Raw genomic sequence first — 56,355 nt, 5'->3', positions numbered from 1 at the left:
GACCTGCTGCTCGCACGGTCCGAACTGCCGCGCAGTCTGGCGGCATCGGTCGAGGAGACCGTCGACGTGCTCAACCTGCTCGCCAAGCGGACGGGCAACCACGGCGAGGCCGATCGCATGGCCCGGATGCGTGCGTCGCGAATGGCGAAGACGCGATCGGGTGAGGTCATCGCCTCCGGGCTGCACCAGTATCTGCAGGCATTCATCGCTGAAAACGCGCTGCTGCACGGCGCGATCGGCCGTCAGTTCAAGTTCCTCTGATGCGCCTTTCGATCGATCATCACACGATCTACCGCTTCGCGCAGCCGCAGGGGCGGCTGGTGCAGATGCTCCGGCTGACGCCTGAGAACACGCATGACCAGACCGTCGCGTCGTGGCGGATCGACGTCGATTGCGACGCGCGGCTGCGGCCGGGTCGCGACGGCTTCGGCAACGCAGTGACGATGCTGTATGCCGAAGGGCCGGTCGACGGGATCGAGATCACCGTCAAGGGCGAGGTGCTGACCAGCCATTCCGACGGTGTCCTGCACGGCGTGCACGAACCGCTTCCCCCCGCGCTGTTCCTCAGGGCTACCGAGGCGACCGCCCATGATACGGCAATCGCCAAGTTCGCCGCCAATGCCGCCGAGGGCGCGCGCGACCGGATCGGTGCGCTGCATCGGCTGAACCGGGCATTTCACGCGCGGTTCGCGTTCGACGCCGGACGTCCCGAGCCGGGTCGGACGGCCGCCGCCGCGTTCCGCATGGGCAGCGCCACGCCGCGCGACATGGCGCAGATGTTCGCGGTTGCCGCACGGTCGCTCGGCGCGCCCGCGCGGTATGTGTCGGGCTATCATCACAACGATCACGAGGTCGTGCATCTCCCGACGCCGCACGGCTGGGCTGAGGCGTTTGTCGACGGGCTCGGCTGGGTCGGGTTCGATCCGTGCACGGGGATGTCCCCTGAGGAGCATTACGTCCGGGTGGCAATGGCGCTCGACGCGGTGGGTGCGGCGCCGGTAGCGGGGTCGCGACTGGGCGAAGGTGGCGAGGAACTCGACGTCGACGTCGTGGTCCAGCGCGAGGACTAAGACTGTTCCCCGCGAAGGCGGGGATCCAGACTGGGCTCCCGCCTTCGCGGGAGAACAAGAAGCGCTCGGGTTTGGGGTATTACCACCCCGGCGAAGGCCGGGCCCCAATTGGCAAGGCCGGAGTGACGAAACACAGAACTTAGTTAGCGGCGTTTCCCAATTGGGCCCCGGCCTTCGCCGGGGTGGCGGTTCTTGGGGGACGCTAGCGGGCTAGACGACTTCCAAACTACACATCAAACCAGCGCAGCAACCCGCACGGCTTGCGTCACCAGATCAGCATCCTCCAGTCGCCGCCACCCCGCCGGCCCCAGCACTTCCAGCGGCCGGTACCTCGTCTTGTACTCCATCCGCGGCGAGCCCTTCACCCAGTATCCGAGATACACGTACGGCAACCCTGCATCGCGCGCACGGAGGATGTGGTCCATGATGATGAAGTTGCCGAAACCCGGTCGCGCCGTGTCGTCGGCCGCGAAGAAACTGTAGACCATCGACAGGCCATCCGCCTGACGATCCGTCAGGCAGGCACCGATCAGCGCGCCCTGAATGCCATCAACCGACGGCTCACGATATTCGACGATCACCGAATTGACCGGCGAATGCTCGATCATGTCGGCATAGTCGTCTTCGTCCATCCCGGCCATCCCGCCGCCCGGATGCCGCGTGCCGAGATAGCGACGGAGCAACTGGAACTGCTCGTCGGTCGCCCAAGCCTTGCATGCGGTCACCTCGATATCACCGAGCCGCTTGAGCAATTTGCGCTGCGTCGCGTTGGGCACGAACTCATCGGTCACCACGCGAACCGAGACGCACGCCGTACATCCCGCACAAGACGGACGATACGCCACGCCCTGGCTGCGACGAAAGCCGATCCGCCCGAGCGCATCGTTCAACTCGTTCGCGTGCGGGCCGGTCAGCTCGGTGAACACCTTGCGCTCCTGACGATCCGGCAGATACGGGCACGGCGCAGGGCTGGTGACGAAAAAGCGCGGGAAACGGAAAGGCGCAGTCACCGAACGCTAAGTCCTTCAGGCAGGCGCGATCAGCCGCGTCGCCTCGTATATGGCCGCCCAGCGCAAACGTGCAATCGGTTTACCACGAATGTCGGTTAATGCGGTAAATCGCCGTATCAGAATGGGATCATGCCAGTTCGACGGTCGACGTCTCGTACCCGCCAGCCCGCAATGCCCCCACCAGCCGATCGAGATGCGCGCGGTCGCGCAGTTCGCATTCGATGTCGGTGATAAGACCCTTCGCCGGCAACGTCGTGAAGACGCGCTGGTGATAGATCTCGATGATGTTGACGCGTTCCTGGTCGAAGATCCGCGCGACATGGAACAGCGCGCCCGGCTTATCCTGCAACCGGATACGCAACCGCGCGAGCCGCCCCGACCGCGCCAGATCGCGCAACAGCACGTTGGCGAGCAGGCGCGTATCGATGTTACCGCCGCACAGCACGATGCCGACGGTCTTCCCCGCAAACCGCTCGGCATGCGACAGCAGCGCGGCGAGTCCAGCGGCACCCGCACCCTCGACCACCGTCTTCTCGATCTGGAGCAGCAGGCTGACGGACTCTTCCAGGCTGCGCTCGCTAACGAGGACGATGTCGTCGACCAGTTCGGCGACGATCTTCGAGGTGATCGCGCCCGGCTCCTTGACCGCGATGCCCTCGGCCAGCGTATCACCGGCGCAGGCCATGTCGGTGCCGTTGATCCGGTTGTACATCGACGGGAACAGCTCGGCCTGCACGCCGACCACCTCGATCGGATGACCGCCCGGCGCTTTGCTCAAAGCCCGCGCGACCGTCGACATGCCCGAGATGAGCCCGCCGCCGCCGATCGGGATGACCAGCGTATCGAGTTGCGGCACGTCCTCCAACATCTCGATCGCGACGGTGCCTTGCCCTGCAATGACGCGCGGATCGTCGAACGGGTGGACGAAGGTGAAGCCGCACTCACCCTCCAGGATACGCGCATGCGCATAGGCCGCGTCGAACGTCTCGCCGTGCAGCACGACGTTGGCGCCGTGGCCCTCGGTCTGCATCACCTTCACGGTCGGCGTGTTGGTCGGCATCACGATCGTGGTCGGGATGCCGAGCCGGTTGGCATGATAGGCGAGGCCCTGCGCATGATTGCCCGCCGACGCGGCGATGACGCCCTTCGCGCGCGCCTCCGCCGACAACTGCAGCAGCGTGTTGAGCGCACCGCGCTCCTTGTACGCCGCGGTGAACTGGAGGTTCTCGAACTTCAGATACACCGTCGCGCCGGTCATCTTGCTCAGCGTCTTACTGATCAGCGTCGGCGTGCGGACGATCGAGTCGCGGATCCGGTCATGCGCGACGCGGACGTCGTCGATCGAGACGGGGAGGGTGGGTGCCGCTACGGCAGCGTGGGTAGCCATACCCGACCCGCTAGACCATCTGGCGCGCATGGGAAACACCGCTTATGCGCGGACGCTATGGCAAAACTGGCATTCATCGGAACCGGCGTCATGGGCGCGCCGATGGCGGGACACCTCGCCGCGGCAGGGCATGACGTCACCGTCTATAATCGGACTCAGGCCAAGGCGTTGGCATGGGCCGATAAATATGGCGGCAAGGTTGCCGACACGCCCGCGGCGGCGGCCAAGGATGCCGACGCGGTGTTCGCCTGCGTCGGCAACGACGACGATCTGGCCGGTGTCACTTTAGGCGAGGACGGCGCGTTCGCCGCGATGCGCGACGACGCGGTGTTCGTCGATCACACGACGGTCTCCGCCTCGATCGCGCGGCGGCTCGCGGGCAAGCGTGCGTTGGTGGTCGATGCCCCCGTATCGGGCGGACAGGCTGGCGCGGAGAACGGTAAGCTTTCGATCATGTGCGGCGGCTCGGCCGAAGCGATGGCAAAGGCCGAACCCTTCATGCAGGCCTATGCCGCGCGCATCGTCCATGTCGGCGAGGCGGGGGCTGGCCAGACGACCAAGATGTGCAACCAGATCGCGATCGCCGGCGTGATCCAGGGCGTCGCCGAATCGCTGCGGTTCGCGCAAAACTCCGGGCTCGATCTCGACAAGGTGTTCGAGGCGATCTCGGGCGGCGCGGCGCAGAGTTGGCAGATGGTCAATCGCTGGCCGACGATGGCGAAGGAGGAGTTCGACTTCGGCTTCGCGGTCGACTGGATGCGCAAGGACCTGGGCCTCGCGCTGGACGAAGCGCGACGCAACGGCGCGGTGCTGCCGGTCGCGGCGCTGGTCGATCAATTCTACGCGGACGTGCAGAAGATGGGCGGCGCTCGGCAGGATACGAGCGCGCTGGTGCGGAGATTGCCGAAGTGATGCGTCTGATGGTTTCCGCAGCCGCGATCGCGCTGCTCTCCACACCAGCTTTTGCCGATGGGATCGTCGACAACGTCAACGGCATCACGGTCGCCGACGGTGGCCGCGTGATCCACTTCAAGGCGATCCTGGTCGACAAGGACGGGCGTGTGACGCGGCTCGTGCCGCCGGGCGAAGAAGCGCCCAAGCTCAGCCGCAAGGAGCTGAAAAAGAACGCCGGCAAGCCGCTCTACGACTGGCGCGTCGACATGGGCGGCAAAACGGTGCTGCCGGGCTTCGTCGATGCGCATGGCCATGTCCTCGAACTCGGCTTCGGCGCGTTGTCGCTCGATCTGTCGATGACCAAGTCGCTCGACGAGGCGAAGGTGCGGATCTCCGCGTACATTGCGGGCAATCCCGATCGGAAGTGGATCCTCGGGCGCGGCTGGAACCAGGAGGTCTGGGGGCTGGGTCGTTTCCCGACCGCCGCCGATCTCGAATCCGTCTCGGGTGGCCACCCGATCTGGCTGTCGCGCGCCGACGGCCACGCCGGCTGGGCGAACCGCGAGGCCATGCGTGAGGCCGGTGTCACGAATGCGACGGTCTCGCCGTCTGGCGGCAGGATCGAGAAGACCGGTGGCGCCCCTGCGGGCGTGTTCGTCGATGGCGCGCAGGCGTTAATCGAGAAGGTCGTGCCGCAACCCCTCCCAAAGGAGCGCGACGCCGCGTTCCTCACCGCGCAAAGCATCCTGCTCGGCTACGGCGTCACCGCTGTCGCCGACATGGGCACCACCCTCGATGACTGGCTTACCTATCGCCGGATGGCGGATATCGGCGGGCTTCGTGTGCGGATCATGAGCTATGCGCTCGGGATCGACACCGCGAGCCGGATCGGCGGCAAGGGGTCGACACCGTGGCTCTACAACGATCGCCTGCGGATGGGCGGCGTGAAGCTGTATGCGGACGGCGCGCTTGGATCGCGCGGCGCGTGGCTGCTGAAGCCGTATTCGGACGCACCGGGTCAGTCGGGCCTTGGCTTCCTGACCGATGCGCAACTCCAGAACCAGATGAGCCGCGCGGCGATGGACGGCTATCAGGTCGCGGTCCACGCGATCGGCGACAAGGCGAACCAGGAAGTGCTCGACGCGATCCAGGTCGAGAGCGACACCTATACCGGCGATCGGCGCTGGCGGATCGAGCATGCGCAGATCGTCGATCCGAGCGACCTGCCGCGGTTTGGCAAGTACGGCACGATCGCGTCGATGCAGCCCACGCACGCGACCAGCGACTGGAAGATGGCGGAGGCGCGGCTCGGGCCGAACCGGCTCGTCGGCGCCTATGCTTGGAAATCGATGCTGACCAACGGCGCCAAGCTCGCGTTCGGGACCGACTTCCCGGTCGAGAAGCCCGATCCGTTCGCGACCTGGGCGGCGGCGTTCACGCGGCAGGATGCCGATGGCCAGCCGCAGGGTGGGTGGCAGCCGCAGGAGCTGGTGACACGCGAACAGGCGTGGTGGGCGATGACGGGTGCGGCCGCCTATGCCGGGTTCGCCGAGAAGCAGTTCGGTGCTTTGGCGCCGGGTCAGCGCGCGGACTTCATCGTCGTCGACAAGGATCCTACCCTCGCCTCGCCGACCGACCTGCGCGCGACCAAGGTCAGCGAGACGTGGATCGGTGGCGAGAAGGTCTGGGTGCGCAAGTAACCGCGCGGGTTACTGGCGCATGCGGATCAGGCCTTCCTGCGCGACGCTGGCGACGAGGCGACCGTCTCGTGCGTAGATCTTGCCACGGTTGAAGCCGCGCGCGTGGCCCGACCATGGGCTGTCGCACGCATAGAGCAGCCAGTCGTCGGCGCGGAAATCCTCGTGCAGCCAGAGCGAATGGTCGAGACTGGCGGTCTGTAGGCCCGGCGTGATCCAGTTCTTGCCGTGCGGCAACAGCGCGGTGCCGAGCAGCGCCATATCCGATGCGTAGGCGAGGATCGCGCGGTGCATCGCCGGATCGTCGCCGATCGGTGCGACTAGGCGGAACCAGTTGGCGTAGTGCGGTTCCTGCGGGACAGGGTCGATCCAGCTGCGCGGGTTGACCGGGCGCACTTCGATCGGCCGCCACCGCAGCATGTGCGCGCGGAATTTCTCGGGGATGCCGTCGATATTTTCGAGCCGCAGATCTCGGTCCGAGCGGAGCGTTTCGGGCGCGGGGACGTCGGGCATGGCGTCCTGATGGTGCAGGCCTTCCTCGGGCATTTGGAACGACGCCGCCATGTTGAGGATCGGCTGGCCCTTCTGCATCGCGATCACGCGGCGTGTCGCGAAACTGCGACCCTCGAAATCGCGGACGACGCGGTAGACGATCGGATAGTCTTCGTTCCCCGGGCGCATGAAATACGCGTGCAGCGAGTGCGCCGCCTTGGGGCCTTCGGTCGAGCGTTGGGCGGCCTGAAGCGCCTGCGCGATCACCTGCCCGCCGAACACGCGCCCGACCCCACCGGGCTGGCGCTTGCCAACATAGAGATCGGTGTCGACCTCCTCGATTTCGAGCAAGTCGACGAGACCCGTTGCGAGTGCTTTGGGCGACGTTTCGGCAGTTTCCGCGGTCATCTAACTTCCTTGTTCTCCCGCGAAGGCGGGAGCCCAGACTGGGCGCCCGCCTTCGCGGGGGGACACCCTACGGTCAATACCCAGCGGCTACCGCCAGTCGGTCCGCATGGAAGTTGGCATCGCCGAACATCTCCGCCAGCACCCGCGCGCGCTTCATGTAGAAGCCGATGTCGTACTCGTCGGTCATGCCGATTCCGCCGTGCATCTGGATGCCCTCCTGCACGCTGAGCGTGGTCGCCAGCGCGGTCATAGCCTTGGCGACCGACACTGCCTGGTCCGCGCGGTCGCTGCCCTGATCGAGCAACTGCTGCGCCTTGAGGACGGCGGCACGCGCCACTTCCATTTCCGAATACAGATGCGCCGCACGGTGCTGGAGCGCCTGGAAGCTGCCGATCAGCGTCCCGAACTGCTTGCGCTCCTTCATGTAGCCGATCGTCATGTCCATCGCCCCGCCACCGACGCCGAGCAGCTCCGCCGAAGCCCCGGTCCGCCCTGCGCGCAACAGCCGATCAAGCGGCGTACGCCCCGCATCGACCTCGCCGATCACCGCATCCGCATCGACCACGACGCCCTCGAACTCGAGCCGCGCGGCCAAGCTCGAATCCGCGAGGCGTTCGGCGTTTGCCGTCAGTCCTGCGGCATCTTTCGGCACGGCGAACAGCGTGATACCGTCCGTGTCGTTGTCCGACCCTCCGGTACGCGCGGCGACGATGATCAAGTCGGCGGTGTGGCCGTGCGTGACGAACCGCTTGGCGCCGGTCAGCTTGAACCCGTTACCCGAGCGTTCGGCCTTCATCGCGACGGTATCGCGGTGCTTGGCGCCCTCGTCGATCGCCAGTGCGGCGACGGTCTCGCCGGCGATGATCCCGGGGAACCAGCGATCGGCCTGCGCCGTGCCCTTCAAGGCCTCGACCGCCGCGACCGCGGTGTAGAGGAACGGGGAGGGGGACAGGTTGCGGCCGATTTCCTCCAGCACCACGCCCGCCTCGACATGCCCGAGCCCGAGCCCGCCTTGGTCCTCGCCGATCAGGATGCCGGTAAAGCCCATTTCCGCGAACTGCTTCCACAGGTCGCGCGAGAAGCCGGTCGCGTCGTTGGCATCGCGCAACGCCCGCATGTGGCTGACGGGCGCGTGCTCGGCGACGAAATCGCGAATGGTGTCCTGAAGGACGGTCTGGTCGTCGTCTAGATACAGTGGCATGTCTTCGTCCTTCTGCTCCCTCTCCCCGTCGGGGAGAGGGTCGGGGTGAGGGGCTGTTGGGTCGGACCGTCCGAGCCCCCTCTCTCCCGCCTTAGTTTCGCTGCGGCACCCTCTCCCCGAAGGGGCGAGGGATTTATGCCGGCAGTTCCAAAATCCGCTTGGCGATGATGTTGAGCTGGATCTCGCTGGTCCCGCCCTCGATCGAGTTCGCCTTGGTCCGCAGCCACGACCGCGGGATCGCCCCGCCGCGCGACCGATCGCTGTCCCATTCGAGCGCATCCGACCCGCCCGCCGCCATCATCAATTCGTACCGACCCTTGTTCAGCTCGGTCCCGTAATATTTCATCATGCTCGGCTGAGCTGGGTGCGCCTTGCCCGCCTTCAACTCGTCGATGAACCGCTCGGACATCGCCCCGAACGCCTTCGCCCGCACCTCGAACAACGCGATCGAAGCACGCAGCAACGGATCGGCCAGCCGCCCGTCATGCCCAAGACCCACGGTCGCGATCGCCCCGTCGATCAACGGATTGCCGCCGCTCGACGCCAACCCCATCCCCGAGATCATCTCGCGCTCGTGGCCAAGCAGGTATTTCGCGACGTCCCAGCCCTTGTTCTCCTCGTAGACGCGGTTGACCTTGGGCACCGCGACATTGTCGAAGAACGTTTCGCAGAACGGCGAATTGCCGCTGATCAGCAGGATCGGCTTGGTCGACACTCCGGGCGAGGCCATGTCGAACAGCACGAAGCTGATCCCGCCCTGTTTCGACGTCTTGTCGGTACGGACGAGGCAGAAGATCCAGTCCGCCTTGTCGGCATAGGACGTCCACACCTTCTGCCCGTTGACGAGATAATGGTCGCCCTTGTCCTCCGCCGAGGTCGCGAGCCCGGCAAGGTCGGACCCCGCATTCGGCTCCGAATACCCCTGGCACCAGCGGATCTCGCCGCGCGCGATCTTGGTCAGGTGATCAAGCTTCTGCTCCTCGGTGCCGTATTTGAGCAATGCCGGCCCAAGCATCGAAATCCCGAACGAATTGAGCGGGTTGCGTGCCTTTATTGCAGCCATCTCTTCGCGCAGAATCTTCGTCTCCGCGGGCGACAATCCACCGCCGCCATAGGCCTTAGGCCAGTCGGGCACGGTCCAGCCCTTCGCCGCCATCTTGTCGAGCCATTCCTTTTGCGCAGGACTCGAAGGCTTGAACTGGCGCCCGCCCCAGCAGACATCGTCCTCCAAGCGCACGGGCTTGCGCATCTCGGGCGGGCAATTCTCCGCGAGCCAAGCACGCGTTTCGGACCGGAAAGTGTCGAGGTCGGACATCGGATCAGCTCCTGCTTAGTCGATTGCACAGCGCGGCGACGGCGATCGCGTCGTGGTCGCGGTAACGGTTGGTGATGACCTGCACGCCGATCGGCAGGCCGCGCGGGTCGGTCCCGACGGGCACGCTAGTCGCGGGCAGATTGGGGAAGGTGGCGAGGCCCGCCCAGGCGAACTGGACGCCGAACGGGGTATCCTCGCCGTCGATCGACAGCGTCCGCCGCGCGACGTTGCGCTCGGCGATGTGCGGGAAGGCGTTCACGCCGCTCGCCGGCGCGATCACCGCGTCGAACTCTTCGAACAGCGCGCCCCATGCGCGCTGCAGTCGCGCCTGCGAATCGAGCAGGTCGAACCATTGCGACAGCGTCGCCACCTTGCCGTCGCGTGCCGGGCCACCGCGTGTCATCGCGATGCCGAGCATCCGCATATAGTCGGCATGCTGCGCGGCGAGGTCGATCGGTGGCTCGGCATGTGAAACGGTTGCGCCAGAGAAGCCCAGCGCCTCACCGACATGCTCGATCGCCGATACGATCGACGCATCCACGCGTGCCGCGGGATGCGCGGTGAGCAGCAGGATGCGTGGTCGGGCAAGGTCGACGCTCAGGCGAGGCAGCGGAAGATCGGCTAGAACGTCGAGCGCAAGGGCCAGATCCTCCGGATTGCGCGCGAGCGGTCCGATCACGCCGAGAGCCGCACTCGCACCATCGGTGCCGGGCACGCGGTGGCCGATGTCGGACAAGGCGCCATAGGTCGGCTTGTGCCCCCAGACGCCGCAGAACGCGGCCGGCACGCGGATCGAGCCGCCGATATCGGAGCCGAGCTCAAGCGGTACCATCCCCGACGCGAGCGCCGCCGCGGCACCACCCGACGATCCGCCGGGTGTCAGCGTCGGATCGATGGGATGATTCGTCCGGCCATGGATAGGGTTGTCCGCCTGCCAGTCGCTCAGTCGCACCGGCACGTTGGTCTTGCCGAGGATCACCGCACCCGCCGCCTTCAGTCGCGTGACGGCTACGGCATCACGGTCGACGATATTGTCGCGGTGGACCCCGACGCCCCAGCTCGTCGGCAGGCCGGCAACGTCGAACGATTCCTTCACCGTCATCGGCACGCCGAACAGCGGCCGGTCGTTCGGACCTTCCGCGTCGAGCGCCCGTGCAGCCTCCCGTGCTCGCGCGAAATCGCGGACGACGACGGCGTTTATCGCACCGTCGCGCGCCTCGATCCGCGCGATCGCCGCGTCGCACTCGGCGAGCGCGGTCGTTTCGCGCGCACGGATCGCCGCCGCGGTCTGGAGCGCGGACCGCTCCATCAGCGTGCGGTTACCCGAAAGAAACGACCGCGACCGATCACTTCAGCCGACCGCCCGATGCCGCCGCGTCCTTCAGCGACTTCGCCACCGGGAACCCGTATTTCTCCAAGCCCGCGACAACCTTGGCTAAGCCCTCGGACTGCGCCCAGAACATCGGGCCGCCGCGGTACACCGGCCAGCCATAGCCATAGATCCACACCACATCGACGTCGGACGCGCGTTGTGCCTTGCCCTCTTCGAGGATCAGTGCGCCTTCGTTGACCATGGTGTAGAGCGTCCGCACGACGATCTCCTCGTCGCTGATCTCGCGCGGCGTGACGCCCGATTTCTTGCGGAAATCGTCGATGATCTCGGTGACCCGCGCAGAGTTCGACGGCGTCCGCTTCTCGTCGTAATCGTAGAAGCCCGCCTTGGTCTTCTGGCCCCAGCGGTTCTCCGCCGCCAGCGCATCGCGGATGTTCTCGATTCGGCTCGGATCGCGGTGCCAGCCGATGTCGACGCCCGCCAAGTCGCTCATCTGAAACGGCCCCATCGGCATCCCGAACGCGACATGGACCTTGTCGATCTGCTCCGGGCTCCCGCCTTCCAGCAGCAGCTTGGTCGCCTCCACCTGCCGCGGCATCAGCATGCGATTGCCGATGAAGCCGTAGGTGACGCCTGCCACCACGGCGACCTTCTTGATCTTCTTCGCGAGCGCCATGACGGTCGCCAGCACGTCGTCCGCGGTCTTGTCGCCGCGTACTACCTCGAGCAATTTCATCACGTTGGCGGGCGAGAAGAAGTGCATGCCGACCACGTCCTGGGGCCGCTTGGTGCACGCCGCGATCGCGTCGATATCCAGATACGAGGTGTTCGACGCCAGGATCGCGCCCGGCTTGGCGATCGCGTCGAGCTTGGTAAAAATCTCCTTCTTCACCTTCATCGTCTCGTACACCGCCTCGATGATCAGGTCGCATTCCGCCAGATCGGCGAAGTCCAGAGTCGGCTTCAGCGCGCCCATCGCCTGCTCGACCTGCTCGGGCTTGATCCGGCCCTTCGCGGCAGTCGCCTCGTAGTTCTTCCGCACGACGCCGGTGCCGCGGTCGAGCGCCTCCTGCTGCATCTCGACGATCGTCACGGGGATGCCCGCGGACAGGAAGTTCATCGAGATGCCGCCGCCCATCGTGCCTGCGCCGATCACGCCGACGCGCTTGATCTCGCGCAGCTTGGTGTCAGCAGGGACGTCGTCGATCTTGGCCGCCTGGCGCTCAGCGAAGAAGATGTGACGCTGGGCTGCAGACTGCACGCCCATCATGAGCTTCATGAACTCCTGGCGTTCGAACGCGATGCCTTCCTCGAAGCTGGAACCGTCGGCAGCCTTCTCGACGCACGCGATATTGGCGGTTGGCGCGTCGAAGTTACGGAAACGGCGGGCGTTTTCCTTCTTGAACGCGGCGACTGCATCGGGATCGGCCTGCGCGGTCTTCTCGGACGCACGGGGCAGGGGGCGCTTCGTCGCGATCTCGCGTGCGAAGGCGACCGCGTCCGCCTCAAGCGAACCCTCGCCGACGATCTTGTCGATTAGCCCGGCGTCGAGTGCCTTCTTGGCGGAGATCGGATCACCCTTCGCGGTCATCTCCAGCGCGAGCTTTACGCCGGCGATCCGCGGGATGCGCTGCGTGCCGCCCGCACCAGGCAGCAGGCCCAGCTTCACTTCGGGCGTGCCGATCTTCGCCGAGGGGACGGCGATGCGGTAATGGCAGCCGAGCGTGACCTCGCAGCCACCGCCGAGCGCGGTGCCGTGGATCGCCGCGACGACGGGCTTCGACGAGGCCTCGATCATGTCGACGACGGTGGGCAGGCCGGGCTCGACCATTTCCTTGCCGAACTCGGTGATGTCCGCGCCCGCGAAGAACGTGCGGCCGTCGCAGCGGATCACCATCGCGGTGATGCTGTCGTCGTTCACGCCGTCCTTGATCGCCGCTTCGAGACCCTGCCGGACCGCGGCGCCGAGCGCGTTGACGGGGGGATTGTTCGAGATGATGACGAGCACGTCGTCATGGCGTTCGGTGCGGATCGGGCTGGTCGAGGACATTGGCAAGTCTCCTGCTATTTGATCGTCATACCAGCGGAAGCTGGTATCTCCTCGTAACCGGGAGACCCCAGCTTCCGCTGGGGTGACGGGGTAAGTTCGTATGCGTGGGTTAGGTCATCGCCGCGTAGATCATCGTCTTCAGCTCGCGACGGATGGGATAGAAACTGCTCGGCGAAAGCTGCGTCATGAACACCATCGACAGGCGTTCGGCAGGGTCGACGAAGAACGCGGTCGAGAACATGCCTCCCCAGTAATATTCGCCCTTCGACCCCGGCACCATCGTCTTCGCGACGTCGTCGGTGATCGCGAACCCGAGCCCGAACCCGGTACCGGCGTTGGACGCCTCGCTGAACAGCGACTTCGACATCGTCGCGAGATCGGATTTTCCAGGCAGATGGTTCTGCGTCATCAGGTCAAGAGTCTTGCGCCCGAGGATGCGCGCGCCGTCGAGTTCGCCACCTTTGAGCAGCATCGTGTTGAAACGGTGGTAATCGAGCGCGGTTGAGACGAGGCCGCCGCCGCCGGACACGAGCTTCGGCTGACGGCTCCATGCGCTCTCCGCGCCGCGATCGTACATCAGGCGGCCCTTGCCCGGCGCGAGCGTGTAGCAGTCCGTCAGGCGGTCGAGCTTCTCGGAGGGAACCTGGAAGAAGGTGTCGTCCATCTTAAGCGGCGCGAAGATGCGCTCGTTGAAGAACTGGTCGAGCGGCAGGCCCGACACGCGCTGCACGACCGCGCCAAGCACGTCGGTCGCGACCGAATAATTCCACGCGGTGCCTGGCGAGAATTCGAGCGGGATCTTCGCCAGCGCGCCGATGAAGCCGTCGAGGTCATAGCCGCCGTGCCAGCCCTCGATCTTGCCCTCGCGGTACGCGGCATCGACATTCGACCGGTTCTGGAAACTATACGTCAGCCCCGAGGTGTGGCGGAGCAGGTCGATCATCCGCATCGGCTCGGCCGTCGGCTTGGTCACGAACGGCACGCCGCCACCGCCGCCATCATAGACGCCGATATCCTTGAACTCGGGCAGCACGTGGTGGACCGGCGTATCGACCGCGACGAGGCCCTGCTCGACCAGCATCATGAACGCGACCGAGGTGATCGGCTTGGTCATCGACGCGATCCGGAACAGCGATCCCTCGTCGACGCTCTTGCCGCCCTCACGCGCCGCGCCCGCATGCGAGAAATGGACGATCTCGCCGTCGCGCGCGATCAGCAATTGCGCGTTCGGCAGCTTGCCCGAATCGATGTAGCGCGTCTGGAGCAGCGTATCGATCGCCGCCAACCGGCTCGCATCGAAGCCGTGCGCGGCAGGTTCAGCGATTTTCACGATTCGACCGTCCGTGCCATGACCCGCTCCATACCCCTAGTTCGAACTTGGTGCCTCTATTGCCTTGAGTGCGGCAGGAATCAACTATAACCTGTCTTCGAACAGGCGATAAGCCAAACCCGAAATTCAACTCTGGAGTCAACCGGTCTTGGCAAGCGAACCGATCATCGCACTCGATCTTTCCTGGCCGGCGATGTCGCTCGCCGATGCCGAGCGACTGCTGACCGCGCCCGGCGCGAAGTTCGAGATGGAGATGCTGACGATCGACGGCATCGAGACGCGGATCTGGAAGAACGCGCCGCCGTCGCTGCGCTGGCTGGCCGAGGCGGCGCGTGCGCATGGCGAGCGGGTGTTCACCGCGTATGAGGATGAGCGCGTCACCTACGAGGCGAACTTTCGCGCGATCGCGGTGCTGGCGCACCGGTTGCGCGAAATGGGGATCCGCCCTGGCGACCGCGTCGCGCTGGCGATGCGCAACCTGCCCGAATGGCCGGTTGCGTTCTTTGCGGGTGCGAGCATCGGCGCGATCATGGTGCCGCTCAATGCGTGGTGGACCGGCGCGGAGATGGAATACGGCCTCGCCGATTCGGGCGCGCGCGTGCTGATTACCGACGACGAGCGGCATCACCGGCTGGAGGCCGCGTATGCGATGTTGCCGGCGCTGGAGCACGTGTTCGTCGCGCGCGCCGCAGAACCGCTGACGGGGATCGTAACGCGGCTGGAGGACGTGATCGGCACCCCGCACGACTGGGCTGCGTTGCCTGACGTTGGCTTGCCGGAGGCAACGATCGCACCCGACGACGATGCAACGATCTTCTACACCAGCGGCACCACCGGCGCGCCGAAGGGGGCACTCGGCACGCACCGTAACATGATGTCGAACATCATGTCCGGCGGCTATTCCTCCGCCCGCTCGTTCCTGCGCCGCGGCGAGGCACCGCCCGAGCCGACGCCGCGTGTGACCTTGACGGTGATCCCGCTGTTTCACGTCACGGCCTGCTCGGCGGGGATGATGGGGGTGATCGCGACCGGCAGCACGATGATCTTCATGCGGAAATGGGACACGATCCGCGCGATGGAGATCATCGAGCGCGAGAAGGTCAACATTACCGGCGGCGTGCCGACCATCGCGTGGCAGTTGCTCGAGCATCCCGACCGCGAGAAATACGACCTCTCGTCGCTCGAATCGATCGCGTATGGCGGTGCGCCCGCTGCCCCCGAACTGGTGAAGCGCATTTACGCCGAGTTCGGCGCGATGCCCGGTAATGGCTGGGGCATGACCGAGACGATGGCGACCGTCACGCATCATGGGGGAGAGGACTATCTCAACCGCCCGACCAGCGCGGGGCCTCCGGTGGCTGCCGCCGATCTCAAGATCATGGCGGACGACGGCGTGACTGAGATGCCTCTGGGCGAGGTCGGCGAACTCTGGGCACGCGGCCCGATGATCGTGAAGGGGTATTGGAACAAGCCCGACGCGACCGCGGCGACCTTCGTCGACGGCTGGGTGCGCACGGGCGACCTCGCGCGGCTCGACGAGGAGGGGTTCTGCTACATCGTCGACCGCGCCAAGGACATGATCATCCGCGGCGGCGAGAACATCTATTCGAGCGAGGTGGAGAACGTCCTCTACGCGCACCCTGCGGTGACCGACGCGGCACTGATCGGAATTCCACACCGTATTTTGGGTGAGGAGCCAGCGGCGGTGGTGCATCTGGCGCCGGGTGCGGTGACGACCGAGGCGGAGTTGCAGGGCTGGGTCCGGCAACATCTGGCGGCGTTCAAGACACCGGTCGCGGTGCGCTTCGTGCATGAGACTTTGCCGCGGAATGCGAACGGGAAGATTTTGAAGAAGGATTTGCAGGTGCTGTTCGAGGACCGGGTCGGGGTGTCGGCTTAGGAGGCCATACCTGATACTGCTCCGTCATCCTGACGAACGTCAGGACCCAGGGTAACGGAGGACAGCGCTTTTTGGCTCTGGGTCCTGACTTTCGTCAGGATGACGGAGGTCGAGTGTCTCGGGATTAGGACATGATCGGACATAACGGGGTCTTTTCTAGGAATTCCATCGCGCTGGCACCGCGCGCCGCTTGAATGCCGACCGCGTTTACGGGATGGGAGTGGCAAAGGAATTGCCATGACGGACGAGGGTCTTCGCCAGGAAACGCACCAGCCGGGGGGCGGGGACGGCGTCGTTGCGGAAGGTCCGCCCGCCGAGAGTGCGTTCGGGTTGCCGATAGCGGTCGGGGTCGAGGATGCGATGCGGATCGCTCAGCGTCGCGATCGGTTGCTCGCGGCGCTGACGCTGACTGCCGGCGTCGGGCTGATCCTCGCTACGCCGTTCGCGCTGAAATCGGGGGCGGAGTTCTTTCTGCCGCTGACCATCGCGCTTGTGATCTCGGTCGCGCTCGTGCCGGTACTGGAATGGCTCGAGCGGCGTCACGTACCGTCGCCGCTGGCCGCAATATTGTGTCTGCTGGTGTTCCTGATCGCTGCGAACATCGCGATCGCCGCGATCCTTGTGCCTGCGACCGACTTCTTCCGCCTGCTGCCAACGCGGCTCGATCGGATCCAGAGCAACCTCGCGCCGCTGCTCGACCTGTATTCGAGCCTCGAGAAATACGTGAACAAGACGCTGCGGCAGGTCGCGTCGACGCCGATCAAGCAGCCGGCGACCGCGGGCGTTGCCGCACCGGGCTCGATCCTCGAGCTCGCCGCGACGTCGGCGCCGGCCGTCATCGTGCAATTCCTGTTTGGGATCCTGATCGTGTTCTTCTTCCTGTCGGGCTGGACGCGGATGCGGCGGCAGACGATCACGGGGCGGACCAGCTTTGACGGGGCAATGGCGACCGCTCGCGTCATCCAGGACATCGTCGACGACGTGTCGGCGTATCTCGGCACGATCACACTGATCAACATCGTGCTCGGGATCGTCACCGGGACCGCGCTGTGGTTCATCGGCATGCCGTATCCGGCGATGTGGGGCGGGATCGTCGCGCTGCTCAATTACATCCCGTATTTCGGGCCGGTGATCGGTGCGTTCCTGCTCGCGCTCGGCGGGCTGATGACGTTCTCGGACATCTGGATGGCGATGCTGCCGCCGGCGCTGATGTACGGGCTGCACCTGGTCGAGGCGAACGCGATCACGCCGTTCGTGGTCGGGCACCGGCTGACGATCAGCCCGTTGCTGATCCTGATCTCGCTGAGCTTCTGGGGATGGGTGTGGGGCACGTCGGGCGCGTTGCTCGCGGTGCCGCTGCTGATCATCATCCAGACGATCGTGAAGGCCGCTGGCAAGCCCGATATCGCCGGGTTCCTGTTCGAGCACGGGACGCTGGTGCAGCCCAAGACCGGGCGAAATCGTCGTCGTGGCGACCCGCCCGAGGCACAACGTGAAACTGGCGGATAATTTGGGTTGACGGTATCCGAACCCTCGCCTAGTTGCCGCCTCCACGCTGTTTCAGCGGGTGTAGCTCAGTTGGTTAGAGCGCCGGCCTGTCACGCCGGAGGTCGCGGGTTCGAGTCCCGTCACTCGCGCCATCGTTTAGGTGGTTCGAGATTGTGTTGAGGTTTTGACGAGCCTTCCCGCGTGTCCCTTGGGACGCTAGGGTTCGTCATTGGGAATGCGGGTGTAGCTCAGTTGGTTAGAGCGCCGGCCTGTCACGCCGGAGGTCGCGGGTTCGAGTCCCGTCACTCGCGCCACCCTATGGGGTAGCCGAGATCCTTCAAAGTTTTGGATGCCGAGAGCATTTCGTTCCGTAGATTATCCGGAACCACTAACCCCTTTCCGTTCGTGCTGAGTAGAGACCGAGTAGCTCCGTCAGGAGTGTATCGAGGGCTCGTATCGAAGCATGTGTTCCGCGCCCCAACCTGTCCTTCGATACGCCCTCTCGATACGCCGCTGCGCGGCTACTCGATGGCTACTCAGGACGAACGGTAGGGGGAGCGGACGGAGCGCGTCGGCTCAGGGAGGCGGTAGTGGGAGCGGAGTGCGCCGGCTCAGGAGGCGGCAGCGGGGGCGCGGAGCGCATAGGCGCAGGGAGCCGACAGGCGGGCTCTACCGCCCGAGTTCCATCCAGCGCAGGACCGGCTTCAGCGGTGCTATCCAGATCAGGCCGGTGAACAGGTAGAACACCAATTGTCCCAGCCAGTGCCAGCTGCCGACGATGTTCGACAGGCTGACGATGGCGACGCACCATACCAGGATCAGGAGCAGGATGCCGAGCATGCCGACAGGTTTGCGCCAGGTTGGCGTCATGGCGTGATCCAGTCTGATTCGGTGGCGATGGCGTGGAGCGGGACGTCCCACGGGTCTGGGGTCAGCGTGTCGACTTCCTGCACCGACAACGCAACCCCTACGCGCCAGGCGTTCGGATGCGCAAGGAAGGCGCGGTCGTAATAGCCGGCGCCCTGGCCGATCCGGTTGCCGCTGCGATCGAAGCCGACGAGCGGCGTCAGGATGATGTCGGGTTCGAGTTCGGCCGCGTCCTCGGCGGGCTGGTGCAACCCGAATGGACCTGCGATCAGCGCTGCCTCGGTCGCCCAGGACAGGAAACGCATCGGCAACGACCGACGGACGACATGGGGCAGGGCAATGACGCATCCGGCATCGACCGCGGCGCGCGCGAAGGGCGAAGGGTCCGCTTCGCCCCCGAACGGGACGTAGGAGGCGACCGTCAATCCAGGTTTCAGCCGTGCCATAAACGCCGACGGCACAGGAAGCTCGACCGGCGGGGACGCTTCCCGCGCGGCGCGGAGCGAGGCTCTCAGCGCGCTCTTGTCGGTCATGCGCTTGCGACCCTGAGATAGGGGGAAGATGGTGGTGTGGCGGGCCCACCATGGCCGTGTGCCGGGTTATCCACTGACGCACGGTACGTCAGGTGGGGACCATGTGCTTCGGACCAGGATCCTAACAGGGACAGCCCCCTATGGATGATGAATAGCCTCAGGGATAATAAAGGCTCGTACCGGGCAGAACCCGCCACAGCCAATCTAGGCGTTGGGGGGACTAAGCTCAAGGGCTTGTGCGAGGCCTTCGAGACGATCTGCGATCCTGGTCAGAGCGATCTCGCTGACCGCCGAACCTTCAGGTGGCCGGTGCGCGGCTTCGTCAAGGTCGTCGGCGAGCATCAGCGCGACGAACAGCATTGCGCGCTCGGCGCTGAGGCCGCCCGCCGCGCGGTCCGCGGTGGCCCAGCGTTCGGCGACCATCGCGCCCAGCAGACGGACGCGCGACTCTTCGCCGTCACGGCAGGCGACGGCGTGGGGACGGCCGCCGATATCGAGCATGACCTGGGCCATCAGTTCGGGCTCCCACGCGTGATGACGTCGTCGAGCGCGGCGACGGCTTCGGCCATCCGCGCCTTGAGCGCGGCGTGGCGCTTGGCGAGCGCGTCGCCGGCTTCGGTGCGGGCTGCAATGGCGGATTCGATCCGTGCGATCGCGGCGTCGATCCGTTCGACGGCGGTTGGTCCGTCGGGAAGTGTTTCTGACATGCCATGCGAGATAGCATGGACGGGGGGTGCGACAAGTCGGTTTAGGCGAAACCCATCACCATCCACGGTGTTGACAGGGCGCCCCACCGCCCCGCAAAGGCTGCGCGCCCGGAACGGACTCGCGGGCGTAGCGGAGAGACAGCAATGACGGTCAAGGTTGCGATCAACGGTTTCGGGCGCATCGGCCGTCTCGTCGCCCGTGCGGTACTCGAACAGTCGAACGGCGCACTTGAACTCGTCGCGATCAACGATCTCGGCGATGCCAAGTCGAACGCCTGGCTGTTCAAGCGCGACAGCGTGCACGGCAAGTATCCGGGCGAAGTCTCGGCCGAGGGCAACGAGCTGGTCGTCGACGGCAAGCGCATCCGCGTCACCGCCGAGCGCGATCCCGCCAACCTGCCGCATGCCGAGCTGGGCGTCGACATCGTGCTGGAATGCACCGGCTTCTTCACCGACAAGGCGAGCTGCCAGAAGCATCTCGATGCGGGAGCCAAGAAGGTGCTGATCTCGGCGCCGGGCAAGAACGTCGACCTGACCGTCGTTTACGGCGTCAACCATGACAAGCTGACCGCCGAGCACACGATCGTCTCGAACGCGTCGTGCACGACCAACTGCCTCGCGCCCGTCGCCAAGGTGCTGAACGATGCGATCGGTATCGAGCGTGGCCTGATGACGACCGTGCATGCGTACACCAACGACCAGAAGATCCTCGACCAAATCCATCCGGACCTGCGTCGCGCACGCGCTGCGGCTATGTCGATGATCCCGACCACGACGGGTGCCGCGCGTGCGGTTGCCGAAGTGCTGCCGGAGCTGAAGGGCAAGCTCGACGGCTCAGCGATCCGCGTGCCGGTGCCGGACGTTTCGCTGATCGACCTGACCTTCACCCCGTCGCGCGATACGACGCGTGAAGAGGTGAATGCGGTGCTGAAGGCGGCCTCCGAGAGCGGCCCGCTGGTCGGCGTGCTCGACTGGTCGGACGAGCCGCTCGTTTCGATCGATCTGCAGCATACCCCGGCCTCGTCGACGATCGACAGCCTGGAGACCGCGGTGATCGACGGCAAGCTGGTTCGCGTCGTCAGCTGGTACGACAACGAGTGGGGCTTCTCGAACCGCATGGTCGATACGGCCACTGCGATGGCGAAGTTCATCTAAGCTCGCGATCTATGCGTCCCCTCTTCCGTTCGCTTCGAGCGCAGTCGAGAAGTCGTCTCCCGTGACAGATGGTGTCTCGACTGCGCTCAACACGAACGGGGAGGGGGCGGTGGCTCAGGCCTCGGCCTCGACGATGGTTGGCACGATCGCCGGGATCGCTCGCCACGCCCGCGCCAAAGGTCCGATGGAGGTCGTCGACGATGTCGAGATCACCGTCGAGGCTGGCCTGCACGGCGACTTCCGCGGTCGCGTGAAGCCGGGCGGCAAGGGGCGGCGGCAGGTCACGTTGCTCGAACTTGGCGACTGGGACGCCGCGATGGCCGAAGTCGGGCGCGATATTCCGTGGTACGAGCGACGTGCGAACCTGCTCGTCGACGGCTTCGACCTTCCCCAGATACCCGGCACGCGGCTCCGCATCGGCGCGGACGTCGTGCTGGAGGTGACGCGCCACACCGATCCGTGCGACCGCATGGACGCGCTGGCGCCAGGATTGTTCGCCGCGCTGACGCCGGACTGGCGGGGCGGGGCGTGCGCCCGAGTTTTGATGGGCGGCAGTATCGCCGTCGGTGATGAGATCAGGATCGAAGAACCATGACCAAGCCATTCAAGACGCTCGACGATATGGGCGACATCCAGGGCAAGCGTGTGCTCGTCCGTGAAGACCTCAACGTGCCGATGGCCGAGGGGCATGTCACCGACGACACTCGGCTACGCGCGACCGTTGCAACCGTTGGCGAGCTTGCCGACAAGGGCGCGATCGTCCTCGTCCTCGCGCATTTCGGTCGTCCCAAGGGCGTGCCGAGCCCTGAATTCTCGCTGTCGCAGGTCGTGAAGCCGTATAGCGAAGTGCTCGGCCGTGAAGTCCGCTACATCGATTGGGAAGGGGCAGATGACGCTGTCGCGACGCTTGAGCCCGGCGATATCGCGGTGCTGGAGAACACGCGCTTCTTCGGTGGCGAGGAGACCAACGACGCAGCGGTCGTCCAGCGGTTTGCAAGCCTTGGCGATCTCTACGTCAACGATGCCTTTTCGGCGGCGCACCGCGCGCATGCCTCCACCGAGGGTCTTGCCCACGTATTGCCCGCCTTTGCCGGCCGCGCGATGGAAGCTGAACTCGACGCGCTCCAGAAGGCTCTTGGCGAGCCCGAGCATCCGGTTGCGGCAGTCGTCGGTGGCGCGAAGGTGTCGTCGAAGCTCGACGTGCTGCGGCATCTCGTCACCAAGGTAGATCATCTGATCATCGGCGGCGGTATGGCGAACACCTTCCTCGCGGCACGCGGCGTCGATGTTGGTAAAAGCCTTTGCGAGCATGAGCTTGCGAGCGTTTGCGAACAGATCATGGAAGCTGCGGACAAGGCGAACTGCACGGTTCACCTGCCGTACGACGTCGTGGTCGCCAAGGAGTTCAAGCCGAACCCCGCCACCCGTACGGTCAACGTGCACGAAGTCGCCGCCGACGAAATGATTCTCGACGTTGGTCCGGCCGCGGTCGAGTCTCTCGGCGACGTGCTGAAGAATTGCCGCACGTTGGTGTGGAATGGTCCGCTCGGTGCGTTCGAGACGCCGCCGTTCGACAAGGCGACCGTCGCGCTCGCAAAGACCGCTGCGGCACTCACCGAAGGCGGATCGCTCGTCTCGGTCGCCGGCGGCGGCGATACGGTTGCGGCGCTCAATCACGCTGGCGTCGCGGATGCGTTCACGTTCGTCTCGACGGCGGGCGGCGCGTTCCTGGAATGGATGGAAGGCAAGACGCTTCCAGGGGTCGCCGCGCTCCACGGTTGAAGTACGTGTGCATCCGAGCTATGTTTAACATGTTAAACGGAGACTCGGATGCTCGGCGTCAGGCTCGATAGCGAACTCGAAGAGCGACTCGCGGCGGTTGCGCGCACCCAAGGGCGCAGCAAGAGCGATATCGCACGCGAAGCCGTGCGACGCTATGTCGAACGCCACGACGAGGCATTCCTCGCGGAGGCGAAGCGCCAGTCGCTCGCGGCGGCGGCGCTTGGCTGGACCGAAGAAGACGACGCATGGGAGCGATTGGGCGTGGCTTGGGATGATCCGGAGCGTGCCAGCAATCGCCGTGATGCCACCGAATGAAACGCGGTGACATTGTTACTATTGCCGACGCCAACGCAGGGGACTTTGCCAGCAAGCCGCGCCCGGCGCTCGTCGTTCAGACCAACGCGTTTCTTCAGGATCACGACAGCGTGACGGTCTGTTTGATTACCAGCCAGCTTGCCGGCCTGGGCATGTTCCGCATACCGATTGCGGCAAATCCCGATACGGGACTCTTCAAGCCGAGCGAGATCTGTATCGACAAGGTTCAGTCGGTCTGGCGGCATCGCGTCGGCCGACGGATCGGTAATGCTTCCAACGAAACCATGTTTGCGGTCGATCAGGCACTGCGCCGATGGCTGGAACTTTAAAATATTGAGAAAGGACTTACCCATGACATCCACGATCACTCCGCAAGTCAAAACCATTCTCGACAAGTATGAAGCGACCAGTTCGGCGGTGAAGGCGAACCTCGCGCGCATCCTGATGCAGGGCAAGCTTGGCGGTACCGGCAAGCTCGTGATCCTGCCGGTCGACCAGGGCTTCGAGCATGGCCCGGCGCGCAGCTTCTCGGTCAATCCGGCGGCGTACGACCCGCACTACCACTATCAGCTGGCGATCGACGCGGGGCTCAGTGCCTATGCCGCGCCGCTCGGGATGCTCGAAGCGGGCGCGGATACGTTTGCCGGGCAGATCCCGACGATCCTGAAGTGCAACAGCTCGAACAGCTGGGCGACGACGATCGACCAGGCGGTGACGGCGACGGTGTCGGACGCGGTACGGCTCGGGTCGGCGGCGATCGGCTTCACGATCTATCCGGGCGCGGACCAGTTCTTCGATCTCGTCGAGGAAATCCGCGAGCTGAGCGAAGAGGCGAAGTCGGTCGGCATCGCTACGGTGATCTGGTCCTATCCGCGCGGTGGCGAGCTGACCAAGGACGGCGAGCTCGCCTTGGACGTCGGCGCCTATGCCGCGCACATCGCGGCGCTGCTCGGCGCGCACATCATCAAGACCAAGCTGCCGACCGCGCATATCGAGCAGAAGGAAGCCAAGCCGCTTTACGCCAACACCGACTGGTCGAAGCAATCCGATCGCGTGAAGCACGTCGTCCAGTCGAGCTTTGCCGGACGTCGCATCAACGTCTTCTCGGGCGGCGCGTCGAAGGGCGAGGACGCGATCTTCCAGGACGCGCGCGACATTCGCGACGGCGGCGGCAACGGCTCGATCATCGGCCGCAACACCTTCCAGCGTCCGCGCGACGAAGCGCTGGCGATGCTCGATCGGATCATCCGGATCTACAAGAACGAGGAGTAAGCCGCGGTTTGCCTGCACGTCGCCTCGGTCATGCGCCGGGGTGACGTGGCCGGCATGAGAGGCTAGGGGGCGGACATGACCGAATTCGAAGATCCGCTGGGCCCGCTCGATCCCAATTTCGCCGAGAATTTCCGCCGCGACATGCGTCGGCCGGCTTGCCAGCTTTACCTGGTGTCGCCGCTGGACGTCGGTGGCGACTTTCCGGAGCGTCTTGCTCGGGCGCTCGATGCCGGGCCGGTGGCTGCGTTCCAGTTTCGCGTGAAGGACATCGATCAGCATGCGGCGGCCGCGCTGGGCGAGCCTTTGCGGGCGATCTGTGCCGAGCGTGATGTCGCATTCATCGTCAATGACGATATCGGGCTGGCGAAGCGGCTCGATGCGGACGGCGTGCATCTCGGGCAGGACGATGGCGATCCGCGCGAGGCGCGGGCGCAGCTTGGGCCCAATGCGCAGATCGGCGTGAGCTGTCATGGCAGCCGTCATCTGGCGATGGAAGCGGGTGAGGCCGGGGCCGATTACGTCGCGTTCGGGGCCTTCTATCCGACGACGACGAAGGTTGCGACGCATACCGCCGAGCCGGTGATCCTGTCCTGGTGGTCGACCTTGTTCGAGATGCCCTGCGTCGCGATCGGTGGCATCACGCCGGAAAACGCCGCGCCACTGGTGGCTGCGGGGGCGGACTTCATCGCCGTGTCCGGTGCAGTCTGGGGCGGCGACGAGATCGCTGCGATCAAGGCGTTCGGCGAGGTTCTTGCGAAGCGCTGAACCGTTGGAAACAACCGTCGTCCCGACCGTTTGATGCACGAGCGTAACGGTTTGGGATGACGGGCATGACGGCATTTGTGACGAAAGCTTCGGTTCTTGCGGCGTGCCTGTTCGGGGTCGCCTCGCCAGCGGTAGCGCAGACCGCGCCCGCCAAACCCGTACCGATTGATCGCAATATCCTGCACGTGCAGGTGATTCTCGACCATCTCGGCTTCGGGCCGGGCGTTCTGGACGGGCGCGGCGGGCAGTCGCTGGTCGCGGCGCTGAAGGGGTTCCAGGAGGCGAAGGGGCTGCCCATCACCGGCAAGCCTGACGCGCGGACGTTGCAGGCGCTGTATCCCTACCGCGCCGCACGGCCGACCGTGACCGTCGCGCTGACGCCTGAAATGCTGGCGGGGCCGTTTGTCAATCCGTTCCCGAAGGATCCTGCCAAGCAGGCTGAACTCCCGGCGCTTGGGTACAAGAACGTCATGGAGAAGCTCGGCGAGATGTTCCACACGACGCCGGCGGTGATCGTCGCGTTGAACTCGCCGACGACGAAGCTGACGCCGGGCACCAAGGTGGTGTTCCCCAACGCATTGCCGACGTCGCGCGCGTATGATCCTAAACTGAAACCGGACTGGATCGCGACACTGACGATGCTGAACGTCGACGCGAACCAGCCAAAGGCGGATCATGTCGTCGTCGACAAATCGGACGGCGTGCTGCGCGTGCTCGATGCGAACGACAAGCTGATCGCGCAATTCTCCGCGACGATGGGGTCGAGCCATGATCCGCTGCCGCTGGGGACGTGGACGATCAAGGGTTCTGATTATAATCCGAAGTTCCACTTCAACCCAGCGCTGTTCTGGGATGCGAAGAAGGGGCAGCAGAAAGAGATGCTGCCGCCAGGGCCGAACGGTCCGGTCGGGGTCGTCTGGATGGACCTGTCGAAAGAGCATTACGGCATTCACGGTACGCCCAACCCTGAGACAATCGGGCGTGCGGAGAGTCATGGCTGCATTCGCCTGACCAACTGGGATGCGGCGCGGTTGTCGATGATGATCAAGCCGGGGACCAAGGCCGTGTTCCAGGCCTGAGGCGATGACGCGGACGTTCTGGATCATTCTCGGGCTGATCGTGGTGGCGATCGGCGCGTTCGCCTCGATGGTGTCGTTCGGCAGCGATGGTAGCGGCATCGAGCGGCGGATACCTTGGCGCAAGCCGGCGCCTCCTACTGAGGTCGCCACCGTTTCCGTGACGCCGGGGGCGTTGGCCGTCCCGGTGGCTGGGATTCCGCGAAAAGCGATTGCGGACAGCTGGAACGATGCGCGGGGCGGTGGTTTGCGCGGCCATCACGGGACCGACATCATGGCACCGAGTGGTACACCGGTCCTCGCGGCCGCGCCGGGGCGGGTCGAGAAACTGTTCCAGAGCGGACTTGGCGGGATCACGCTGTACGTGCGTTCGCCCGACCGGCGCTGGACCTATTATTACGCGCATCTCGCCGGGTACGCGGCTGGCATTCGCGAGGGGATGGCGGTCAAGGCAGGAGATACGCTGGGCTATGTCGGCGACACCGGCGATGCGGGTGCGGGCAATTACCACCTGCATTTCGGGCTGACCAAGATGCAGCCGGGTGAGCGCTGGTGGCAGGGCGAGAACGTGAACCCGTACCCGCTGCTTGCCGGACGCGAGCGCGCCCGCTAAAGCCCGCCGCTTCGGGTTTCCGCAGAGCCACGCCTTGATGGCCATGCTTCGCGGACGGCCCCTAGCTCTTTCCAGCAGGAATCGGTCATGAAGATCAACGCGGTCGAGATTCGTCCCGGCAACATTCTTGAATATGAGGGCGGCATCTGGCGCGCCGTCAAGATTCAGCACACCCAGCCCGGCAAGGGCGGTGCCTATATGCAGGTCGAGATGAAGAACCTGATCGACGGCCGCAAGAACAACATCCGCTTCCGTTCCGCGGAGAGCGTCGAGAAGGTGCGGCTCGAGACCGTCGATTTCCAGTTCCTGTTCCGCGAAGGCGACATGCTCACCTTCATGGACAAGATCAATTACGAGCAGATCTCGCTCGATGCCGACATCCTGGGCGATGCCGCGGCGTTCCTGCAGGACGGCATGGACGTGGTGATGGAGCTTTGGGAAGAGCGGCCGATCTCGGTCCAGTTGCCGGACACGATCGAGGCGCTGATCGTCGAGGCGGATGCCGTTGTTAAGGGGCAGACTGCCTCGTCTTCGTATAAGCCTGCCGTGCTCGAAAACGGTGTGCGCGTGATGGTGCCGCCGCATATTGGTGCGGGTACGCGGATCGTCGTCGATGTTTACGAGCAGACGTACGTGCGTCGCGCGGACTAAAATCTGCTCCCCCTCCCGCAAGCGGGAGGGGGCTGGGGGGTGGGCACCCGCCCTCCATGGTACGCGACGATACTGGCGCGAACTATTCGATGCCGCGCGACGATGATAGCGCGAGCCCACCCCCCGACCCCTCCCGCACGCGGGAGGGGGGAGATAGAATACAATGGCTTCCCATTCCGGCATCATGACCGTCATCGAGCGCGCCGCCCGCAAGGCCGCGCCGCGTCTGCGCCGCGACTTCAACGAGGTCCAGCAGCTCCAGGTGAGCCGCAAGGGTCCAGCCGACTTCGTCAGCCAGGCCGACCAGCGCGCCGAGCAGACGATCTTCGAAGAACTCAGCCACGCCCGTCCCGACTGGGGCATGCTGATGGAGGAGCGCGGTGAGGTCGAGGGTGACCCAAACAAGCCGCGGTTCATCGTCGATCCCCTCGATGGCACGTCGAACTTCCTCCACGGCATCCCGCATTTCTGCATCTCGATCGCGGTCGAGGAGCCGATGCCGAACGGCAAGCGCGAAGTCACGACGGCGTTGGTGTATCAGCCGCTGACCGACGAGAGCTTCTGGGCTGAGAAGGGCCGGGGTGCCTGGCTCACCGACCAGCGCCTGCGCGTGTCGTCGCGGCGTGATCTGTCCGAATCGCTGATCGCGACGGGGATTCCGTTCCTGGGGCATGGTGACTTCGCTCAGTGGAGCCGGATTTTCGGCGCGGTTGCGCCTGAGGTTGCGGGCATCCGTCGTCTTGGTGCTGCGGCCCTCGATCTGGCATGGCTTGCGGCCGGTCGGTTCGACGGCTTCTGGGAATCGAACCTGAAGCCTTGGGACGTTGCGGCTGGCATGCTGCTGGTTAAGGAAGCCGGTGGCTTCGTCACCGACTTCCGTGGCGGCGATCGTGCAATGGAGCGTAACGAGTTCCTCGCTGCGAACGATGCATTGCACTCGCGTCTGCACAAGCTGGTGGCCGGCGCGCTGCGCTAAGGCAGGCGGATCGTAACGGCAGCTCCAGAGCGGATCGGCCTTCTACCGTCATCCTGACGAAAGTCAGGACCCAGAGTTCCAAGCGACAGCCTCAATGGCTCTGATCCTGACTTTCGTCAGGATGACGCGGCGCGGGGAGGATCGCGTGCCGGAGAGCAATCCGTTCACCCGGGTGAGCGTGGTACTGCCACCCCATCCGTCACCCCAGCGAAAGCTGGGGTATCCCCGTGATAGCCGGCGTGCTCGCCAACCATGATACCCCAGCTTTCGCTGGGGTAATGGATAGGTGGGGGCGGAGTGGGTTGCGGTGCGGGCTTCATTCAAATCAGTCATGCCGGGCTTGTTCCGGCATCCACCGGTCCGCAGCCTCTCCCACCGTTGGTTTGCGGCCCCGTGGACCCCGGAACCAGTCCGGGGTGACGGAGGGGGTTTGGCGATGTTCCGCTAGTTGCAGCAGCCCCGGCTGTAACTGGGCACGTCAAGTACAGCCGTGCACGCCGAGTAACGCATGTTTCCCGCCACCCCGGCCCCTCCACTTGCGAGTGATTCTCACACCCTCCACGCCTTGCCCATCACCCCCCATCGGCCTAAAGCGGCCCCGTTCCGTTCGCACTTGCGAGAAGCAATTTGGTCGACCTGTCGCACTATCTTCCGATCCTCCTGTTCCTCGGGATCGCCATCGCATTGTCGAGCACGTTCGTGTTCCTGCCGATGGCCGTCTCGCGCCTCACGGGGTCACACAAGCCTACGCCTGAGAAGCTCAGCGAATACGAGTGCGGCTTTCCCGCATTCGAGGATCCGCGCAGCCAGTTCGACGTACGCTTCTACCTGATCGCCATCCTCTTCATCATTTTCGATCTCGAGGCCGCGTTCCTGTATCCCTGGGCCGTCTCGGTCTTCACGCTCGGCTGGACCGCGTGGATCTCGATGATGATCTTTATCGGCGAATTAGCCCTTGGCCTCGTCTACGCATGGAAGAAGGGAGCACTCGATTGGGAGTAGAGCTTCAGCCCGCACCCGGTTCGCCCAGTTCGCTGGTGCCACCCGACCAGGGCTTTTTCGACGGATTGAACGGTGAACTGACGGACAAGGGTTTCCTCGTCACGTCGACCGAGGAGCTGTTCCAGTGGGCCCGCACGGGCTCGCTGTGGTGGATGACGTTCGGGCTCGCCTGCTGCGCGGTCGAGATGATCCACGTCAACATGCCGCGCTACGATCTGGAGCGCTTCGGCGCCGCACCGCGCGCGTCGCCGCGCCAGTCGGACGTGATGATCGTTGCCGGTACGCTGTGCAACAAGATGGCCCCTGCATTGCGCAAGGTCTACGACCAGATGTCGGAGCCCAAGTACGTGATCTCGATGGGATCGTGCGCGAACGGCGGCGGCTATTATCACTATAGCTACAGCGTCGTGCGTGGCTGCGATCGGATCGTGCCCGTGGACATCTACGTTCCCGGGTGCCCGCCGACGGCTGAGGCGTTGCTGTACGGCATCATGCAGTTGCAGCGGAAGATCCGGCGGTCCGGGAGCATCGAGCGTTGAGGGCTCCCGCACCAGCGTACACGTCGAACGACGGTGTGATCGACAGCGCCCGCGCGGCGCTTGGCGGCATGTTGCTCGATGCGGTCGACCATGTCGGCGAAGTCGCGCTGCACGTTCGTCGTGAAGACCTTTACGACGCGATGATCGCGCTGCGCGACACGCCGGGGCTTGCCTACCAGCAGCTCATGGAGATCGCCGGCGTCGACTATCCGGATCGCGCCGAGCGGTTCGAGGTCGTCTATTGCATGCTGTCGCTGACGCGGAATCACCGTCTGCGCGTGCATGTCGCGACCGACGAGGAAAAGCCGGTGCCGTCGGTGACCGACATCTGGCCGGTCGCCGGCTGGCTCGAGCGCGAAGTGTACGATATGTACGGCGTGCTGTTCAGCGGCAATCCGGACCTGCGCCGCATCCTGACCGATTACGGCTTCCGTGGTCATCCGCAGCGCAAGGACTTCCCGCTGACCGGGTATGTCGAGCTCCGCTACTCGGAAGAGTCGAAGCGCGTCGTGTACGAACCCGTGCAGCTTGCGCAGGATTTCCGTACGTTCGATTTTATGAGCCCTTGGGAGGGCGCGAACTACGTGCTCCCGGGTGACGAGAAGGGTGCATTGCCCGAGGCCAAGGGTGCGCCGACGCCGCTCAAGGCCGACACGATCGTCAAGGCGGATGCGGCGCAGTCGCCGACCCAGGCGCCGACCGAACCCAAGAGCACCGAGTCGACCGCGCAGACGGGCGCCGGCAAGCCGGAGTCCGATGCGACGCCGAAGCCTGCGAACCCCGACGTGGTCCCGACCAAGGGTGGAGGACAGAACCAGTGAGTCTGTATGTCGAAGAGCTTCTGGGTGAAGCCGACGCAGCCGATCCCACGACCGGCGACGTCACGATCCAGAACTACACGATCAACTTCGGTCCGCAGCATCCGGCTGCGCACGGTGTGCTCCGTCTTGTCATGGAGCTCGACGGCGAGATCGTCGAGCGCGTCGATCCGCATGTCGGTCTGCTCCACCGCGGCACCGAGAAGCTGATCGAGTACAAGACCTACACGCAGGCGCTGCCGTATTTCGATCGTCTCGATTATTGCTCGCCTTTGTGCATGGAGCATAGCTGGGTGCTCGCGGTCGAGAAGCTGCTCGACCTCGAAGTGCCCGAGCGCGCGCAGTATCTGCGGGTGTTCTTCGCTGAGCTGACGCGCATCTCGAACCACATGCTCAACCTCGGGTCGCATGTCATGGACGTCGGCGCGATGACGCCGAACCTGTGGTTGTTCGAGATCCGCGAAGACTGCATGAACTTCTTCGAGCGCGTTTCTGGTGCGCGCATGCATTCGAACTATTTTCGTCCGGGTGGCGTGCATCAGGATGCGCCGTTGAAGCTGCTCGCCGACATCGGCGACTGGCTCGACACGCGCCTGCCGCGGCTGTTCGAGGATGCGATCTCGCTGGTCGCGGACAACCGCATCTTCAAGCAGCGGAACGTCGACATCGCCGTGGTCAGCCGCGACGACGCGATCAAATGGGGCTTTTCCGGCCCGATGATCCGCGGCTCGGGTATCGCCTGGGATCTGCGCAAGGCGCAGCCCTACGACGTTTATGCCAAAATGGACTTCGAGGTGCCGGTCGGCACGCGCGGCGATTGCTATGACCGGTTCATGGTGCGCGTCGAGGAAGTGCGTCAGTCGGCGCGGATCATGAAGCAGTGCCTGCGCGACATGCCCGAAGGGCCGATCGCGTCGCTCGACCGCAAGGTCGTGCCGCCCAAGCGTGGTGAGATGAAGCAGTCGATGGAAGCGCTGATCCATCACTTCAAGCTCTACACCGAGGGCTTCCATGTACCCGCCGGCGACGTCTATGTTGCCACTGAAAGCCCCAAGGGCGAGTTCGGCGTGTACCTCGTCGCCGATGGCTCGAACAAGCCGTACCGCTGCAAAATCCGCCCGACCGCGTTCTCGCATCTGCAAGCCATGGACTTCATGGCGAAGGGCCACATGCTGGCGGATACGACCGCGATCCTCGGCGCGATGGATATCGTTTTTGGTGAATGTGACCGCTAATGGCTGAAGCTCCGAAAATTCCCGACGAGGCCGAGACTCGCGCACGCTGGGATTCGTTCGCGTGGACGGACGAGAACCAGGTGAAGGCGAACGAGATCCTCGGGCGCTATCCCAAGGGTCGCGAGCAGTCGGCGTCGATCCCGTTGCTCGACCTGGCACAGCGCCAGGTTGGCGCCGAAACGCAGACGCAGGGTTGGTTGCCGGTGCCGGTGATCGAGTTCGTCGCGCGTCAGATCAGCGTGCCGTACATGCGCGTGTATGAGGTCGTGACCTTCTACACGATGTTCAATCTCGCGCCGGTCGGTCGCTTCCACGTGCAGGTTTGCGGCACGACGCCGTGCATGCTGCGCGGATCGGACGACGTTCTTGCCGCGTGCAAGAACCGCGGTCTGGTCAAAGGCGGCACGACGCCGGACGGCATGTTCACGCTGACCGAGGTCGAGTGCCTGGGCACGTGCGCGAATGCGCCGATGGTGCAGATCAACGACGATAATTTCGAAGATCTCGATTACGACAAGACGACCGAGATCCTCGAGGCGCTGGCCAATGGCGGGCACCCGACGCCGGGACCGCAATTCGGTCGTCGCGCGAGCTGCCCCGAAGGCGGCCCGACCTCGCTGACCGCGATGGTCGACGCGAACCACGATTACCGGGGGGAGTGGGCCTGATGCTCGCCGACAAGGACCGCATCTTTACCAACGTCTACGGTTTCCAGCCGTGGAACATCGACGCAGCGATCATGCGCGGCGATTGGGACAACACCAAGGACCTGATGGCGCTTGGCCAGGATGCGATCATCGACGTGATGAAGGCTTCGGGGCTGCGCGGCCGTGGTGGCGCAGGCTTCCCGACCGGCACCAAATGGTCGTTCATGCCGAAGGAACCTAAGCCCGATCGGCCGAACTTCCTCGTCATCAACGCCGATGAATCCGAGCCGGGCAGCTGCAAGGACCGCGAGATCATCCGCCACGATCCGCACAAGCTGATCGAGGGCGCGCTGATCGCCGGGTTCGCGATGCGCGCACGCGCCGCGTACATCTACATCCGCGGCGAATATATCCGCGAGGCCGAGACGCTGTTCGCAGCGGTCGCCGAGGCCTATGATCGCGGCTTTATCGGCAAAAACGCGTGCGGGTCGGGTTACGACTTCGACGTGTTTGTGCACCGTGGCGCCGGCGCCTATATCTGCGGCGAAGAGACCGCGATGTTGGAGAGCCTCGAGGGGAAGAAGGGCCAGCCGCGGCTGAAGCCTCCATTCCCGGCGGGCGCCGGTCTTTACGGCTGCCCGACGACGGTCAACAACGTCGAGTCGATCGCGGTCGCACCGACGATCTTGCGGCGTGGCGCTGCGTGGTTCTCCAGCTTCGGCGCGGAAAACAACCGCGGTACGAAGCTGTTCCAGATCAGCGGCCATGTGAACAAGCCGTGCGTCGTCGAAGAAGAGATGAGCATCTCGTTCCGCGACCTGATCGAGACGCATTGCGGCGGAATTCGTGGCGGCTGGGACAATCTGCTCGCGGTGATCCCCGGTGGTTCTTCGGTGCCGCTCGTGCCCGCCGCGCAGATCATGGACTGCGCAATGGACTTCGACGGCCTGAAGGCGGTCGGCTCGGGCCTCGGCACCGCGGCGATCATCGTCATGGACAAGTCGACCGACATCGTCCGCGCGATCAGCCGCATCTCGTACTTCTACAAGCACGAGAGCTGTGGCCAGTGCACGCCGTGCCGTGAAGGTACCGGCTGGATGTGGCGCGTGATGGAGCGGATGCGCACTGGGGACGCCGAGCTGTCCGAGATCGACATGCTCCAGCAAGTTACCAAGCAGGTCGAGGGTCACTCGATCTGTGCGCTAGGTGACGCAGCCGCATGGCCAATCCAGGGCCTGATCAAGCATTTCCGCCCCGAGATGGAGCGCCGTATCCGTGAGCGCGGTGGCGACACCGCGCCGATGATGGAAGCCGCAGAGTAATGCCCTTAGTCAAAGTCGATGGCGTAGAGATCGAGGTGCCGCAGGGCGCCACCGTGCTGCAGGCGTGCGAGCTTGCCGGCAAGGAGATCCCGCGTTTCTGTTATCATGAGCGGCTGAGTATCGCTGGCAATTGCCGGATGTGCCTGGTCGAGGTGAAGCCTGGTCCGCCCAAGCCGCAGGCGTCGTGCGCGCTGCCGGCGGCGGACAAGCAGGAGATCTTCACCAACTCGCCTATGGTCAAGAATGCCCGCGAGGGCATCATGGAATTCCTGCTGATCAACCATCCGCTCGATTGCCCGATTTGCGATCAGGGCGGCGAGTGCGATCTGCAGGACCAGTCGGTCGCGTACGGTCGCGGCCATTCGCGCTATGACGAGAACAAGCGCGCGGTCACCGAGAAGTACATGGGTCCGATCGTCAAGACGGTCATGACCCGCTGCATCCAGTGCACGCGCTGCATCCGGTTCGCCGAGGAAGTGTCCGGCGTCGAGGAGATCGGTGCGATCTTCCGCGGCGAGGATATGCAGATCACCTCGTATCTCGAGAATGCGGTCAAGAGCGAGCTCTCCGGCAACGTCGTCGATCTGTGCCCGGTCGGTGCGCTGACGTCGAAGCCGTATGCGTTCGAGGCCCGTCCTTGGGAGTTGCGCAAGACGCTGACGATCGACGTGATGGACGCGGTCGGCACCAATATCCGGCTCGACAGCCGTGGTCGCCAGGTGCTGCGCTGCGTGCCGCGAATCAACGAAGACGTGAACGAGGAGTGGGCGACCGACAAGACGCGCCACGCGATCGACGGTCTCGTGCGTCGTCGTCTCGACAAGCCTTATGTGCGGATGAACGGCAAGCTGGTTCCCGCGACGTGGGATGAAGCGTTTGCAGCGATCAAGGCGGTCAACGCCGGGTCGAGCGTTGCGGCTGTCGCTGGCGATCTGGTCGATTGCGAGACCATGTACGCCGCCAAGGCGCTGCTCGCGAAGATGGGGTCGAGCCTGCTCGAAGGCCGTCAGACCGGCATGGATTATGACGCGACGAGCATCGCCGCAGTCAATTTCAATACGACGATCGCGGGCACCGAACGCGCCGACGCGATCCTGCTGGTGGGCACCAACCTGCGCTGGGAAGCGCCGCTGGTGAACACGCGGGTGCGCAAGGCCATCAAGAAGGGCGCGAAGGTCTTCGCGATCGGGCCGGAGACGGACCTGACGTACAAGGTCGAGTGGCTCGGCGACGATCTGGCGCTGCTCGGCAGCCTGCCTGATGCGGTGACCGAGGCGTTTGGCAAGGCCGAGCGTCCGATGGTGATCGTCGGTGGCGGCGCGCTGAAGGGTGGCCATGCTGCTGCGCTGAAGCTCGTCGATACGCTGGGTCTCGTGAAGGCGGACTGGAACGGCTTTAACGTCGTCCACATGGCCGCCTCGCGAATGGGCGGGCTGATGCTCGGCTATGCGCAGAAGGGCGGTATCGCCGATGTCATGGGGGCGAAGCTCGGCTTCTTCCTCGGCGCGGACGAGGTCGATTATTCGAAGTTCGCCGGGTTCAAGGTGTTCGTGGGGCATCACGGCGACAAGGGTGCGGCGGCTGCCGACGTCATCCTGCCGGGTGTCACCTATGCCGAAAAGTCGGGCACCTGGGTCAATCTCGAGGGCCGCGTCCAGCGCGGCGAGCGCGCGGTGTTCGCACCGGGCGACGCGCGTGACGACTGGTCGATCTTCCGGGCGCTGTCCGACACGCTCGGCCATACGCTGCCGTTCGACAGCTTCGAGGGTCTGCGCGAGGAAATGTGCGCGGACGTGCCTGCGTTGCGTCATCAGGCGCTCGCGACGTTCGAGTGGAACCCGCCTTCGCTCAACGGTGCAGGTGAGGGTGTCCTCGCCGGCTATCCGATCAAGGACTTCTACCTGACCAACGCGATCTGCCGCGCGTCGCCGACGATGCAGCGTTGCTCGGCCGAACTTCTCCACGGGGAAGACTACGCGGAGGCAGCCGAATGATCTCCTGGTTCGAATCCTCGCTCGGTTACGACTGGGCGTTCTTCCTCGCGACGATCATCGACATCCTCGTGATCGCGTTGCCGCTGATGCTGGCGGTGGCGATGATCATCTATGCCGACCGCAAGATCTGGGCGGCGATGGCGCTGCGGCGTGGTCCCAATGTCGTCGGTCCGTTCGGTCTGCTTCAGAGTTTCGCCGACGGCCTCAAGGTGTTCCTGCAGGAGACGATCGTCCCCGCAGCCGCCAACCGCACGCTGTTCTTGCTGGCACCGATCATCACCTTCACGGTCGCGCTGATCGTCTGGGCGGTGGTGCCGTTCGGCGTCGGCGTCGTCCTCGCCGACATCAACGTCGGGCTGCTCTACGTGCTCGCGGCGTCGTCGCTCGGCGTCTACGGGATCATCCTGTCGGGTTGGGCGTCGAACTCGAAATATCCGTTCTATTCGGCGCTTCGTGCGGCCGCGCAGATGGTGTCGTATGAAGTCGCGATCGGCTTCATCCTGATTTCGGTCGTGCTGTGGACCGGCAGCTTCAACCTGTCGGCGATCGTGATGGCGCAAAAGTCGCACGTCTGGTTCTTCAACGGGTACATCCTCAACCCGCTGATGTTCCCGATGGCGGTGATGTTCTTCATCTCGAGCCTTGCCGAAACGCAGCGTGCGCCGTTCGATCTGACCGAGGCGGAGAGCGAGCTCGTCGCCGGGTACCAGACCGAATATTCGTCGATGTCGTTCGCGCTGTTCTGGCTCGGCGAGTATGCCAACGTTCTGCTGATGTGCGCGCTCAACGCGACGTTGTTCTGGGGCGGATGGCTGCCCCCGGTCGACTGGGCGCCGCTGTATTACGTGCCGGGGATCATCTGGCTGTTCGTCAAGATCCTGTTCTTCTTCTTCCTGTTCAGCTGGGTGAAGGCGACCGTGCCGCGTTATCGCTACGATCAGCTGATGCGGCTCGGCTGGAAGGTCTTCCTCCCCGTCTCGCTGTTCTGGGTTTTCCTCGTGTCGGGCTATCTCATGCTGACGCGCGTTGGAGTGGGTTCATGAGCGTAGCTCAGATCATCAAGTCGTTTACCCTTTGGGAATTCGTGAAGGCGCACGCGTTGACGCTTCGCTATTTCTTCAAGGAAAAGGCGACGATCAACTATCCGTACGAGCGCAATCCGGTATCGCCGCGGTTTCGCGGCGAGCATGCGCTGCGTCGTTATCCGAATGGCGAAGAGCGGTGCATCGCATGCAAGCTGTGCGAGGCCGTGTGCCCTGCACAGGCGATCACGATCGAAGCCGAGCCGCGTGACGACGGGTCGCGCCGGACAACGCGCTACGACATCGACATGACCAAGTGCATTTACTGCGGCCTTTGTGCCGAGGCGTGCCCGGTCGATGCGATCGTCGAGGGGCCGAACTACGAGTTCGCGACCGAGACGCGCGAAGAGCTGATCTACGACAAGTCGAAGCTGCTCGATAATGGCGACCGTTGGGAAAGCGCGATCGCGGCGAACCTTGCCGCCGATGCGCCGTACCGTTAATGGCGCGCTCATTCTTCTCGTGGGCGTCTAAGGGGCCGCAATCGTGATTCAGGCCTTAGCCTTCTACCTCTTCGCTTTCGTCGTCGTCCTGTCGGGCGTACTGACGATCGCGTCGCGCAACCCGGTCCATTCGGTGATGTGGCTGATCCTCGCGTTCTTCAACGCGGCGGGCCTCATGATCCTGGTCGGCGCCGAGTTCATCGCGATGCTGCTCGTCATCGTCTATGTCGGTGCGGTCGCGGTGCTGTTCCTGTTCGTCGTCATGATGCTCGACATCGACTTCACCGAACTGCGCGCTGGCGTTGCCCGGTATTTCGGGATCGGCCTCGCATTGGCCGTCGCACTCGCTGCCGAGGTGATGATCGCGATCGGTGCATGGAGCACCGGGCCGATCCAGCTCGCGCGTCGTGCTGCTCCGATCGACGACACCGTGCCCAACATCCAGGCGATCGGTAACCTGCTCTACACGCGCTATCTGTTCGTGTTCGAGGGGGCCGGCCTGGTGCTGCTGGTCGCGATGATCGGTGCGATCGTGCTGACCCACCGCCAGCGTGGCGGCGTCAAGGCGCAGAACATCAGCCGCCAGAACGCGCGTCGTCCGCAGGACGCCACGCGCAACACGAGCCCGGTCGTCGGGCAGGGAGTCGAACTGTGACGATCGGTCTCGTCCATTATCTGGTCGTCGCGGCGATCTTGTTCACGATGGGGGTGCTCGGCATCTTCCTGAACCGCAAGAACCTCATCGTCATTTTGATGGCGATCGAGCTGATCCTGCTGGCGGTGAACATCAATCTCGTCGCGTTCTCGGCGTTCCTCCACGATCTCGTCGGACAGGTGTTCGCGATGTTCGTGCTGACGGTCGCCGCGGGTGAAGCCGCGATCGGCCTCGCCATTCTCGTGATCTATTTCCGCGGTCGCGGCACCATCGCGGTCGACGACGTCAACCGGATGAAGGGGTAATACGGTTGATCCAGCTTATCGTCTTCCTGCCGTTACTGGCCGCGATCGTTGCCGGGTTCGGCAATCGCGCGATCGGCAACGTGCCGGCGAAACTCGTCACCACGGCGGCGCTGTTCGCATCGTGCCTGTTGTCTTGGCCGATCTTCATCGGCTTCCTCTCGGGCACCAGCACGGCCACCGTCGCGCCGCTGCTCGACTTCATCCACTCCGGCGACATGAACGTCGCGTGGTCGTTGCGCGTCGATGCGCTGACTGCGGTGATGCTCGTGGTCGTCACGTCGGTCTCGGCGCTCGTCCACCTGTATAGCTGGGGCTATATGGACGAGGATCCCGATCAGCCGCGCTTCTTCGCGTATCTGTCGCTGTTCACCTTCGCGATGCTGATGCTCGTGACGGCCAACAACCTCGTCCAGATGTTCTTCGGCTGGGAAGGTGTGGGTCTCGCATCCTACCTCCTGATCGGGTTCTGGTTCCGCAAGCCTTCGGCCAGCGCAGCCGCGATCAAGGCGTTCGTCGTCAACCGCGTCGGCGATCTCGGCTTCATGCTCGGTATCTTCGGTACGTTCTTGGTGTTCGGCACGGTCTCGATCCCCGAGATCCTCGCCGCGGCCCCCGGCATGGCGGGCTCGACGCTAGGCTTCCTCGGCTACCGCTTCGACACGATGACGGTTCTCTGCCTGCTGTTGTTCGTCGGTGCGATGGGCAAGTCGGCGCAGCTTGGCCTGCACACCTGGCTGCCGGACGCGATGGAAGGCCCAACCCCGGTGTCGGCGCTGATCCACGCAGCGACGATGGTCACCGCCGGCGTGTTCATGGTCTGCCGCCTGTCGCCGATGTTCGAGATGAGCCCGGTCGCGCTGACCGTGGTCACCTCGGTCGGTGCCGCGACCTGTTTGTTCGCGGCGACCTGCGGCCTCGTGCAGACCGACATCAAGCGCGTGATCGCGTATTCGACCTGCTCGCAGCTCGGCTACATGTTCTTCGCGGCGGGTGTCGGAGCGTATGGCGCGGCGATGTTCCACCTCTTCACGCACGCGTTCTTCAAGGCACTGCTGTTCCTCGGCGCCGGTTCGGTCATCCATGCGATGCACCACGAGCAGGACATGCGCTATTATGGCGGCCTGCGTAAGAAGATCCCTGTGACGTTCTGGGCGATGATGGCGGGTACGCTCGCGATCACCGGCGTCGGCATCCCCGGCATCTTCGGCAACACCGCGATCGGTTTCGCCGGCTTCCATTCGAAGGATGCGATCATCGAGGCGAGCTGGGCTGCGGGCCAGCCGGGTGTTTGGTTCGTCGGCGTGCTCGTCGCGTTGCTGACCAGCTTCTATTCGTGGCGCGTGATGTTCCTGACCTTCTGGGGCAAGCCGCGTTGGGCCGCGTCAGAGCACATCCAGCATGCGCTCCACGACGCGCATGGCCATGACGACCACGCACACGACGCGCATCATGCTGACGATCACCACGCGAACCCGGCTCAGGCCGAGGACGCAGGTCATGCGCCGCACGGTCATCACGACGCCGCGCATGCGCCGGCCGAAGGCGATGGTGGCTATCACCCGCACGAGAGCCCGTTGCCGATGCTGATCCCGCTGATCGTCCTGTCGATCGGTGCGGTGCTTGCCGGCTTCGTGTTCCACGGTTTCTTCATCGAGCCGACCGCAGGCGAAGAGTTCTGGAAGGGCGCACTCGCGTTCCGCGAACATCTGATGCACGAGATGCACGGCGTGCCGTTGCTGATCAAACTGTCGGCAACGATCGCGATGCTGCTCGGCCTGCTGACCGCCTGGTACGCCTATATCAAGGCACCAACGTTCCCGGCCAAGGTCGTCGAACAGTTCGGCGTGCTCTACGACTTCGTGCTGCATAAGTGGTATTTCGACGAGCTGTACGACCTGATCTTCGTCCGCCCGGCGTTCGCGATCGGCCGCTTTCTGTGGCATCGCGGCGACGAGAAGACGATCAACCGGTTCGGGCCCGACGGCGCGACCTGGGTCGTCCAGATCAGCAGCCGCGTGGCCAACCGCTTCCAGACGGGATACCTCTACACCTATGCCTTCGTCATGCTGATCGGGCTGACCGCAGCCGTAACCTGGGCGATCGGACTGTAATGACCGGCTTTCCTATCCTCTCCGTCCTGATTGCGGTCCCGATGATCGCGGCCGTCGCGTGCCTGTTCGTCTCGGCGAACACCGCGCGGATGCTGGCGCTGGCGGCGACGCTGATCGACTTCGTTCTCGGCATCATGCTGTGGATGAACTACGATATCGGCGGCGCGCAGTGGCAGTTCGTCGAGCATGCCCCGGGCATCTTCGGTCCGTTCGGCTGGTCGCTCGGTATCGACGGCTTTGCGCTGATGCTGATCATGCTCAGCGTGTTCCTGATGCCGATCTGCATCGGTGCCAGCTGGCGCTCGATCACGACGCGCGTTCCCGAATACATGGCGGCGTTCCTGTTCACCGAAGTGCTGATGATCGGCACGTTCGCGGCACAGGACCTGTTCCTGTTCTACGTGTTCTTCGAAGCCGGCCTGATCCCGATGTACCTGATCATCGGCATCTGGGGCGGCGCGAACCGGATCTACGCGTCGTACAAGTTCTTCCTGTACACGCTGCTCGGCTCGGTCCTGATGTTCATCGCGATGCTCTACATGGCGAAGACCGCGGGCACGACCAGCATCCCGGCGCTGATGAACTACGATTTCCCGGCGCACGTGCAGATTTGGCTGTGGCTGGCGTTCTTCGCGTCGTTCGCGGTTAAGATGCCGATGTGGCCAGTCCACACCTGGTTGCCCGACGCGCACGTCCAGGCGCCGACCGCAGGCTCGGTTATCCTGGCGGGCGTGTTGCTGAAGCTCGGCGGATACGGCTTCCTGCGCTTCCTGCTGCCGATGTTCCCCGAAGCCTCGGGCCAGCTGACCTGGCTGATCTTCGGGCTGTCGGCGGTCGCGGTGATCTACACGTCGCTCGTCGCGCTCGTGCAGTCGGACATGAAGAAGCTGATCGCCTATTCGTCGGTCGCGCACATGGCGATCGTCACGATCGGTCTGTTCGCGTTCAACCGGCAGGGCATCGAAGGCGCGATGATCATGATGCTGAGCCACGGCCTGGTATCGGGTGCGTTGTTCCTGTGCGTCGGCGTGATCTACGACCAGCTCCATACCCGCGAGATTTCGCGCTATGGCGGCCTCGCGATCAACATGCCGAAATACGCGATCTTCTTCCTGTTCTTCACGATGGCCTCGATCGGCCTGCCGGGCACCAGCGGCTTTGTCGCCGAGTTCCTGTCGCTGATGGGCACGTATCAGGTCTCGACCTGGACCGCGCTGCTCTGCACGACGAGCATCATCCTGGGCGCCGCGTACATGCTGTTCCTGTACCGTCGCGTCGTGTTCGGGGAGATCAAGTCGGACGACGTCCGTGCTATGGTCGACCTGTCGGGCCGTGAGATGTGGCTGCTCGCACCGATCGCCGCCGTCGTGCTGTGGATGGGCGTGTATCCCGAGAGCTTCCTGGCACCGATGCGCAAGGATGTGGGCGTGCTTCTCGCCCGTATCGATCGCGCCAAGCCTGCCAGCGATTCCAACCCAACCGCGGGGAAGCCCGCCACCGTCCATAGTGCCGCGCACGGGGAGGCACACTGATGGATTATGCCGCTAACATCGCCATGACGCTGCCCGAACTGGTGCTGGCGTTGGGTGCGATCGCCCTGATGCTCGTCTCGGCCTGGGGCGGGGACAAGTCCACGCGGGCCGTTTCGATCGCCGCCGTGTTCGTCCTGGTCGGGGCAGGGATCGCACTGGTCGGTCCGGCCTCGTCGGGCGGCTATGCGTTCGACGGCCTGTACCGCGCAGACGCGTTCGGCGCGTTCGCCAAGGTGCTGATCTACATCGCCTCGGCGGTCGCGATCGTCATGGCACCGAGTTTCTTCGCGCGCAGCCACGGCGACGATCTGCGCCCGGAATACCCGGTGCTGATCCTGCTCTCGGCATGCGGCATGGGCATCATGGTCTCGGCCACCGACATGCTGACGCTGTATGTCGGTCTCGAACTCCAGAGCCTTGCGGCCTACGTCCTCGCCAGCTTCATGCGGCGCGATGGGCGTTCGGCGGAAGCCGGCCTGAAGTATTTCGTGCTCGGCGCTCTGGCCAGCGGCATCCTGCTGTACGGCATCTCGCTGGTCTACGGGTTCAGCGGCACGACGTTGTTCTCGGGTATCTCGGAAGCCTATGCAGGCACCAAGTCGCTGGGCCTGCTGTTCGGTCTGGTTTTCGTGTTCGCAGGGCTCGCGTTCAAGATCAGCGCAGTGCCGTTCCACATGTGGACGCCCGACGTGTACGAGGGCGCACCGACCCCGGTCACCGCGTTCTTCGCGTCCGCCCCGAAGGTCGCAGCGCTTGCGCTCAGCGTCCGCGTGGCGGTCGATGCGATGGGCCCTGCGACCGACCAGTGGCGCCAGATCGTGATCTTCGCGGCACTCGCCTCGATCATCCTTGGTGCGGTTGCTGCGATCGGCCAGACCAATATCAAGCGCCTGCTCGCATACTCGTCGATCAACAATGTCGGCTTTGCGCTGATCGGTCTTGCGGCCGGGACGCCGGAAGGCGTGTCGGGCGTGCTGATGTACCTGACGATTTACGTCGCGATGACACTGGGCTCGTTCCTAGTGGTGTTGCAGATGCGTGGTGACGACGGGCAGCCGGTCGAGACGATCGATAGCCTCGCCGGCATGTCGCGGACGCGTCCTGCACTCGCTGCGGCGCTCGCGATCTTCATGTTCAGCCTTGCCGGCATCCCGCCGCTGTTCGGCTTCTACGCGAAGTTCGCGGTGTTCAGTGCAGCGGTCGACGCCGGGCTGTTCCCGCTGGCGGTGGTCGGCATCGCCGCCTCGGTGATCGGTGCGTATTACTATCTGCGCGTCGTCAAGACGATGTACTTCGACGATCCAGCACCCGCGTTCGCGCCGATGGAGAGCAATGTCGAGGGTGGCCTGATCGCCATCGCCGCCGTGTTCGTGTCGCCAGCCGGCTACCTCCTCATCCCCGTGCTCGGCGCGTGGACGATGGCGGCCGCACGGGCGTTGTTCTGAGCATCATCCGCACCGTCGCGGAAACAGGATCGACCAACGCCGACCTGCTGGAGCTTGCACGCGGCGGTGCCGAAGACGGTCTTTGGTTGCGCGCGATCCGGCAGACGGCGGGGCGGGGGCGGCTCGGGCGCGCATGGTCGTCGCCCGAGGGTAACCTCTACGTGAGCACGCTCGTCCGGTTGCGGCCGAACGATCCGCCGGCCGCCAGCCTCGCGCTGGTCGCCGCGGTTGCCTTGCAGGAAACGGTGTCGACGTTTCTCGTTGCCGGGATCTGCCAGGGCACGACCGATGCGAGCGAGACGCTGGTCCTGAAATGGCCGAACGACCTGCTGCTCGCGGATGCCAAGCTGTCGGGCATCCTGCTCGAACGCGCGGACAATGCGGTGATCGTCGGCTACGGCGTCAACATCGCGCACCATCCCGATCTGCCCGATCGTGCGGCGACCGATCTCGCCGCGCACGGCGTTGTGGTCGACCCGGCGATGTTCCTCGACATCCTCGCCGACAGTTTCGCGCGCTGGATTGGCCGCTGGCGCACCGAAGGCATCGCGCCCGTTTGCGAGCGCTGGGTCGATTGTGCGCACCCAGCCGGTACCGCGCTTACCGCCCGCCTTCCGGATGGCAGCGGCATCGACGGCCTGTTCGTCGGGCTCGACACCGACGGCGCGCTGATCCTGCGCTTGGCGTCTGGCGAGCGGCGTGTCATTCACGCTGCCGACGTCTTCCTGCTTTGAGGCCCCGCTGATGCTGCTCGCCATCGATGCCGGCAATACCAATGTCGTGTTTGCGCTGGTCGAAGCCGGCGAGATCGTTGCGCGCTGGCGGATCGCGACCGATCCTCGGCGGACGGCGGACGAGTATGCGGTGTGGTTAAGCCAGTTGATGCAGCTTGGCGGGCATGATCGTAACGCGGTGAAGGGCGTGATCGTCGCTACCGTCGTGCCGCGCGCGCTGCACAACCTCCAGGTGCTCGCGTCGAAATACTTCAACACCGACGCGCTGATCGCCGGCCATGCGCCGATCGAATGGGGCATCGCGATCGACGTCGACGAGCCGGCCTCGCTTGGCGCCGATCGTGCAGTCAACACGATCGCCGCGCATGCGCTGCATCCGGGCGACCTGATCGTTATCGATTTCGGCACCGCGACCACGTTCGACGTCGTCGACTATAGCGGCGCGTACAAGGGCGGGATCATCGCGCCGGGGATCAACCTGTCGCTCGACGCGCTGGTGACCGCTGCGGCAAAACTCCCGCGGATCGCGATCGAGGCACCGACCGACACGAGTGTCATTGGGCTCAACACCGTCTCGCAGATGCATATCGGCATCTATTGGGGCTATGTCGCGATGATCGAGGGTTTGGTCGCGCGGATGAAACGCGAGATCGGCCGTCCCGTGAAGGTCGTCGCCACCGGCGGGCTTGCCACATTATTCGAGAAACAGACCGACGTGTTCGACGTCATCGAAGCCGACCTGACGATCCAGGGGCTGGCGATGATGTGGGATCGTCACCATATCTAGGGCCATTGGGCTCGCGCCGACCGGCCTGCGGGCCATATTCCTGTATAATCCTGAAAGTAATCAATGACTCCGAAGAACGAACTCCTTTTCTGTGGCCTTGGCGGCTCCGGCGAAATCGGCATGAACGTCAACCTGTACGGCTGCCAAGGCAAGTGGGTGATGGTCGATCTCGGCATCACCTTCGCCGATCCGCAATATCCTGGCGTTGACGTGATCCTGCCAGACCTGTCCTTTATCGAGGACCGGATCGACGACCTGCTCGGCATCGTCATCACGCACGGCCATGAAGATCACATCGGCTCGTTGCCGTATCTCGCCGAAGACCTTGGCGTGCCGATCTACGCGACGCCGTTCACGATGGGCCTGATCCGCGGCAAGCTCGAGGAAGAGGGCATCGCCAACCGCGTGAAGCTTAAGATGATCCCGATGGGCGGCAATTTCCAGCTCGGGCCGTTCGGCTTCACTTTCGTCGAGATGTCGCATTCGATTCCCGAGGCGAACGCGCTGTTGATCGACACGCCTTACGGTCGCGTGTTCCACACCGGCGACTGGAAGCTCGACAAGAACCCGGTGATCGGCAACCCGACCACGCCCGAGGGCTTCATAGCGATCGGCGACAAGGGCGTCGACGTCCTCGTCTGCGATTCGACCAACATCTTCAACACCACCGCATCGGGCAGCGAGAGCACCGTGCGGAAGGGCCTGTTCGAGGAGGTCAGCAAGGCCAAGGGCCGCGTGATGATCACCAGCTTCGCATCGAATGCGGCGCGTCTCCACACGTTCGGCGAAGTCGCGAAGGAAACCGGGCGCAAGCTGTGCGTGACCGGGCGTTCGCTCGACCGGATCATCAAGGTGGCGCGCGCGACGGGCTATCTGAAGGATTTTCCCGACACGATCAGCCCCGACGAGGCAATGCGCCTGCCCAAGAACAAGGTCCTGATCATCGCCACCGGTGGCCAGGGTGAGGAGCGCGCGGCGCTCGCACGTGTCGCCAATGGCCAGCACACAATCACGCTCGAGGCCGACGACACGGTGATCTTCTCGTCGAAGCAGATTCCGGGCAACGAGGTCCAGATCGGGCGCATCCAGAACACGCTGGCGGCCAAGGGCATCCGCATGATCACAGAGCGCCAGGCGCATGTCCATGTGTCGGGCCATCCGGGTCAGCCAGAACTCGCGCAGATGTACGACTGGCTGCGGCCCGAGGTGCTCGTGCCAACGCATGGCGAGATGCGCCACATGATGGAGCATGCGCGCTTCGGTCTCGAGCAGGGCATTCCGCGCGCGATCGTGCAGAGCAACGGCGACATCATCCGTCTGGCGCCCAAGGGCCCTGCGAAGATCGGCAATGCGACGGTCGGGCGTCTGGTGCTCGACGGCGACGTGATCCTGCCGGCGGACGGCGCGACGCTGAGCGAGCGGCGCAAGCTGGCGATCAACGGCCAGATTTCGGTCGGTGTCGCGCTCGGCAAGGACGGCCGGATGGTCGGCCAGCCGCAGGTCCGCGTGCAGGGCGTGCCGGTCGAGGAAGATCGTGCGGCATTCATCGCCGATGCGGTCCAGGCGGCCGCGGACACGGTGCGCGGCGGCAAGCGCGAGAGCGAGAAGATGCGCGAGCAGATCCGTCTCGCGGTGCGCAAGGTCGCCAAGCGCTGGACCGGCAAGCAGCCGATCGTCGACGTGCTGCTGATCGAGGGCTGATCGGGTGCGCTGGACCTCGGCACTCGCGATCTACGTCCTGTTCTGGTCGTTCTCGGTGTTCCTGGTCCTGCCATTTGGCGTGAAGACGACGCGCGAGGTTGGGGGCGAACACGTCCCCGGCCAGGCCGAAAGCGCGCCGCACGAGTTTCGGTCTGGGCGGACGGCATGGCGGGTGACTGTGGTCGCGACGGTGCTGTTCGTGCTGTTCCAGCTGAATTATTCCTACGGGTGGATCACGCCGCAGACGGTCGATCTGTTCGACCGCGGCAACATGGTCACGCGCTGAGGGACCTTAACGATCCTCCCCCGCCAGGGGGGGGGCACCGAAAGTGACGGAGGGGAGGGCACGGAGCAGAGGTTTTCCCTGACCTCCCCCTCCGTCTGGCAAGTGCCAACCACCTCCCCCTGACGGGGGAGGATTGCAATTTAGCCTTTACCTCGGCGACGCGGCCGAGCCCGCCAGCAAACCGCCATCGATATTGATCTCCGTCCCCGTAATATACGTCGCCTCGTCCGACGCCAGCATCACCGCAACCGCGGCCACTTCCTCCGGCATCCCGAACCGCTTCAACGGCGTATCCGCCACCAGCGCTGCCATCCGCGCCTCCCGGTCAGCTCCATCCCCGAGCATCGGTTCCCAGATTGGCGTCAGGATGGCCGCGGGATGCACCGAGTTGCAGCGGATCTTCCAACCCTGCTGCGCGCAATACAGCGCAACCGTTTTGCTGTGATTGCGGATCGCGGCCTTCGACGACGCATAGGCCGCGGCGAGGGGAATGCCGACCAGCCCTGAGCGCGACGAGATGTTGATGATCGAGCCCGTGCCAGCCGCCTTCATCGCACCGATCGCATAGCGGCAACCGAGGAATGTGCCATCGAGGTTGACCGCGTGAACTGCGCGCCAGTCCGACAAGCTCGCATGTTCCGGATCGTGCGCGACCATGCCGTGCTCGAAACCAGTCACGCCGGCATTATTGACGACCACGTCGACCACCGGAACGACCTCGGTCAGCCGTCGCCAGTCCGCTTCTTCGCGGACGTCGAGCTTTTCGAACCGGCAGCCTATCGCCGCCGCAGTCTCGGCGCCGGCGGTTTCGTCGATGTCGGTGAGGATGACGATGGCGCCTTCGTCATGGAAGCGTTCGGCGATCGCGCGGCCGATGCCACGTGCTGCGCCGGTGACGACGCAGATCTTGGTGTTCAGTCTGGGCATGTAAGCCTCGAAATATGAGTCCGGTCGGCGGGTTGCTCCGCTGGCGAGGGCCGCGTTAGCGGTGACGCTGGATCATTTCGAAAGCTCCTATGAGGTGCGGTTCAGCGCAGGCGTTCGATCGCCTGCGCCAGTGCTACGTACAGCTTGCCCATGTCCGACGACAGCAACGTCACGCCGAGCGGCGAGCCGTCGCGTTGCGTCAGGATCGTGCGGAGCATCGCTTCGAAGTCGTGGATGTAGCGGTTGACCATCTCGCGGAAGGTCTCGTCCTCATCGTACAGGCCGGCGATCTCGCGGACTTCGCTGGCGTCCAGGATACGGACCGCGCGACGCGTGAAGACGCCGCGGTCGCCCTTCAGATACGCGCCCCATGCGCTGTCCGAGATTTCGGGGGCGATCGCCTTGGTGATGTCGATCGAGGCCGAGTTGAGCGATTCGATCAGCAGCGAGACGCGGCGTGCGAACGTGTCTTGGTCGGCGTCTTCGCGTTCTGTACGCGCTTCCTGGATCCGCGTTTCGACGATCGCAGTCTGGTCGACGATCGCCTGGACTTCGCGCGCGAGGCGTTCGGTTGCGCCGGTCGCCGCGTCGACCGCGGCGCCGGTGGCGTCGGTGAGCGCCTTGACCTGCCGTTCGACGGTGTCGTTGGTCGCGCGGCGCATCGCGTCGGCGCTGGCGGCTTCGAGTGCGGCTGCGGCCTCGGGTATGACCTTCGACAGCGTCTCGCGCGCCTTGTCGGCGGCGACGGCAGCAGTCTCGCGGACGCGGTGGAGCGCTTCGATCAGCTGCGGCGCGGCGTCTTCGGCGAAATGCTGCGTCCGGCCGATAGCTTCATCGACCATGTGACCGAGCGCATCGGCCTTCGCGCGGCCTGTGTTGAGCGTGTTAAGCAGGTCGGTCGAGAGCGTATCGAGCACATGGCGCTGTTCGCCGATGACCCCGGCAATCGCCTCGATCGCGTCGTGCGTGCTCTCCGCGGCGGTGACGAGCGCGAGCAGGTCGGGACGCGCCGAGACGACGATGCTCTTGCTGGCCAGTACCTGCGAATCGAGGCGGCCGAGTGCGGCCGGCATCGTCTCGTCGATCTCGCGTGCGGCGGCGTCGAGCGCGACGAGCAGCGTCTCGGTCGTGGCGATCGTCCGGTGCGCCATGTCGTCGCCGGTCCGGAGTGCCTCGGTCATCGCGTCGGCGGAACCGCCCAGCGCGCTGATCGATGCGGCCAGACCCTGCGTGCGCTCGGTGCCGTGGCGGTGCAATAGCTCGATCCGCGCCTCGACGTCGCCGAGCCCGGCGTGAAGGTCGTCGACGATCCGGTCGCCGGCACTGCGTTGCAGGTCGAGGCGGATCGCGACGCGCTCGATCGCGTCCTCGACCGCGGCGATGCGGTGCGCGAGCGCTTCGGCGCTATCGCGCGCGGCGCTGTCGAGCGCGGATTGGTTGGCCCCGACCATCGCCAGCATCGCGTCGCCTTGCGCGGCGATTCCCCGCCTCGACAGATCGACGGCATCGGCGGTGCGGTTGAGCAGCGCGTCGACCGCGGCGGACATGCCGTCGGTGACCGATTCGAGATGCGCGCCCGCGGTCTGACTGGTCGCTTCCATCCGGACGATATGTGCGGCGAGACGTTGCGCGGCACCGCTTGCCATTGTGTCGGCCTCGCGGCCGCGTTCGGCGAGCGCGACGATCTGCGCATCGAGGGCCGCGGCGTGTTCGCTCGCCGACAGACCGGTACGTTCGAGCCGCTTGGCGACGTCGTCGATATCCGCCTGCGCGCGGGGAAGGGTGGCGATCAGGACGCCGAGGCTGGACTGCGCACCGGCGGTCGACGTGGCGAGGTTGCGGGCGTGCGCGGCGGCCTGGTCGATCTCCGACGCCATGCCGCGACCAATCGCGGCAAGCTGTTCGGTCGCGCCATTGCCCATCAGCAGGAACGTATCGACTTGCTCGGCGAGCTGCGCGCGGTTGGCCTCGATCGTATTCGACAAGGCGGCGACGGTCCGCTCCAGGCTTGCCGCCTCGTCGCGCATAGCCTGAGCCGTGACGCCGAACCGATACGCTTCGGCGCGACTGGTCCGCATCGCGAGGAGCCAGACGATCCCGACAAGCACCGGAACCACGCAGAGTGCGGCGACGAACTGGACGAGTGCGAGAGGTTCGATCGTCGCCAGCGCATCCCGTGCGAACCAGACCATGCCGAACAGCCATGCCAACACGCCGAAGATCGCAATCCCCGCAAACACCCGACTAAGGCCGCGCGCGGGATCATCCACCTCGAACGCTTCGAATGTTTCCTGATACGCGCTCTGGGGCATAGGGTCCGATACCGGTTCCATCACGATATCCGCGCGAATGGGATGGGCATTGCCTGCCGCCGCACGAAACCCGATCATTGGCGAACCCCCGTTCATGAGCTGTCGAAGTATCACGAAACGTGGCCGGACAAAACGCCTTGTGCAATCTTCCCTTAAGCATCCGTCCGGTAAGCAGGGCGACATGGCGTATGACCCCGGAGCAATCGATGCCACGCTGGCGGCCGCGGTGGGTGACGAACCCATCCTGATCGCCGAGTTGCGAATCGCGTTCATCGAAAGCGCCGAACGGGCACTGACGGCGATGACGCTGGCGACCGACGTCGACGACTGGCGCGCCGCGGTGTGGCGGTTGAAGGGACTGGCCGCGAGCTTTGGCGCGATCCGGTTGATGACGATCGCGACCTTGGTCGCAGACGGCGATCCCCGCGATGCCGAAGGTCTGAAGAAACTCCGCCGGGCCGTAGCCAGTCTTTGATCCCACACCGGTCGATCCGCGCTTTCACGCGGATTGAGCCGTATCGAGGGGCGTTCCACCCGAACCCGGGCTTTGCAGGACGCCATCGACCGCCTAACAGCCGACGATGCTTGCCGGCCTCTTATTTGCAATTCACGACGCGGACGATCGCCCCGATCGCCTGGCGGCCACGCTTCCGTTCAGCGGCGTCACCCTTATCGAGTATCAGGCGCGATTGCTGATCGCCGCTGGCGTGGCGCAGGTGATCGTCGTCGTCGCACGAATGACGCCCGAACTACTGGGGGCGATCAATCGGATCGGACGGCGCGGTGTCAGCGTGGATACCGTGCGATCTGCGGCCGAGGCGGTCGAAAAGCTTCATCCGCTGGCGCGCGTGCTGATGCTCGGCGACGGACTTGTCACCACCGATGCGATCGTCAAGGCGATGGCCGCCGAAGAGGGCGATTGCCTGCTCGTCGTGCCGGAGGCCGATGCCGGGCCGGGGTTCGAGCGGGTTGGCGGCCAGATGGCATGGGCAGGTGTCGCGCGGCTCAGTGCGAGCCGGATCGCCGAAGTTGCCGGACTGCCGCAGGATTACGATCTGCAATCGTCGTTGTTGCGGTTCGCGGTTCAGTCGCGGGCGACGCAGGTTCTGTTGCCGACCGATGCGGTGCGCGGCGGACACGGCATCGAACGCCAGGCACGCACGCTGGAAGAGCGCGGACGCGCGGTGCTGATGACGATCGTGTCGGGGCGGCGCGGTTGGTTCGATCGGTTCGTGCTGGCGCCGATCGCGCGACTTGCCCTGCCGTTGCTGGTCGATCGTGGCGCGGCGGGCGCAAGCGTCGGCGCGGCGGGGCTGGCGTTGGGCGTCGCTGGTCTGGTGACGATAGGGTTCGGTCTTGCCTCGGCGGGTCTGGTGATCGCGCTGGTCGCCTGCGTGGCGCTCGCGCTCGGCTCGGTTCTGAGCGATCTTCGCGACGAGGCCCCACTGGCCCGGTGGCAGACGCTTGCGATCGGCGGCATCGCTGCTGCATCGATCTTGGTCTTCGCGTTCATCGTCGCGGGACGTGCCGGCGAGAATACGGCGCTGGCGATCGGCACGGCGCTGATCGCGATCGGCGGCCTTGCCGAGCGCGCTATCCTCGAACGCGATCGTCGGCTCTGGTGGGGGAGTCCGGCGGCCTATCTGCTGATCGTGGGCGCGTTCGCGCTGCTCGGGTTTCCCGTATTTGGGCTTGGTTTTGCTGCAGTATATGCGACTGCGACCCTGGCGGATGCGATCGAACGACTTCGTCGCGATCCTTAGGCCGACATTAACGACAGGGGACTACCTACCGGATCATGTCTGTCGGCCAAGATCCTGTCCAAGACGCGATGCCGTCGCCTGATGCGTCCGTCGCCCGTGCGGAAAGCGCGCGCCTACGTGCCGAAACGCGGCTGGCGGGAACGATCGCCGACTTCTTCCTCGATGCGGACGCGCGGCTCGACGATCGCACCCGGCTGATGCTCGCCCGGGTTCTGGGCGGAATCGTCGAAGCGATCGAAGCCGACATCCGTCGCCACGCGGCGCGATTGTTGGCCGGGCAAGGTATGGCAAAGGTTGGCGAGGCGGTCCTGCGGCCGAAAGGCGCTGGTGTCGTCGCCCGGTTGACCCGCGCCGGTCTGTTACGCGACGAAGACCTGATGGAAGAGCTGATCGCGCGGGTCCGGCATGACCTGATCGCCGCGTCGCTCCCCGTCGACATCGCCGATCCCGACGAGGCTAGCCTGGTGGTGCGGCTGGCAGGCGTACCCGATCGCGTCGTTGCGTCCGCCGCGTCGGCCTTGCTGGCGGCGGAAAGTCGACGGCGCGTATCGAACGAACAGGGTCTGGCCAGTGGCAGTGAATTGCCCGCCGAACTCCATCATCGGCTCGTCTGGTGGGTCGCCGCGACGATCCGCGACGAGCAGCGCGTGACGACGCGGGAGGGCGATCGGGCGATTACCGACGCCGCCGAGCGCAGCCTGGCCGCGCACGACGAAGGCGAGCGGGCGGATGCGGTCGCCATGCGCTTGGCGGGCGCGATGGATGCGCGACCGAACGAGTTGGCGGCCGTGCTGGTCGAATCGATCGGCGATCGTCGGCTGTCGTTGTTCGTCGCGGTACTCGCGCATGCGCTCGGCATCGCGTTCGACCAGGCGAGGGCGATCACGCTCGAGCCCGATGGCGATCGGTTGTGGCTGGCGTTGCGGGCGATCGACATGGATCGACCGACGATCGCCAGGATCGGCCTCGCTTTGTCCGAAGCGGATCCGCGGCGGGATATCGAAGCGTTCGCCGACGCGCTCGACGAAATCGCTTCGATCGACGTGACGGAGGCCCAGGCCGCGGTGGCGCCGTTGGCACTGAACCGCGATTTTCGCCTGGCCTTGCGGGCACTTGCGCGTACGGACCGTCGATGACGATGTTCGATCCTACTACCGAGAACCCGATCGCGCACGCCATTATTGCCGCAGATGGCACGCTGGTGTTCGCGGATCCTGCCTTGGTCGCGCTGAACCAGCGCGCCGGCGGCATGCGCGGTGCGCCGCTGGCGGTTCCGCAACTCGCGACGATCGCGCGTCTCGCGCGGCGGCTCGGGATCGTCGTGTCGCGCGGTGTGGTGGTTGCCGACGACGAGGCGGATGTCGACCTCTGGGTGCGCGCGCAGCCCGACGGCGAGAATGTCCGGCTGACGGTCAGCGGCTGGCGCGAGATCGCAGCGTGGCGCCCGACGCGGCCTTCGCCCGAGGTGCCGGGCTTCCTCGACAGCGATAGCGACTGGCGATGGGAAACCGATGCCGCGCTGCGACTGACGTTCGTCACGCTGGATGCCGGGCCCAAGCATGGCTTCGATCCGTTCGCATTGCTCGGGCAGCCGCTGACGGCAATGTTCGCGCTCGATTCCGGATCGGACGGCGGATTGCCGATCCTCGATTCGCTCGCGCGGCGGCGTCCGATGACGGCACAGCCGGCGCGACTGCGGAGTTCGGGGCGGGCGGTTATGCTGACGGCCAACGTGCGATACGATGTGTCGGGCGATTTTGCGGGCTTCGTCGGCGCGGCCCGCGTGGTCGTCGAGGATACGCCAGCGCCCGCCGAGTCCTCCGTCCTGTCGGCCACTTTCACAACCGGGCTCGACAAGGCGTTGCGGGTGCCGCTCGCGCGGATCGTGGCGAATGCGGACAGCATCAATGCGCAGTCCGACGGTCCGGTGCAGGGCGACTATGCCGACTATGCCGCCGACATCGCGACCGCCGGGCGACACCTTCTGTCGCTGGTCGACGATCTGGTCGATCTCCAGGCGGTCGAGCGGCCCGACTTCACGATCGCGCCCGAACCGATCGACCTCGCGGACGTCGCGCGTCGTGCAGCCGGGCTTCTGACCGTGCGCGCGGCCAATCTCGGCGTCTCGATCGCGCGGCCTGCGACCGACGTGCGCGTGCCGGCGATCGGCGACTTCCGCCGCGTGCTACAGATACTAGTCAACCTCGTCGGGAACGCGCTGCGGTATTCGCCGCGCGGATCGGCCGTGTCGGTGACGGTCACACGCGACGCGACGCATGCGGTGCTGACCGTAGCGGATCAGGGCAAGGGCGTCGCGCCCGAGGATCAGGTCCGGATTTTCGAGAAGTTCGAGCGGGTCGACACGTCGGAGGCCGGCGGCAACGGGCTCGGCCTGTATATCGCACGGCGGCTCGCGCGGGCGATGCAGGGGGATCTCACGGTCGAGAGCGCGCCCGGTGAAGGTGCGCGGTTCGTGCTGACCTTACCGGCGGATCCGGCGCGCCACTAATATCAGCGCAAGGCCGAACGCGGCGAGGAATGCGCCGCGATCCGCCCAAGGCCGCTGGTCGAGCATGAAGCTCGACTGCGGCCAGTGGACGTATCCGAGCCCCTGGCCGATCCAGAGCAGACCCATCAGCGCGCTGAGCACGCCGACGACCATCAGGATCGGCCGGAGCGTCTTCATCAGCGTGACGCCATCGGGACGTAGTCACGCGCGGTCGGGCCGCTGTACAGCTGGCGCGGACGGCCGATCTTCTGGTCGGGATCGGTGATCATCTCGTTCCACTGCGCGACCCAGCCGACGGTGCGGGCGAGCGCGAAGAGGACGGTGAACATCGAGGTCGGGAAGCCGATCGCCGACAGGATCACGCCCGAATAGAAATCGACGTTCGGGAACAGCTTCTTCTCGATGAAGTACGGATCGCTGAGCGCCAGACGCTCGAGCTCGATCGCGACGTCGAACACGGGGTCGGTGACGCCCAGTTCGCCGAGCACTTCCTTGACGGTCGTCTGCATGACGGCCGCGCGCGGATCGTAGTTCTTGTAGACGCGGTGACCGAAGCCCATCAGGCGGAACGGATCGTTCTTGTCCTTGGCCCGCGCGATGTACTCGGGGATGCGGTCGACGGTGCCGATCTCATGCAGCATGTTGAGCGCGGCTTCGTTCGCGCCGCCATGCGCAGGGCCCCACAGGCAGGCGATGCCGGCCGCGATGCACGCGAACGGGTTGGCGCCCGACGAACCGGCGAGACGGACGGTCGAGGTCGACGCGTTCTGCTCGTGATCGGCGTGGAGGATGAAGATACGGTCCATCGCCTTTTCGACGATCGGGTTCACGACGTACTTCTCGGCCGGCACGCCGAACGTCATCTTCAGGAAATTGCCGGTGTAGCTCAGCGTGTTGTCCGGATAGACGAACGGCTGGCCGACGCTGTACTTGTACGCCATCGCGGCGATCGTCGGCATCTTGGCGATCAGTCGGTGCGACGCGATGACGCGCTGTGCCGGATCATGGATGTCCGTCGAATCGTGATAGAACGCCGACAATGCGCCGACGACACCGCACAGGATCGCCATCGGATGCGCATCGCGGCGGAAGCCACGGAAGAACTGCGCAAGCTGCTCGTGCACCATCGTGTGGCGCGTGATCGTGTTGGAGAAGTTCGCCAGCTCGTCTTCGCTCGGCAGTTCGCCGTTGAGCAGGAGATAGGCGACTTCCATGAAGTTCGACTGTTCGGCCAGCTCGCCGATCGTGTAGCCGCGGTGCAGCAGCGTGCCCGCGTCACCATCGATATAGGTCAGCTTCGACTGGCACGACGCCGTCGAGGTGAAGCCCGGATCATAGGTGAAATTGTCCGTCTGCGCGTACAGCTTGCGGATATCGATGACATCGGGTCCGACCGTACCGGACATCACCGGATACTCGAAATCCTTGCCGTCGACCTTGAGGGTTGCGGTCTCGCTCATGCTTGTATCCTTCCTCGAAATCTTATCAGCTAGCCATCCGGTCGGCGATCCGTCCCAGGCTCTCGTCGCGCCCGAGCAAATCGAGCACATCGAAGATCCCCGGCGACGTCTTGCGTCCCGTCAGCGCGGCGCGAAGCGGCTGTGCGACCTGGCCGAGCTTGACGCCCCGCGCTTCGGCCACGCGCCGTACCGCGCCTTCGAGCGCCTCCGTATCCCACTCGGCGAGCGCGTCAAGTTCGGCATGCGCGTTGTTCAGGATCGCACTCGCTTCACCCTGTAAAAGGCTCGCTGCGGCGTCATCCATCGCCAAAGGCCTCTGGCTGAACAGGAAATTCGACCCTTCGGCGAGCTCGTTCAGGTTGGCTGCACGTGGCTTGAGTACTGGCATCGCGCGCGTAAGCAGTTCGAGTCCGCCATCGGGCAACCCGTGGCCGAGACGGTCGGCGGCGAGCTGTGCCA

General features: G+C 64.9%; 56 protein-coding genes and 2 tRNA genes (2 of these 58 running past the window's edge). 41 read left to right on the top strand and 17 right to left on the bottom strand.

Annotated features, from left to right (window positions below; translation table 11 throughout):
- Positions 1–261, top strand: partial view of an alpha-E domain-containing protein gene (locus C8J43_RS13695; protein ID WP_056048449.1) — the 3' portion only. It extends 675 nt beyond the left edge of the window; 261 of the gene's 936 nt are visible here — the last part of the coding sequence; the start codon falls outside the window, past its left edge; it ends in the stop codon at positions 259–261.
- Positions 261–1,070, top strand: a complete 810-nt coding sequence (locus tag C8J43_RS13690) for a transglutaminase family protein (protein WP_133031341.1) — start codon at positions 261–263, stop codon at positions 1,068–1,070. The genes C8J43_RS13695 and C8J43_RS13690 overlap by 1 nt, the downstream gene beginning before the upstream one ends.
- 233 nt (positions 1,071–1,303) lie before the next feature.
- Here the strand turns inward: C8J43_RS13690 and C8J43_RS13685 are convergent, their stop codons facing one another.
- Positions 1,304–2,080, bottom strand: a complete 777-nt coding sequence (locus tag C8J43_RS13685; protein ID WP_133031340.1) for an arginyltransferase — start codon at positions 2,078–2,080, stop codon at positions 1,304–1,306.
- Positions 2,081–2,207: 127 nt separating this feature from the next.
- Entirely contained in the window at positions 2,208–3,467 is a 1,260-nt protein-coding gene (locus tag C8J43_RS13680) for a threonine ammonia-lyase (protein WP_133031339.1), read from the bottom strand.
- A 57-nt stretch (positions 3,468–3,524) separates the two neighbouring features.
- Here C8J43_RS13680 and C8J43_RS13675 point away from each other — a divergent pair, with 57 nt between their 5' ends.
- Together C8J43_RS13675 and C8J43_RS13670 are read left to right on the top strand one after the other, a co-directional pair.
- On the top strand, positions 3,525–4,379 hold the full coding sequence (locus C8J43_RS13675) for an NAD(P)-dependent oxidoreductase (protein WP_133031338.1): 855 nt from the start codon (positions 3,525–3,527) through the stop codon (positions 4,377–4,379).
- A gap of 8 nt (positions 4,380–4,387) precedes the next feature.
- Entirely contained in the window at positions 4,388–6,061 is a 1,674-nt protein-coding gene (locus C8J43_RS13670; protein ID WP_133031337.1) for an amidohydrolase, read from the top strand.
- Between the two features lie 9 nt (positions 6,062–6,070).
- On the opposite strand, the gene C8J43_RS13665 is transcribed toward C8J43_RS13670, so the two are convergent.
- From C8J43_RS13665 to C8J43_RS13640, 6 genes are all read right to left on the bottom strand, one after another.
- Positions 6,071–6,958 carry an acyl-CoA thioesterase II gene (locus C8J43_RS13665; RefSeq protein ID WP_056048464.1) on the bottom strand — a complete coding sequence of 296 codons (888 nt, stop codon included), beginning with the start codon at positions 6,956–6,958 and terminating at the stop codon, positions 6,071–6,073.
- Between the two features lie 73 nt (positions 6,959–7,031).
- Positions 7,032–8,159 carry an acyl-CoA dehydrogenase gene (locus C8J43_RS13660; protein ID WP_056048466.1) on the bottom strand — a complete coding sequence of 376 codons (1,128 nt, stop codon included), beginning with the start codon at positions 8,157–8,159 and terminating at the stop codon, positions 7,032–7,034.
- Positions 8,160–8,292: 133 nt separating this feature from the next.
- Entirely contained in the window at positions 8,293–9,474 is a 1,182-nt protein-coding gene (locus tag C8J43_RS13655; RefSeq protein ID WP_133031336.1) for an acyl-CoA dehydrogenase family protein, read from the bottom strand.
- 4 nt (positions 9,475–9,478) lie between these two features.
- Positions 9,479–10,783, bottom strand: coding sequence for an amidase family protein (locus C8J43_RS13650; RefSeq protein ID WP_133031335.1), 1,305 nt, complete (start codon positions 10,781–10,783; stop codon positions 9,479–9,481).
- A gap of 37 nt (positions 10,784–10,820) precedes the next feature.
- Positions 10,821–12,857, bottom strand: a complete 2,037-nt coding sequence (locus C8J43_RS13645; RefSeq protein WP_133031334.1) for a 3-hydroxyacyl-CoA dehydrogenase NAD-binding domain-containing protein — start codon at positions 12,855–12,857, stop codon at positions 10,821–10,823.
- 109 nt (positions 12,858–12,966) lie between these two features.
- Positions 12,967–14,187 carry a serine hydrolase domain-containing protein gene (locus C8J43_RS13640; RefSeq protein WP_133031333.1) on the bottom strand — a complete coding sequence of 407 codons (1,221 nt, stop codon included), beginning with the start codon at positions 14,185–14,187 and terminating at the stop codon, positions 12,967–12,969.
- Between the two features lie 193 nt (positions 14,188–14,380).
- On the opposite strand from C8J43_RS13640, the gene C8J43_RS13635 reads away from it, so the two are divergent.
- The 4 genes from C8J43_RS13635 to C8J43_RS13620 all read left to right on the top strand — a co-directional run bounded on the left by C8J43_RS13635 (position 14,381) and on the right by C8J43_RS13620 (position 17,889).
- Positions 14,381–16,087: a class I adenylate-forming enzyme family protein gene (locus C8J43_RS13635; protein WP_133031475.1), complete on the top strand. Its 1,707-nt coding sequence runs from the start codon at positions 14,381–14,383 to the stop codon at positions 16,085–16,087.
- Positions 16,088–16,447: 360 nt separating this feature from the next.
- A complete protein-coding gene (locus tag C8J43_RS13630; RefSeq protein WP_133031474.1) occupies positions 16,448–17,596 on the top strand; it encodes an AI-2E family transporter in 1,149 nt (382 codons plus the stop codon).
- Between the two features lie 54 nt (positions 17,597–17,650).
- A tRNA-Asp gene (locus tag C8J43_RS13625) sits at positions 17,651–17,727 on the top strand.
- Positions 17,728–17,812: 85 nt separating this feature from the next.
- Positions 17,813–17,889: transfer RNA gene (locus tag C8J43_RS13620), tRNA-Asp, on the top strand.
- A 355-nt stretch (positions 17,890–18,244) separates the two neighbouring features.
- On the opposite strand, the gene C8J43_RS13615 is transcribed toward C8J43_RS13620, so the two are convergent.
- The 4 genes from C8J43_RS13615 to C8J43_RS13600 form a co-directional block, all read right to left on the bottom strand.
- On the bottom strand, positions 18,245–18,445 hold the full coding sequence (locus C8J43_RS13615) for a DUF2842 domain-containing protein (protein ID WP_056048481.1): 201 nt from the start codon (positions 18,443–18,445) through the stop codon (positions 18,245–18,247).
- A complete protein-coding gene (locus C8J43_RS13610; protein WP_133031332.1) occupies positions 18,442–18,975 on the bottom strand; it encodes a 5-formyltetrahydrofolate cyclo-ligase in 534 nt (177 codons plus the stop codon). The genes C8J43_RS13615 and C8J43_RS13610 overlap by 4 nt, the downstream gene beginning before the upstream one ends.
- Positions 18,976–19,179: 204 nt before the next feature.
- Complete coding sequence (locus C8J43_RS13605) at positions 19,180–19,488, bottom strand: cell division protein ZapA (protein WP_056048487.1); 309 nt, start codon at positions 19,486–19,488, stop codon at positions 19,180–19,182.
- Positions 19,488–19,682: a hypothetical protein gene (locus C8J43_RS13600; RefSeq protein ID WP_181321090.1), complete on the bottom strand. Its 195-nt coding sequence runs from the start codon at positions 19,680–19,682 to the stop codon at positions 19,488–19,490. Before C8J43_RS13600 ends, C8J43_RS13605 begins: the two co-directional genes overlap by 1 nt.
- Before the next feature lie 144 nt (positions 19,683–19,826).
- Between C8J43_RS13600 and gap the strand changes: the two genes are divergently transcribed.
- From gap to C8J43_RS13455, 29 genes are all read left to right on the top strand, one after another.
- Positions 19,827–20,837, top strand: a complete 1,011-nt coding sequence (gene gap / locus C8J43_RS13595; protein WP_056048489.1) for a type I glyceraldehyde-3-phosphate dehydrogenase — start codon at positions 19,827–19,829, stop codon at positions 20,835–20,837.
- 133 nt (positions 20,838–20,970) lie between these two features.
- Positions 20,971–21,432 carry an MOSC domain-containing protein gene (locus tag C8J43_RS13590; RefSeq protein WP_133031473.1) on the top strand — a complete coding sequence of 154 codons (462 nt, stop codon included), beginning with the start codon at positions 20,971–20,973 and terminating at the stop codon, positions 21,430–21,432.
- Complete coding sequence (locus tag C8J43_RS13585; protein ID WP_133031331.1) at positions 21,429–22,619, top strand: phosphoglycerate kinase; 1,191 nt, start codon at positions 21,429–21,431, stop codon at positions 22,617–22,619. The genes C8J43_RS13590 and C8J43_RS13585 overlap by 4 nt, the downstream gene beginning before the upstream one ends.
- Positions 22,620–22,667: 48 nt before the next feature.
- Positions 22,668–22,934 carry a ribbon-helix-helix protein, CopG family gene (locus C8J43_RS13580; RefSeq protein ID WP_133031330.1) on the top strand — a complete coding sequence of 89 codons (267 nt, stop codon included), beginning with the start codon at positions 22,668–22,670 and terminating at the stop codon, positions 22,932–22,934.
- Positions 22,931–23,263 carry a type II toxin-antitoxin system PemK/MazF family toxin gene (locus C8J43_RS13575; RefSeq protein WP_060524694.1) on the top strand — a complete coding sequence of 111 codons (333 nt, stop codon included), beginning with the start codon at positions 22,931–22,933 and terminating at the stop codon, positions 23,261–23,263. Before C8J43_RS13580 ends, C8J43_RS13575 begins: the two co-directional genes overlap by 4 nt.
- A 22-nt stretch (positions 23,264–23,285) precedes the next feature.
- On the top strand, positions 23,286–24,206 hold the full coding sequence (locus tag C8J43_RS13570) for a class I fructose-bisphosphate aldolase (RefSeq protein ID WP_121885202.1): 921 nt from the start codon (positions 23,286–23,288) through the stop codon (positions 24,204–24,206).
- A gap of 75 nt (positions 24,207–24,281) precedes the next feature.
- On the top strand, positions 24,282–24,971 hold the full coding sequence (gene thiE / locus C8J43_RS13565; RefSeq protein WP_056048507.1) for a thiamine phosphate synthase: 690 nt from the start codon (positions 24,282–24,284) through the stop codon (positions 24,969–24,971).
- 65 nt (positions 24,972–25,036) lie between these two features.
- Positions 25,037–26,050, top strand: a complete 1,014-nt coding sequence (locus C8J43_RS13560) for a L,D-transpeptidase family protein (protein WP_056050368.1) — start codon at positions 25,037–25,039, stop codon at positions 26,048–26,050.
- A gap of 4 nt (positions 26,051–26,054) precedes the next feature.
- Positions 26,055–26,660: a M23 family metallopeptidase gene (locus tag C8J43_RS13555; protein WP_133031329.1), complete on the top strand. Its 606-nt coding sequence runs from the start codon at positions 26,055–26,057 to the stop codon at positions 26,658–26,660.
- Positions 26,661–26,747: 87 nt separating this feature from the next.
- On the top strand, positions 26,748–27,311 hold the full coding sequence (gene efp, locus C8J43_RS13550; protein ID WP_093397280.1) for an elongation factor P: 564 nt from the start codon (positions 26,748–26,750) through the stop codon (positions 27,309–27,311).
- A 163-nt stretch (positions 27,312–27,474) separates the two neighbouring features.
- Positions 27,475–28,287 carry an inositol monophosphatase family protein gene (locus C8J43_RS13545; protein WP_133031328.1) on the top strand — a complete coding sequence of 271 codons (813 nt, stop codon included), beginning with the start codon at positions 27,475–27,477 and terminating at the stop codon, positions 28,285–28,287.
- A 627-nt stretch (positions 28,288–28,914) separates the two neighbouring features.
- Positions 28,915–29,289 carry an NADH-quinone oxidoreductase subunit A gene (locus tag C8J43_RS13540; RefSeq protein WP_056048518.1) on the top strand — a complete coding sequence of 125 codons (375 nt, stop codon included), beginning with the start codon at positions 28,915–28,917 and terminating at the stop codon, positions 29,287–29,289.
- Positions 29,280–29,828, top strand: coding sequence for an NADH-quinone oxidoreductase subunit B (locus C8J43_RS13535; RefSeq protein WP_056058310.1), 549 nt, complete (start codon positions 29,280–29,282; stop codon positions 29,826–29,828). Before C8J43_RS13540 ends, C8J43_RS13535 begins: the two co-directional genes overlap by 10 nt.
- Positions 29,825–30,649: an NADH-quinone oxidoreductase subunit C gene (locus C8J43_RS13530; protein ID WP_133031327.1), complete on the top strand. Its 825-nt coding sequence runs from the start codon at positions 29,825–29,827 to the stop codon at positions 30,647–30,649. The genes C8J43_RS13535 and C8J43_RS13530 overlap by 4 nt, the downstream gene beginning before the upstream one ends.
- The gene (locus C8J43_RS13525) at positions 30,646–31,881 is read left to right on the top strand and encodes an NADH-quinone oxidoreductase subunit D (protein ID WP_133031326.1); all 1,236 of its coding nucleotides are present in this window, start codon (positions 30,646–30,648) and stop codon (positions 31,879–31,881) included. Before C8J43_RS13530 ends, C8J43_RS13525 begins: the two co-directional genes overlap by 4 nt.
- Entirely contained in the window at positions 31,881–32,549 is a 669-nt protein-coding gene (locus C8J43_RS13520; RefSeq protein ID WP_133031325.1) for an NAD(P)H-dependent oxidoreductase subunit E, read from the top strand. Before C8J43_RS13525 ends, C8J43_RS13520 begins: the two co-directional genes overlap by 1 nt.
- The gene (nuoF, locus tag C8J43_RS13515) at positions 32,549–33,850 is read left to right on the top strand and encodes an NADH-quinone oxidoreductase subunit NuoF (protein ID WP_056050371.1); all 1,302 of its coding nucleotides are present in this window, start codon (positions 32,549–32,551) and stop codon (positions 33,848–33,850) included. Before C8J43_RS13520 ends, nuoF begins: the two co-directional genes overlap by 1 nt.
- Entirely contained in the window at positions 33,850–35,844 is a 1,995-nt protein-coding gene (gene nuoG / locus C8J43_RS13510; protein WP_133031324.1) for an NADH-quinone oxidoreductase subunit NuoG, read from the top strand. The genes nuoF and nuoG overlap by 1 nt, the downstream gene beginning before the upstream one ends.
- Positions 35,841–36,887 carry an NADH-quinone oxidoreductase subunit NuoH gene (gene nuoH, locus C8J43_RS13505; protein WP_133031323.1) on the top strand — a complete coding sequence of 349 codons (1,047 nt, stop codon included), beginning with the start codon at positions 35,841–35,843 and terminating at the stop codon, positions 36,885–36,887. The genes nuoG and nuoH overlap by 4 nt, the downstream gene beginning before the upstream one ends.
- Positions 36,884–37,369, top strand: coding sequence for an NADH-quinone oxidoreductase subunit NuoI (nuoI, locus tag C8J43_RS13500; RefSeq protein ID WP_055877898.1), 486 nt, complete (start codon positions 36,884–36,886; stop codon positions 37,367–37,369). The genes nuoH and nuoI overlap by 4 nt, the downstream gene beginning before the upstream one ends.
- 43 nt (positions 37,370–37,412) lie before the next feature.
- Positions 37,413–38,024, top strand: a complete 612-nt coding sequence (locus tag C8J43_RS13495; RefSeq protein ID WP_133031322.1) for an NADH-quinone oxidoreductase subunit J — start codon at positions 37,413–37,415, stop codon at positions 38,022–38,024.
- A gap of 2 nt (positions 38,025–38,026) precedes the next feature.
- Positions 38,027–38,329: an NADH-quinone oxidoreductase subunit NuoK gene (nuoK, locus tag C8J43_RS13490; protein WP_175518104.1), complete on the top strand. Its 303-nt coding sequence runs from the start codon at positions 38,027–38,029 to the stop codon at positions 38,327–38,329.
- A 5-nt stretch (positions 38,330–38,334) separates the two neighbouring features.
- Complete coding sequence (gene nuoL, locus C8J43_RS13485; protein ID WP_133031321.1) at positions 38,335–40,440, top strand: NADH-quinone oxidoreductase subunit L; 2,106 nt, start codon at positions 38,335–38,337, stop codon at positions 40,438–40,440.
- Positions 40,440–41,972, top strand: coding sequence for an NADH-quinone oxidoreductase subunit M (locus tag C8J43_RS13480; protein ID WP_133031320.1), 1,533 nt, complete (start codon positions 40,440–40,442; stop codon positions 41,970–41,972). Before nuoL ends, C8J43_RS13480 begins: the two co-directional genes overlap by 1 nt.
- Positions 41,972–43,417: an NADH-quinone oxidoreductase subunit NuoN gene (gene nuoN / locus C8J43_RS13475; RefSeq protein WP_133031319.1), complete on the top strand. Its 1,446-nt coding sequence runs from the start codon at positions 41,972–41,974 to the stop codon at positions 43,415–43,417. Before C8J43_RS13480 ends, nuoN begins: the two co-directional genes overlap by 1 nt.
- 2 nt (positions 43,418–43,419) lie before the next feature.
- Positions 43,420–44,151 (top strand): biotin--[acetyl-CoA-carboxylase] ligase, encoded by a 732-nt coding sequence (locus tag C8J43_RS13470; protein WP_133031472.1) that lies wholly within the window; start codon positions 43,420–43,422, stop codon positions 44,149–44,151.
- Between the two features lie 10 nt (positions 44,152–44,161).
- Complete coding sequence (locus tag C8J43_RS13465) at positions 44,162–44,938, top strand: type III pantothenate kinase (protein WP_133031318.1); 777 nt, start codon at positions 44,162–44,164, stop codon at positions 44,936–44,938.
- Positions 44,939–45,001: 63 nt separating this feature from the next.
- Entirely contained in the window at positions 45,002–46,639 is a 1,638-nt protein-coding gene (locus tag C8J43_RS13460) for a ribonuclease J (protein ID WP_133031317.1), read from the top strand.
- 4 nt (positions 46,640–46,643) lie between these two features.
- A complete protein-coding gene (locus tag C8J43_RS13455) occupies positions 46,644–46,925 on the top strand; it encodes a DUF1467 family protein (protein ID WP_056048558.1) in 282 nt (93 codons plus the stop codon).
- Between the two features lie 147 nt (positions 46,926–47,072).
- Here C8J43_RS13455 and C8J43_RS13450 read toward each other — a convergent pair whose 3' ends face one another.
- Positions 47,073–47,852 (bottom strand): SDR family oxidoreductase, encoded by a 780-nt coding sequence (locus tag C8J43_RS13450; RefSeq protein ID WP_133031316.1) that lies wholly within the window; start codon positions 47,850–47,852, stop codon positions 47,073–47,075.
- Positions 47,853–47,953: 101 nt separating this feature from the next.
- Complete coding sequence (locus tag C8J43_RS13445) at positions 47,954–50,242, bottom strand: hypothetical protein (protein ID WP_243645570.1); 2,289 nt, start codon at positions 50,240–50,242, stop codon at positions 47,954–47,956.
- 103 nt (positions 50,243–50,345) lie between these two features.
- Here C8J43_RS13445 and C8J43_RS13440 point away from each other — a divergent pair, with 103 nt between their 5' ends.
- From C8J43_RS13440 to C8J43_RS13425, 4 genes are all read left to right on the top strand, one after another.
- Positions 50,346–50,639 (top strand): Hpt domain-containing protein, encoded by a 294-nt coding sequence (locus tag C8J43_RS13440; RefSeq protein WP_133031315.1) that lies wholly within the window; start codon positions 50,346–50,348, stop codon positions 50,637–50,639.
- Positions 50,640–50,745: 106 nt separating this feature from the next.
- The gene (locus C8J43_RS13435) at positions 50,746–51,927 is read left to right on the top strand and encodes a hypothetical protein (RefSeq protein WP_133031314.1); all 1,182 of its coding nucleotides are present in this window, start codon (positions 50,746–50,748) and stop codon (positions 51,925–51,927) included.
- 35 nt (positions 51,928–51,962) lie between these two features.
- On the top strand, positions 51,963–53,063 hold the full coding sequence (locus C8J43_RS13430; RefSeq protein WP_133031313.1) for a DUF2336 domain-containing protein: 1,101 nt from the start codon (positions 51,963–51,965) through the stop codon (positions 53,061–53,063).
- 2 nt (positions 53,064–53,065) lie between these two features.
- Positions 53,066–54,436, top strand: coding sequence for a HAMP domain-containing sensor histidine kinase (locus C8J43_RS13425; protein ID WP_133031470.1), 1,371 nt, complete (start codon positions 53,066–53,068; stop codon positions 54,434–54,436).
- Here the strand turns inward: C8J43_RS13425 and C8J43_RS13420 are convergent.
- The 3 genes in view from C8J43_RS13420 to gltX are tightly spaced (at most 25 nt apart) and all read right to left on the bottom strand, a layout consistent with a single transcriptional unit that may run on beyond the window.
- Positions 54,410–54,613, bottom strand: a complete 204-nt coding sequence (locus tag C8J43_RS13420) for a hypothetical protein (protein WP_056482223.1) — start codon at positions 54,611–54,613, stop codon at positions 54,410–54,412. The two genes, C8J43_RS13425 and C8J43_RS13420, sit on opposite strands and share 27 nt — an antisense overlap.
- Positions 54,613–55,896 (bottom strand): citrate synthase, encoded by a 1,284-nt coding sequence (locus C8J43_RS13415; protein WP_056048581.1) that lies wholly within the window; start codon positions 55,894–55,896, stop codon positions 54,613–54,615. Before C8J43_RS13415 ends, C8J43_RS13420 begins: the two co-directional genes overlap by 1 nt.
- A 25-nt stretch (positions 55,897–55,921) precedes the next feature.
- Positions 55,922–56,355 carry the 3' end of a glutamate--tRNA ligase gene (gene gltX / locus C8J43_RS13410; protein ID WP_243645569.1) on the bottom strand. 997 nt of this gene lie beyond the right edge of the window, so only the last 434 of its 1,431 coding nucleotides appear in the window; its start codon lies off the right edge, out of view — the gene reads right to left on this strand; the stop codon is at positions 55,922–55,924.

Source organism: Sphingomonas sp. PP-CE-1G-424, assembly GCF_004341085.1.
Lineage (GTDB): Bacteria > Pseudomonadota > Alphaproteobacteria > Sphingomonadales > Sphingomonadaceae > Sphingomonas.
Note: the sequence above shows the minus strand (reverse complement) of the source record. Positions and strands in the feature narration are given on the sequence as shown.

What these genes read in the sequence shown, in the direction of transcription:
- C8J43_RS13690 (WP_133031341.1), top strand. Translation starts at nt 261, where the DNA reads ATGCGCCTTTCGATCGATCATCACACGATCTACCGCTTCGCGCAGCCG.
- C8J43_RS13680 (WP_133031339.1), bottom strand. Translation starts at nt 3,467, where the DNA reads ATGGCTACCCACGCTGCCGTAGCGGCACCCACCCTCCCCGTCTCGATC.
- C8J43_RS13675 (WP_133031338.1), top strand. Translation starts at nt 3,525, where the DNA reads ATGGCAAAACTGGCATTCATCGGAACCGGCGTCATGGGCGCGCCGATG.
- C8J43_RS13670 (WP_133031337.1), top strand. Translation starts at nt 4,388, where the DNA reads ATGGTTTCCGCAGCCGCGATCGCGCTGCTCTCCACACCAGCTTTTGCC.
- C8J43_RS13665 (WP_056048464.1), bottom strand. Translation starts at nt 6,958, where the DNA reads ATGACCGCGGAAACTGCCGAAACGTCGCCCAAAGCACTCGCAACGGGT.
- C8J43_RS13660 (WP_056048466.1), bottom strand. Translation starts at nt 8,159, where the DNA reads ATGCCACTGTATCTAGACGACGACCAGACCGTCCTTCAGGACACCATT.
- C8J43_RS13655 (WP_133031336.1), bottom strand. Translation starts at nt 9,474, where the DNA reads ATGTCCGACCTCGACACTTTCCGGTCCGAAACGCGTGCTTGGCTCGCG.
- C8J43_RS13650 (WP_133031335.1), bottom strand. Translation starts at nt 10,783, where the DNA reads ATGGAGCGGTCCGCGCTCCAGACCGCGGCGGCGATCCGTGCGCGCGAA.
- C8J43_RS13645 (WP_133031334.1), bottom strand. Translation starts at nt 12,857, where the DNA reads ATGTCCTCGACCAGCCCGATCCGCACCGAACGCCATGACGACGTGCTC.
- C8J43_RS13635 (WP_133031475.1), top strand. Translation starts at nt 14,381, where the DNA reads ATGTCGCTCGCCGATGCCGAGCGACTGCTGACCGCGCCCGGCGCGAAG.
- C8J43_RS13630 (WP_133031474.1), top strand. Translation starts at nt 16,448, where the DNA reads ATGCGGATCGCTCAGCGTCGCGATCGGTTGCTCGCGGCGCTGACGCTG.
- C8J43_RS13615 (WP_056048481.1), bottom strand. Translation starts at nt 18,445, where the DNA reads ATGACGCCAACCTGGCGCAAACCTGTCGGCATGCTCGGCATCCTGCTC.
- C8J43_RS13610 (WP_133031332.1), bottom strand. Translation starts at nt 18,975, where the DNA reads ATGACCGACAAGAGCGCGCTGAGAGCCTCGCTCCGCGCCGCGCGGGAA.
- C8J43_RS13605 (WP_056048487.1), bottom strand. Translation starts at nt 19,488, where the DNA reads ATGGCCCAGGTCATGCTCGATATCGGCGGCCGTCCCCACGCCGTCGCC.
- C8J43_RS13600 (WP_181321090.1), bottom strand. Translation starts at nt 19,682, where the DNA reads ATGTCAGAAACACTTCCCGACGGACCAACCGCCGTCGAACGGATCGAC.
- gap (WP_056048489.1), top strand. Translation starts at nt 19,827, where the DNA reads ATGACGGTCAAGGTTGCGATCAACGGTTTCGGGCGCATCGGCCGTCTC.
- C8J43_RS13590 (WP_133031473.1), top strand. Translation starts at nt 20,971, where the DNA reads ATGGTTGGCACGATCGCCGGGATCGCTCGCCACGCCCGCGCCAAAGGT.
- C8J43_RS13585 (WP_133031331.1), top strand. Translation starts at nt 21,429, where the DNA reads ATGACCAAGCCATTCAAGACGCTCGACGATATGGGCGACATCCAGGGC.
- C8J43_RS13580 (WP_133031330.1), top strand. Translation starts at nt 22,668, where the DNA reads ATGCTCGGCGTCAGGCTCGATAGCGAACTCGAAGAGCGACTCGCGGCG.
- C8J43_RS13575 (WP_060524694.1), top strand. Translation starts at nt 22,931, where the DNA reads ATGAAACGCGGTGACATTGTTACTATTGCCGACGCCAACGCAGGGGAC.
- C8J43_RS13570 (WP_121885202.1), top strand. Translation starts at nt 23,286, where the DNA reads ATGACATCCACGATCACTCCGCAAGTCAAAACCATTCTCGACAAGTAT.
- thiE (WP_056048507.1), top strand. Translation starts at nt 24,282, where the DNA reads ATGACCGAATTCGAAGATCCGCTGGGCCCGCTCGATCCCAATTTCGCC.
- C8J43_RS13560 (WP_056050368.1), top strand. Translation starts at nt 25,037, where the DNA reads ATGACGGCATTTGTGACGAAAGCTTCGGTTCTTGCGGCGTGCCTGTTC.
- C8J43_RS13555 (WP_133031329.1), top strand. Translation starts at nt 26,055, where the DNA reads ATGACGCGGACGTTCTGGATCATTCTCGGGCTGATCGTGGTGGCGATC.
- efp (WP_093397280.1), top strand. Translation starts at nt 26,748, where the DNA reads ATGAAGATCAACGCGGTCGAGATTCGTCCCGGCAACATTCTTGAATAT.
- C8J43_RS13545 (WP_133031328.1), top strand. Translation starts at nt 27,475, where the DNA reads ATGGCTTCCCATTCCGGCATCATGACCGTCATCGAGCGCGCCGCCCGC.
- C8J43_RS13520 (WP_133031325.1), top strand. Translation starts at nt 31,881, where the DNA reads ATGGCTGAAGCTCCGAAAATTCCCGACGAGGCCGAGACTCGCGCACGC.
- nuoF (WP_056050371.1), top strand. Translation starts at nt 32,549, where the DNA reads ATGCTCGCCGACAAGGACCGCATCTTTACCAACGTCTACGGTTTCCAG.
- nuoG (WP_133031324.1), top strand. Translation starts at nt 33,850, where the DNA reads ATGCCCTTAGTCAAAGTCGATGGCGTAGAGATCGAGGTGCCGCAGGGC.
- nuoH (WP_133031323.1), top strand. Translation starts at nt 35,841, where the DNA reads ATGATCTCCTGGTTCGAATCCTCGCTCGGTTACGACTGGGCGTTCTTC.
- nuoI (WP_055877898.1), top strand. Translation starts at nt 36,884, where the DNA reads ATGAGCGTAGCTCAGATCATCAAGTCGTTTACCCTTTGGGAATTCGTG.
- C8J43_RS13480 (WP_133031320.1), top strand. Translation starts at nt 40,440, where the DNA reads ATGACCGGCTTTCCTATCCTCTCCGTCCTGATTGCGGTCCCGATGATC.
- nuoN (WP_133031319.1), top strand. Translation starts at nt 41,972, where the DNA reads ATGGATTATGCCGCTAACATCGCCATGACGCTGCCCGAACTGGTGCTG.
- C8J43_RS13465 (WP_133031318.1), top strand. Translation starts at nt 44,162, where the DNA reads ATGCTGCTCGCCATCGATGCCGGCAATACCAATGTCGTGTTTGCGCTG.
- C8J43_RS13460 (WP_133031317.1), top strand. Translation starts at nt 45,002, where the DNA reads ATGACTCCGAAGAACGAACTCCTTTTCTGTGGCCTTGGCGGCTCCGGC.
- C8J43_RS13450 (WP_133031316.1), bottom strand. Translation starts at nt 47,852, where the DNA reads ATGCCCAGACTGAACACCAAGATCTGCGTCGTCACCGGCGCAGCACGT.
- C8J43_RS13445 (WP_243645570.1), bottom strand. Translation starts at nt 50,242, where the DNA reads ATGATCGGGTTTCGTGCGGCGGCAGGCAATGCCCATCCCATTCGCGCG.
- C8J43_RS13440 (WP_133031315.1), top strand. Translation starts at nt 50,346, where the DNA reads ATGGCGTATGACCCCGGAGCAATCGATGCCACGCTGGCGGCCGCGGTG.
- C8J43_RS13435 (WP_133031314.1), top strand. Translation starts at nt 50,746, where the DNA reads ATGCTTGCCGGCCTCTTATTTGCAATTCACGACGCGGACGATCGCCCC.
- C8J43_RS13430 (WP_133031313.1), top strand. Translation starts at nt 51,963, where the DNA reads ATGTCTGTCGGCCAAGATCCTGTCCAAGACGCGATGCCGTCGCCTGAT.
- C8J43_RS13425 (WP_133031470.1), top strand. Translation starts at nt 53,066, where the DNA reads ATGTTCGATCCTACTACCGAGAACCCGATCGCGCACGCCATTATTGCC.
- C8J43_RS13420 (WP_056482223.1), bottom strand. Translation starts at nt 54,613, where the DNA reads ATGAAGACGCTCCGGCCGATCCTGATGGTCGTCGGCGTGCTCAGCGCG.
- C8J43_RS13415 (WP_056048581.1), bottom strand. Translation starts at nt 55,896, where the DNA reads ATGAGCGAGACCGCAACCCTCAAGGTCGACGGCAAGGATTTCGAGTAT.